This window comes from Desulfonauticus sp. (genome assembly GCF_055126295.1).
Genome location: NZ_JBSRHE010000006.1, coordinates 1 through 57671, shown reverse-complemented (window position 1 = coordinate 57671; position 57671 = coordinate 1). Strand labels below are relative to the sequence as shown.

At 36.4% G+C, this 57671-nt stretch carries 48 protein-coding genes and 3 pseudogenes (1 of these 51 running past the window's edge); 32 read left to right on the top strand and 19 right to left on the bottom strand.

Annotation, left to right across the window (positions count from 1 at the left end):
* Positions 1 to 415, top strand: partial view of a type IV pilus twitching motility protein PilT gene (locus ACTCIM_RS05510; RefSeq protein ID WP_472314390.1) — the final stretch only. It extends 515 nt beyond the left edge of the window; only the last 415 of its 930 coding nucleotides appear in the window; its start codon lies beyond the left edge, outside the window; the stop codon is at positions 413 to 415.
* A gap of 111 nt (positions 416 to 526) precedes the next feature.
* On the opposite strand, the gene ACTCIM_RS05505 is transcribed toward ACTCIM_RS05510, so the two are convergent.
* Entirely contained in the window at positions 527 to 2809 is a 2283-nt protein-coding gene (locus ACTCIM_RS05505; RefSeq protein ID WP_472314339.1) for an ATPase, T2SS/T4P/T4SS family, read from the bottom strand.
* A gap of 66 nt (positions 2810 to 2875) precedes the next feature.
* On the opposite strand from ACTCIM_RS05505, the gene ACTCIM_RS05500 reads away from it, so the two are divergent.
* The gene (locus ACTCIM_RS05500) at positions 2876 to 3178 is read left to right on the top strand and encodes a hypothetical protein (RefSeq protein ID WP_029966704.1); all 303 of its coding nucleotides are present in this window, start codon (positions 2876 to 2878) and stop codon (positions 3176 to 3178) included.
* An 8-nt stretch (positions 3179 to 3186) separates the two neighbouring features.
* Here ACTCIM_RS05500 and queC read toward each other — a convergent pair whose 3' ends face one another.
* The 4 genes from queC to dksA are packed head-to-tail and all read right to left on the bottom strand — an operon-like array spanning position 3187 to position 6109.
* Positions 3187 to 3870, bottom strand: coding sequence for a 7-cyano-7-deazaguanine synthase QueC (queC, locus tag ACTCIM_RS05495; RefSeq protein ID WP_464280132.1), 684 nt, complete (start codon positions 3868 to 3870; stop codon positions 3187 to 3189).
* A 12-nt stretch (positions 3871 to 3882) separates the two neighbouring features.
* Positions 3883 to 4296 carry an iron-sulfur cluster assembly scaffold protein gene (locus tag ACTCIM_RS05490; RefSeq protein WP_464280133.1) on the bottom strand — a complete coding sequence of 138 codons (414 nt, stop codon included), beginning with the start codon at positions 4294 to 4296 and terminating at the stop codon, positions 3883 to 3885.
* Entirely contained in the window at positions 4289 to 5740 is a 1452-nt protein-coding gene (locus ACTCIM_RS05485; protein ID WP_472314337.1) for an NFACT RNA binding domain-containing protein, read from the bottom strand. The genes ACTCIM_RS05490 and ACTCIM_RS05485 overlap by 8 nt, the downstream gene beginning before the upstream one ends.
* A gap of 6 nt (positions 5741 to 5746) precedes the next feature.
* The gene (gene dksA, locus ACTCIM_RS05480) at positions 5747 to 6109 is read right to left on the bottom strand and encodes an RNA polymerase-binding protein DksA (protein ID WP_029966718.1); all 363 of its coding nucleotides are present in this window, start codon (positions 6107 to 6109) and stop codon (positions 5747 to 5749) included.
* A 171-nt stretch (positions 6110 to 6280) separates the two neighbouring features.
* Between dksA and ald the strand changes: the two genes are divergently transcribed.
* Entirely contained in the window at positions 6281 to 7402 is a 1122-nt protein-coding gene (gene ald, locus ACTCIM_RS05475) for an alanine dehydrogenase (RefSeq protein WP_464280136.1), read from the top strand.
* Between the two features lie 39 nt (positions 7403 to 7441).
* Here the strand turns inward: ald and ACTCIM_RS05470 are convergent, their stop codons facing one another.
* Together ACTCIM_RS05470 and ACTCIM_RS05465 are read right to left on the bottom strand one after the other, a co-directional pair.
* Positions 7442 to 8716, bottom strand: coding sequence for a DUF401 family protein (locus ACTCIM_RS05470; RefSeq protein ID WP_464280137.1), 1275 nt, complete (start codon positions 8714 to 8716; stop codon positions 7442 to 7444).
* A 21-nt stretch (positions 8717 to 8737) separates the two neighbouring features.
* On the bottom strand, positions 8738 to 9481 hold the full coding sequence (locus tag ACTCIM_RS05465) for a Mut7-C RNAse domain-containing protein (RefSeq protein WP_472314334.1): 744 nt from the start codon (positions 9479 to 9481) through the stop codon (positions 8738 to 8740).
* A gap of 1 nt (position 9482) precedes the next feature.
* Between ACTCIM_RS05465 and ACTCIM_RS05460 the strand changes: the two genes are divergently transcribed.
* From ACTCIM_RS05460 to ACTCIM_RS05445, 4 genes are read left to right on the top strand one after another with little or no spacing between them, the layout of a single operon-like run.
* Positions 9483 to 10724, top strand: coding sequence for a M48 family metalloprotease (locus ACTCIM_RS05460; protein WP_029966726.1), 1242 nt, complete (start codon positions 9483 to 9485; stop codon positions 10722 to 10724).
* Complete coding sequence (locus ACTCIM_RS05455) at positions 10721 to 11791, top strand: metallophosphoesterase family protein (RefSeq protein ID WP_472314332.1); 1071 nt, start codon at positions 10721 to 10723, stop codon at positions 11789 to 11791. Before ACTCIM_RS05460 ends, ACTCIM_RS05455 begins: the two co-directional genes overlap by 4 nt.
* A gap of 2 nt (positions 11792 to 11793) precedes the next feature.
* Entirely contained in the window at positions 11794 to 14466 is a 2673-nt protein-coding gene (locus tag ACTCIM_RS05450) for an AAA family ATPase (RefSeq protein WP_472314330.1), read from the top strand.
* 35 nt (positions 14467 to 14501) lie between these two features.
* Positions 14502 to 16763 carry an FAD-dependent oxidoreductase gene (locus ACTCIM_RS05445; RefSeq protein WP_472314328.1) on the top strand — a complete coding sequence of 754 codons (2262 nt, stop codon included), beginning with the start codon at positions 14502 to 14504 and terminating at the stop codon, positions 16761 to 16763.
* Here the strand turns inward: ACTCIM_RS05445 and ACTCIM_RS05440 are convergent.
* Positions 16756 to 17466 carry a TerC family protein gene (locus ACTCIM_RS05440; protein ID WP_472314326.1) on the bottom strand — a complete coding sequence of 237 codons (711 nt, stop codon included), beginning with the start codon at positions 17464 to 17466 and terminating at the stop codon, positions 16756 to 16758. The genes ACTCIM_RS05445 and ACTCIM_RS05440 overlap by 8 nt on opposite strands.
* 133 nt (positions 17467 to 17599) lie before the next feature.
* Between ACTCIM_RS05440 and ACTCIM_RS05435 the strand changes: the two genes are divergently transcribed.
* A complete protein-coding gene (locus tag ACTCIM_RS05435; protein WP_472314324.1) occupies positions 17600 to 18805 on the top strand; it encodes an aminopeptidase in 1206 nt (401 codons plus the stop codon).
* On the opposite strand, the gene ACTCIM_RS05430 is transcribed toward ACTCIM_RS05435, so the two are convergent.
* From ACTCIM_RS05430 to ACTCIM_RS05410, 5 genes are all read right to left on the bottom strand, one after another.
* Entirely contained in the window at positions 18802 to 19476 is a 675-nt protein-coding gene (locus tag ACTCIM_RS05430) for a phosphoadenosine phosphosulfate reductase family protein (RefSeq protein ID WP_464280147.1), read from the bottom strand. The genes ACTCIM_RS05435 and ACTCIM_RS05430 overlap by 4 nt on opposite strands.
* Entirely contained in the window at positions 19442 to 20569 is a 1128-nt protein-coding gene (locus ACTCIM_RS05425) for a GGDEF domain-containing protein (protein WP_472314322.1), read from the bottom strand. The genes ACTCIM_RS05430 and ACTCIM_RS05425 overlap by 35 nt, the downstream gene beginning before the upstream one ends.
* Positions 20570 to 20831: 262 nt before the next feature.
* The gene (locus ACTCIM_RS05420) at positions 20832 to 21455 is read right to left on the bottom strand and encodes a cytochrome b/b6 domain-containing protein (protein ID WP_029968651.1); all 624 of its coding nucleotides are present in this window, start codon (positions 21453 to 21455) and stop codon (positions 20832 to 20834) included.
* A gap of 9 nt (positions 21456 to 21464) precedes the next feature.
* Complete coding sequence (locus tag ACTCIM_RS05415) at positions 21465 to 23054, bottom strand: tetrathionate reductase family octaheme c-type cytochrome (RefSeq protein WP_472314319.1); 1590 nt, start codon at positions 23052 to 23054, stop codon at positions 21465 to 21467.
* A gap of 71 nt (positions 23055 to 23125) precedes the next feature.
* On the bottom strand, positions 23126 to 24445 hold the full coding sequence (locus ACTCIM_RS05410) for a M23 family metallopeptidase (protein ID WP_472314318.1): 1320 nt from the start codon (positions 24443 to 24445) through the stop codon (positions 23126 to 23128).
* A 329-nt stretch (positions 24446 to 24774) separates the two neighbouring features.
* On the opposite strand from ACTCIM_RS05410, the pseudogene ACTCIM_RS05405 reads away from it, so the two are divergent.
* From ACTCIM_RS05405 to ACTCIM_RS05290, 24 genes and pseudogenes are all read left to right on the top strand, one after another.
* Positions 24775 to 25257: pseudogene (locus ACTCIM_RS05405) on the top strand (type VI secretion lipoprotein TssJ); the annotation flags it as partial.
* On the top strand, positions 25254 to 26618 hold the full coding sequence (gene tssK / locus ACTCIM_RS05400; RefSeq protein WP_464280152.1) for a type VI secretion system baseplate subunit TssK: 1365 nt from the start codon (positions 25254 to 25256) through the stop codon (positions 26616 to 26618). The pseudogene ACTCIM_RS05405 and the gene tssK, both read left to right, overlap by 4 nt.
* A gap of 10 nt (positions 26619 to 26628) precedes the next feature.
* Positions 26629 to 27285 carry a DotU/TssL family secretion system protein gene (locus ACTCIM_RS05395; protein WP_464280153.1) on the top strand — a complete coding sequence of 219 codons (657 nt, stop codon included), beginning with the start codon at positions 26629 to 26631 and terminating at the stop codon, positions 27283 to 27285.
* 161 nt (positions 27286 to 27446) lie between these two features.
* The gene (locus ACTCIM_RS05390) at positions 27447 to 28925 is read left to right on the top strand and encodes a type VI secretion protein IcmF/TssM N-terminal domain-containing protein (protein WP_472314317.1); all 1479 of its coding nucleotides are present in this window, start codon (positions 27447 to 27449) and stop codon (positions 28923 to 28925) included.
* A gap of 37 nt (positions 28926 to 28962) precedes the next feature.
* The gene (locus ACTCIM_RS05385; protein ID WP_472314315.1) at positions 28963 to 29301 is read left to right on the top strand and encodes a hypothetical protein; all 339 of its coding nucleotides are present in this window, start codon (positions 28963 to 28965) and stop codon (positions 29299 to 29301) included.
* Positions 29302 to 29418: 117 nt separating this feature from the next.
* On the top strand, positions 29419 to 30774 hold the full coding sequence (locus ACTCIM_RS05380) for a hypothetical protein (RefSeq protein ID WP_472314313.1): 1356 nt from the start codon (positions 29419 to 29421) through the stop codon (positions 30772 to 30774).
* Between the two features lie 7 nt (positions 30775 to 30781).
* Positions 30782 to 32335, top strand: a complete 1554-nt coding sequence (gene tssA / locus ACTCIM_RS05375) for a type VI secretion system protein TssA (RefSeq protein WP_472314311.1) — start codon at positions 30782 to 30784, stop codon at positions 32333 to 32335.
* A gap of 24 nt (positions 32336 to 32359) precedes the next feature.
* Entirely contained in the window at positions 32360 to 32845 is a 486-nt protein-coding gene (tssB, locus tag ACTCIM_RS05370; protein WP_029968885.1) for a type VI secretion system contractile sheath small subunit, read from the top strand.
* Between the two features lie 12 nt (positions 32846 to 32857).
* On the top strand, positions 32858 to 34111 hold the full coding sequence (gene tssC, locus ACTCIM_RS05365) for a type VI secretion system contractile sheath large subunit (RefSeq protein WP_472314308.1): 1254 nt from the start codon (positions 32858 to 32860) through the stop codon (positions 34109 to 34111).
* Positions 34033 to 34332 carry a hypothetical protein gene (locus ACTCIM_RS05360; RefSeq protein ID WP_472314387.1) on the top strand — a complete coding sequence of 100 codons (300 nt, stop codon included), beginning with the start codon at positions 34033 to 34035 and terminating at the stop codon, positions 34330 to 34332. The genes tssC and ACTCIM_RS05360 overlap by 79 nt, the downstream gene beginning before the upstream one ends.
* A 21-nt stretch (positions 34333 to 34353) precedes the next feature.
* Positions 34354 to 34845 carry an Hcp family type VI secretion system effector gene (locus ACTCIM_RS05355; RefSeq protein WP_029968883.1) on the top strand — a complete coding sequence of 164 codons (492 nt, stop codon included), beginning with the start codon at positions 34354 to 34356 and terminating at the stop codon, positions 34843 to 34845.
* A gap of 3 nt (positions 34846 to 34848) precedes the next feature.
* Complete coding sequence (tssE, locus tag ACTCIM_RS05350) at positions 34849 to 35259, top strand: type VI secretion system baseplate subunit TssE (protein WP_464280159.1); 411 nt, start codon at positions 34849 to 34851, stop codon at positions 35257 to 35259.
* Positions 35260 to 35261: 2 nt separating this feature from the next.
* A complete protein-coding gene (locus ACTCIM_RS05345) occupies positions 35262 to 35438 on the top strand; it encodes a type VI secretion system baseplate subunit TssF (protein WP_472314306.1) in 177 nt (58 codons plus the stop codon).
* Positions 35431 to 36987, top strand: a complete 1557-nt coding sequence (gene tssF, locus ACTCIM_RS05340; RefSeq protein ID WP_472314386.1) for a type VI secretion system baseplate subunit TssF — start codon at positions 35431 to 35433, stop codon at positions 36985 to 36987. The genes ACTCIM_RS05345 and tssF overlap by 8 nt, the downstream gene beginning before the upstream one ends.
* Positions 36951 to 37949: a type VI secretion system baseplate subunit TssG gene (tssG, locus tag ACTCIM_RS05335; RefSeq protein ID WP_472314304.1), complete on the top strand. Its 999-nt coding sequence runs from the start codon at positions 36951 to 36953 to the stop codon at positions 37947 to 37949. The genes tssF and tssG overlap by 37 nt, the downstream gene beginning before the upstream one ends.
* Before the next feature lie 13 nt (positions 37950 to 37962).
* Positions 37963 to 39384, top strand: coding sequence for an AAA family ATPase (locus ACTCIM_RS05330; protein WP_472314301.1), 1422 nt, complete (start codon positions 37963 to 37965; stop codon positions 39382 to 39384).
* Positions 39385 to 39501: 117 nt separating this feature from the next.
* The gene (locus tag ACTCIM_RS05325; protein WP_472314298.1) at positions 39502 to 40572 is read left to right on the top strand and encodes an AAA family ATPase; all 1071 of its coding nucleotides are present in this window, start codon (positions 39502 to 39504) and stop codon (positions 40570 to 40572) included.
* Positions 40573 to 40593: 21 nt separating this feature from the next.
* Positions 40594 to 42852 carry a type VI secretion system tip protein TssI/VgrG gene (gene tssI, locus ACTCIM_RS05320; RefSeq protein WP_472314295.1) on the top strand — a complete coding sequence of 753 codons (2259 nt, stop codon included), beginning with the start codon at positions 40594 to 40596 and terminating at the stop codon, positions 42850 to 42852.
* 2 nt (positions 42853 to 42854) lie between these two features.
* Positions 42855 to 46631 carry a DUF2169 family type VI secretion system accessory protein gene (locus ACTCIM_RS05315; RefSeq protein WP_472314294.1) on the top strand — a complete coding sequence of 1259 codons (3777 nt, stop codon included), beginning with the start codon at positions 42855 to 42857 and terminating at the stop codon, positions 46629 to 46631.
* On the top strand, positions 46624 to 47682 hold the full coding sequence (locus ACTCIM_RS05310; protein WP_472314292.1) for a pentapeptide repeat-containing protein: 1059 nt from the start codon (positions 46624 to 46626) through the stop codon (positions 47680 to 47682). Before ACTCIM_RS05315 ends, ACTCIM_RS05310 begins: the two co-directional genes overlap by 8 nt.
* Positions 47683 to 47693: 11 nt before the next feature.
* Positions 47694 to 48347 carry a DUF3540 domain-containing protein gene (locus tag ACTCIM_RS05305; RefSeq protein WP_472314289.1) on the top strand — a complete coding sequence of 218 codons (654 nt, stop codon included), beginning with the start codon at positions 47694 to 47696 and terminating at the stop codon, positions 48345 to 48347.
* A 15-nt stretch (positions 48348 to 48362) separates the two neighbouring features.
* Complete coding sequence (locus ACTCIM_RS05300) at positions 48363 to 48764, top strand: DUF4150 domain-containing protein (protein ID WP_472314287.1); 402 nt, start codon at positions 48363 to 48365, stop codon at positions 48762 to 48764.
* An 11-nt stretch (positions 48765 to 48775) separates the two neighbouring features.
* On the top strand, positions 48776 to 49549 hold the full coding sequence (locus ACTCIM_RS05295; RefSeq protein ID WP_472314284.1) for a hypothetical protein: 774 nt from the start codon (positions 48776 to 48778) through the stop codon (positions 49547 to 49549).
* Between the two features lie 92 nt (positions 49550 to 49641).
* Positions 49642 to 50568, top strand: coding sequence for a TSUP family transporter (locus tag ACTCIM_RS05290; protein WP_029968846.1), 927 nt, complete (start codon positions 49642 to 49644; stop codon positions 50566 to 50568).
* Positions 50569 to 50731: 163 nt separating this feature from the next.
* Here ACTCIM_RS05290 and ACTCIM_RS05285 read toward each other — a convergent pair whose 3' ends face one another.
* The 6 genes and pseudogenes from ACTCIM_RS05285 to ACTCIM_RS05260 form a co-directional block, all read right to left on the bottom strand.
* Complete coding sequence (locus tag ACTCIM_RS05285) at positions 50732 to 51481, bottom strand: bacteriohemerythrin (protein ID WP_472314281.1); 750 nt, start codon at positions 51479 to 51481, stop codon at positions 50732 to 50734.
* Positions 51482 to 51491: 10 nt separating this feature from the next.
* Entirely contained in the window at positions 51492 to 52124 is a 633-nt protein-coding gene (locus ACTCIM_RS05280) for a potassium channel family protein (RefSeq protein ID WP_472314280.1), read from the bottom strand.
* A 966-nt stretch (positions 52125 to 53090) separates the two neighbouring features.
* Complete coding sequence (locus tag ACTCIM_RS05275; protein ID WP_472314278.1) at positions 53091 to 54785, bottom strand: ABC1 kinase family protein; 1695 nt, start codon at positions 54783 to 54785, stop codon at positions 53091 to 53093.
* A gap of 43 nt (positions 54786 to 54828) precedes the next feature.
* Positions 54829 to 55832, bottom strand: a pseudogene (locus ACTCIM_RS05270) (lipid A deacylase LpxR family protein).
* Between the two features lie 117 nt (positions 55833 to 55949).
* Complete coding sequence (locus ACTCIM_RS05265) at positions 55950 to 57095, bottom strand: DUF6781 family protein (protein ID WP_472314275.1); 1146 nt, start codon at positions 57093 to 57095, stop codon at positions 55950 to 55952.
* Positions 57096 to 57130: 35 nt separating this feature from the next.
* Positions 57131 to 57671, bottom strand: a pseudogene (locus ACTCIM_RS05260) (CoA activase); the annotation flags it as partial.

Genomic DNA, 57671 nt, shown 5'->3' with positions numbered 1-57671 from the left:
CCTGACCTTAGATGCTGCTCAATCAGGGCATCTTCTCTTTACCACTTTACACGCAAGCACTCCCGAAGAAGCTATTTACCGCATATGTAATTCCTTTCCCGCCCATATTGAACACTTTGTGCGGTTTCAACTCTCTTCCTGTCTTAAGGCTATTGTGGTCCAAAAACTGGTATATAAAAAGGAATTGGGATTCTCAGTCCCTCATTTAACCATTTTAATCAATACAAAACCCATAAAAAACTTAATTAGAGAAAATAAGCTCAATCAAATAAAAAGTATCATGCAAACCTCTTCTGAACATGGAATCTTTACAGAAGAACGCTACGAAGAGTTCTTAAGAGAAAAAAAAGAAATTCTTCTCTCCCCAGGAAGTGCTTGGCAAAATTTCCAATGTTGTAAATCTCTCAGGATATAAATCAAAGTTGATAAACTACGAAGCTAAAAGCAACTTACCTGTAAAAAACAATCTAGAAGTTGAGGAAGAAATAGAAAATTATATTTCTATACTCCAAAATCACTCTCAAATTTAAAGAATACATACCTTTCTCACACTAGCAAAGTCCGTTTGCTTTTGTAAGACCTTATAGATTCCATCTTGCTTTAAGGTACGCATTCCTTCACTTTTGGCTAGTTTTAAGATTTCTTCCACAGGAGACTTGTTTACAATTAAACGCTTTATTTGAGGAGAAGCTACCAAAAGCTCATGGATAGCCGTTCTGCCAGCATACCCGCTTTGCCCGCAAAAGGAGCAACCTTTTGGTCTGGCCAAGGTAATATCTTCCCAATTAATCTCCAGTTCTGTTATTTCATCTTCTCCATACTCTTGTCTCAGAATATTTATTTCTTCTCTACTCGGCCTGTATTCTTCTTTGCACTTAGGACAAAGGGTTTTGACCAGCCTTTGGGCCAGGATACCCAGAAGGGCATCAGCAAAATTAAAGGGATTCATGCCCATATCAATGAGCCTGACTATGGTTTCAGGAGCAGAATTGGTATGTAAAGTGGATAAAACCAAATGCCCGGTCAAAGAAGCCTCTAGGGCAATATGAGCGGTCTCTTCATCTCTCATCTCACCCACCATAATAATGTCCGGGTCAGCCCTTAAAAAGGAACGCATGGCCATAGCAAAGGTATAGCCAATCTTTGGATTTACCTGCACCTGCCTGAGTCCCTTTTGGGTTATTTCTACAGGATCTTCAGCAGTCCAGATCTTTTTGTCAGGAGTATTCAAATAAGCCAAAATGGAATGCAGGGTAGTGGTTTTACCTGAACCAGTAGGGCCAACTACCAAAAAAATACCATAAGGCTTACTAATGATTTCTTTTATTCTTTTTAAATTAAAAGGAGTAAAATTCATTTCCTCTAACTTTCTGGGCTTTCCAGAAGCCAAAATCCTTAAGACCACATCTTCCAAGCCACCCACAGTGGGAGTAATTTCTACTCTTAGTTCAATGAGTTTATCTCTATATTTGAGCTTAATTTTTCCGGATTGAGGAAGCCTCTTCTCAGCAATATCTAAATTGCTCATAATCTTAATTCTATTTACCACTGCCCGCACATAACTCGCAGGAATCTCCAGGTAGGAAAAACACTCTCCGTCTCGCCTAAATCTAACTATAGCTGGTTCTTTGCCAGGATAAGGTTCCAGGTGAATATCTGAAGCCTTTTGGTCATAAGCAGCTTTAATAATTTGCGTAACCAATTTAATTACTGCAGGAGCTTCTTCATTTAAAATGTCTTCTTCTGTATTAGTCTCCTGGTAGTTTTCAACCTGTTCTGTTTTTAGCTCCTTTAAAACCTCATCTGCACTTGTATCACTCGCTATCTCTTTTTCATATTTTTCCAAAAACTTTAAAATATCTTCCCTTAATCCAACTACAAACTTTATATTTTCTCCTATTCCAGAGAAAAATACTTCTTGAGTCTTTTCCTGATCACCAGGATCATCAATTAACACCCAGAGTAAATTCTCTTCTTGTTTTAAAGGAACCCAAAAACGACTTTTAAGATAAGGTATGTTTAATCTTTTTAAGACATCTATTGGCAAGAATACATCTTCACTATATTCTATAAACTCTGTATCATAATAAAGAGATAGAGATTTACCCACATCTTCTTTAGGTACTTTAAATTCATTTATCAAAATCCAGCCCACATCCTGTTTATAGGCTTGATCCTGTTTTCTAGCTTTGACTATAGCCAGGTCCAATTCTTCATAAGTAATCTTATGACTCTCTAAAAGGTAATCAAACTTACCAAAACGGGTCTGAAAAACATAAAGATGATAAAGAGCAGAAGCCAACCCTGGAGCAATCTTTTTAACCAATTGCTCATCTTCAACAGTAAATTCTCTGTTTTGCTTCTTGTTTATTAACTGAAGCACTCCCACCAGAGATTTTTCTTTCAAAATAAGAGGGCAAGCCAATACAGAACGGGTCCTAAAGCCTGAACGCTCATCCCAGCTGGCATCAAAACCAAGACCCGGGTATTTTTTGAGCCGCTCTTCTTCCACATAGGCGTATTTTAAATTAACTATTTTTCTGGTTGCTGCCACATAACCTGCAATACTTTTTCTATTAATAAACAAACGTATCTCTCTGTGCTCGTTTCCTGATTTTAGTCTGGAATAAAGCTGTCTGGTCTTCTTATCTATGGCAAAAATTGTTATGCGTTCACACTCAAAGATATCTGCTAGCTGATCTTTTAACTTTAAAAAGATCTCATTGATATTCTCTGCTTGATTGAAAGCAAGAAGTAACTTATTTACCTTTTGCTCTTGGATGTAAAGTTTTTTAAAATCTGCTTGCATCTTATTCCCAAAGAAAAAGGTCTATAAATTTTAAATTACAACTTATTTTTCTCAATAGCAAGACCTATGTACGCTAAAGAAAGCCTCATTGCTCAGATTATTCCCAGACTGAAAAAGTTGAAATTCACAGAAAAGATACTGCTAACCACGTACAAGCGTAATAGGAGTTTAACCATTTTAAAAATAAAAGAGGATACTTTTCTATTTGAGCAACGGGGGTATTGGGAAAAATCCTTTGAAGTCAAAGAGAAAAAACTGTCCAAAAAATTAAAGCAAGTATTAAGGGAAGAATTTCCCAGAAGCCACAAGGTAAGAGTATATTTCTTAAAAAAGGAAGAAAATATTCTGGAAAATCTAAAAAAGTTGTAAATACTTTCTTATTTTCTATATTCTATTAAGTCCTTAATCCCAGCTTCTGCAAATCCTTTAAGCCTGAGCTTACAGGCAGGGCATATTCCACAGGCAGGTCTCTCTCCTTTATAACAGGTGTGAGTATATCTATACCAATCTAAGCAGCCTAAATTTTTCATTAACAGTACAGTTTCTTTTTTAGAAAGGTACATAAGAGGAGCATGAATTTCAAAAGAAGAATCCACTGCCAATTCCAGAGTTGCATTAAGAGATTTAATAAAATTATTTCTACAGTCAGGATAACCGCTAAAATCTGTCTGAGACACCCCAACAACTATATTTTTTATTCCATAAAGATAGGCGATAGAAGCAGCAGAGGAAATAAAAAAAAGATTTCTAAAGGGCACAAAAGAAGAGGGAAGATTGGCATCTAAGTCAAAGGAAGAAGTTACATCTTTACTTTTATCTAAAAGAGAACTTACTTCTATTTGAGAAAATAGCTGATCCATTTGTATTTCAAAATGATGTTCGCACTGAGCCAGTTCAGATAGTTTTCTCGAACATTCCAATTCTATGGCATGTCTTTGCCCATAATAAAAGGAAACACTATAGACCTTTGTAAATCTATCTTTTGCCCAGGCCAGACAGGTGGCAGAATCCTGTCCTCCAGACAAGCAAACTAGAGCCCAATCTCTATTGGTAGGCCTCATTCTTCCCCCTCTTTAATCTTCTTCAAAAACCTTTTTTAAGGCCTCAATGGGTGCTTTGGCTGCACCACTACTTTTTAAAGCCAGTTTGGGGACTACCTTGAATATATCTTCTGGGCTCAAATTTAAAATGTCTTCCTTGCTTTTATTTAAAGCCAATTCACAGGCCACTTCTGCACAGACCACATCACTGCCACACCCATCAGTAAAAAAGGCTATTTCTACTACTCTATTATTTTCTAAGCGCAAAGAAATCTCCAGGTTTTTACCACAACTGGGCTTAGTTGTGACCACCTTGGTGGGATTTTCCACCCTCCCTGCAAACCTGGGATTTAACCAGCGAGACATAAATTCTGTTCCAAATTCTTTTTCTGTATCAGCATAAATTTTTTGTTGTAAATCTGTGCAAAAATCATCCAATTTACTCATTATGAGCCCTCCAGAGTAATTTTTCTTCTAAATCCAAGTCCAAATCAACCTCTAAGGTTCCCAACAACTTATCAATCAGAACCTCACCTAGAGGCATTCCCTTGGCTTTACGCAAAAATCTCACTTCTGTATACATTATTTTTGCCCTACCAGCTTCTTTTTGATAGCTGGAAAGTCCAGCCAAAATGGCTGCTTCTTGCAGGCTCCTTAAAGGTACTTCCTGATTTTTACTGTCCCTGCGTAAAAGCACATGAGCACCAGGGCCATCCTGAACATGAAACCACAAATCAAAAGAACTGGCCAGATTGAGCAACTTGTGATTGGCCTTTTGATTTTTACCCCGTAAGAGTAAAAAGCCATCTGAAGAAACAAAGACCTTAACTGCCAATCCCTGATATTTTTTAGGCAAAGTTACCTTTTTCTCCTCCACCTGCTTAATCTCATCTTTTCTTACCTGCAAAGAACAAAGTAATTTTTCCAGTTCTTGCTTTCTGTTATTTAAAATCAAAAGTCCTCTTTTTCCTTTTTCTGCCTGTTTAAAACAAAAAAGCATGTTTTCTTTTATGGTTAGCTTGGGATTTAGCTTTATTTTTTCCAGTTCACCTTTTTCATTAATTACTTCTATTTCATCTACTTTAGCTTCTTTATCCAGAGTATATAAATTATTTTTAATCAATTCTCCTATTCTGGAAAGCTTTAACTTTTGTTCTAAATTTTTTAAATCTTCCTCTACTTTTTTAAGAATTTTCTTTACTTTTTTTTCTTCTTTTTTCTGAATCTTTTTTTCTTCTATAGTTAAATTAAAAAGGGATTTTAGATGTTCCTGGGCATAAACCTGCATTCCTTCTAAAAAATTAGAACTGGAAAACAGAAAATTGTCCCCTTCTGGCCAGAGCAAAATGTTTTTGGGATAAACATAACAGGTTGAAAAATTTCCTTCCTGTAAATCCTGCCAGAATTTTTCTCTCTCCGTTCCTTCCAGAGATTTTATTCTTTTCCTAACAGGAGGAGTAAGTTGCGGAAAAGTTAAATATATTTTCTCATCTTCAAAAACCTGCTCCAAAGGCGGCCAGCTTACTTCTTCTAACAATAGTTCAGAGCTTAGATAAGGCTCTACATCCAAGCCCAATTTTAAATAAAGCTCTCCAAAGTCAAGATAAAACTCCCTTTTCCACCATCTAGAAACCACATCCTTTACTCGCCTGTTTTTAAGATGTTTTCTCAAATACATTACTTTAGGAGAAGGAGAAAGGGGATTGTCTATCCCCTTTTCCTGAAGACAAAAAAATTTTTTTCTGGGAACCAAAGATAAAATAAGAAATTTTTTAAAAGAAAACCTAAAGGTCCAAAGACCAGGAGCAGTAAAATAAATCTTTTCTAAGCGCTGACCTAAAAGATAGGGCTTTATCCTTTCTAGAGCTAAACGAAAAAAGTTGGCTTCCACTCTAACCTAACGCTTTAGTAAGGCTTCCTCTTCTTCCTGCTTGCTCTTACATTGAATACAAAGAGTAGTCACAGGCCTGGCCTTTAACCTGGCCATCCCTATTTCCTCTCCACACTCTTCACAAATACCAAAACTACCTTCTTCAATCCTGGTCAGGGCTTCGTCAATTTTTCTGACCAATTTTAAATCCCTATCTCTAAGCCTGAGGGTAAAAGCCCTATCGCTTTCAGCAGTAGCTCTATCTGCCGGGTCAGCATATACTTCCATATCTTCACTCATATCTTCCAGAGTGCTCTCCCCTTTGGCCAAAATCTCCTGTTTCATTTCTAAGAGTAAATTTCTAAAGAATTCTAAATCCTTAGGTTCCATAGCCAGCCTCCCGTAAAAAATAAATTTGTTTTTATTAAAGCACAATAGCCCGAAAGTAAAGACCCAGGCTCCTTCTATTAAGAATATCTTTTTAGTCTTTATTAAAAAGCTTGTATTTTAATAGTGTTATTGTTAGTTTTCTCAAAACAACATGAAGGAGGAGGTCTTTTTATGCTAATTGGTTGTCCCAAGGAAATAAAAAATAATGAATACAGGGTGGGATTAATTCCTGCTGCAGTAAAGATGTACACCCAAAATGGACATAAGGTTTTGATTGAAAAAGGAGCTGGGCTTGGCTCTGGAATACAGGACCAAGAATATATAGAAGCAGGGGCTACTTTGGTGGACACAGCCAGGGAAGTCTGGGAAAAAAGTGAAATGATTGTGAAAGTAAAAGAACCTTTGCCCCAGGAATATGATTTAATGCAAGAAAATCAAATAGTTTATACTTACTTTCACTTTGCTGCTGATGAAAATTTAACCAGGGCTTGTTTAGAGAAAAAAATCATTGCCGTGGCTTATGAAACCGTACAGGAAGAAAATGGCAATCTGCCTCTTTTAAAACCCATGAGTGAAGTAGCGGGAAGAATGGCCCCTTTAATGGCAGCCTTTTACTTAGCCAGATCCCAAGGTGGGCGTGGGGTCTTGCCCACTGGCGTACCTGGAGTACTTCCAGCCAATGTGGTGGTTATAGGCGGTGGCACAGTAGGCAGTAATGCAGCCAGGATTGCTGCTGGTTTTGGAGCCAAAGTAACCATTCTGGATATTAACGCCAACACCCTGGAACATCTGGGCAACATCATGCCAGCCAATGTTTTTACCTGTTATAGCGACCATTTGACCTTACAAAAATGTTTAGAAGAAGCAGATATTGTTATTGGTGCAGTATTGATTCCTGGGGCCAAGGCCCCCAAACTAGTCACCAGGGAACTCTTAAGAAAAATGAAACCAGGTGCAGTCTTTGTAGATGTGGCCATTGACCAGGGTGGCTGCGCAGAAACTTCCAGAGCCACTACTCATTCTGACCCCATTTATGTGGAAGAAGATATTATTCACTACTGTGTGGCCAACATGCCTGGAGCTTATGCCCGGACTTCTACCTTTGCCTTAAACAATGTTACCATTAAATACGGCCTGAAAATTGCCAACCTGGGCGTGGAAAAGGCCTGCAAAGAAGACAAAGTACTTCTCAAGGGTCTAAACATGTACAAGGGCGTTCTCACCTGCCCTCCAGTCTCACAGGCCTTTGGTTTAGAAAAGGAATGTAAGCTTCCTGAAGAAGTATTAAACTAACTCTAAAAAAAGGCCCTTTTTTAAAAGGGCCTTTTTCTTTTAAAACCAGTACACCCCTGCCCCAAAAAGCACCAACACCAAAAAGACTACAAAGAGAACAGGTTTTAGCAGATACTTATAACTCGCCAACAAATTGGCCTGAAAATAATCCTTTGTCACCAAAAAACAAAGATGCACAGGCGAAAGCATCATCCCCATATACCCAAAAGTATAAGCCAGTGCTGCCCAGGATAGATAGGACAGGGAAGATGGCTCTGGAAACATGGGAATAATAAGGGGGAAGGAAGCCCCCACAAAACCAATGGCAATACCTGTAATAAACCCGGATAAAAAGGGCATAATCATAACCACTAAAACCAGAGGAATGTGATAGGCAATAAGTTCTTCTCGTACCAAAAAAACAGCATTGGTCTTAGCCAGCATATTTTTAAAAATCATAATGGAAATGACCAAAAAAACCATATTTAAAAATTTTTTATTGTAAATAAACGTCTTTAATTCTCTAACAGAAACTTTATTGGTAAACATAATCCAAACTAAAGAAAGTAAAAGCCCAGGTATAATGGCCGTAGAGCCAGGAATATGTAAATTAACTCCAATTTTATGTAAAAAGTATTCTAACAAACTTAAAACTAAAATAGATATGACAACTATCACTATGGGCATAATCTCCCACAAAAATTTTTTTATTAAAGAAAAAGAAACTTTTTTCTTTTCCCTAAGAGGACAGGATATAAAATTTAAAATAAAAACTTTTCCAGCCACTACAGATAACACACTAGGTAAAAGCATAAATCCAATAAATTTCCAGGCTGGAACTTTAAGTAAAGCTATAGCCAGAACCACGCCTGGATAAAGAGGCCACCAATACTCCCAAATATGCCTGAACCAGTAATTAAGGGCGACTTTTTTCTCCGCCTCAATACATTCCTTTCCCACTCCAGCTTCCACCATAGGTGCAGAAAACAGGGCCCCTCCAGGCATGGGCAACAAACCAATAAGGGCAGGCATAACACTGGCCACAAGTCCAGGACTGGCTGTGAGCTCCTGAAAGGTGAAAACCATCCTCTCAATCTGGCCAGTGGACTGCATTAAGGCACTCATTATCAAAATAGTAGCTACAATCAAAACCAAAGAAATGGTAGTCAGTTCTTTAAGGCTACCAATACCACTTTGCACAAAAAAAGAAAAATCAAAACCCATCCACAAACAAAGCAAAAAGGAACCACTAAACAGGGCAATTCCCAGAGGAAATTTTCTGTTTAAGATTAAAATAAAAAGAAAAATAGTAAATATCTTTAAAATTACAGGCATATACTTCTCCAAGATGATAATTTAAATTTTAAAACCATTTAACTGCAATCTTTTTTTCATTTTTTCAAAATGACTTCCAGGCCAGTAAACCTTTTTACATTGGGGACAAAAGTGAAACTCTTGAAAATATTTTTTAGTCCTGGGTTCAAGTAAAGGCAAGACATCTTTTTTAGCCACAGGCTTTAAAGGAGTATTACAAAGCAAGCAACGCTGAAAAAAACTCCTGGGTTTAAGACCAAAAACCCTTTTTATTTCTTGCAACTGCTCATCTGGATTGCTGGAGCGCAAAAGATAGCCAAAGTGAATCTGCTTTCGCTTTAACAAGCCAATATCTTTGGTTAAGACAACCCTTTGTTCCAGACTGGCCAGGTGAGCAATCTGTTCATCTCTTAACCTGGCCGCAAAAAGGGTATCAAAGCCAAGCATCCTAAGTAATACAGCCAATTTGCCCACATTGACATCACAGATAAAGCTCAGTTCTTTTTCTAGTTTGGGTCGTAATTTTGTCTTTTGACTAAAATCAAGAGGAAGAGTATGATAAAAAATATTTATTTTATCAAAGGGCTCAGGAATATAGGAAAAATTTAATTCTTGTGTTCCTCTATAAAGAGAGCCAATCTCTGTATGAGGGACCCCCAAAGCTTCTATAATATCTTTTATAGAGGCTTTACGCTGTAGAGGATAAGTAACCTCAAGCTCTTGATGTTTGAAAAAATATTGATATTCTTTGCTAAAGCAAAGAACAATAAAAGGAGTAGTAGACATTATGGAGCCTTTATTCTGGAAAAATCTCTTGATTTTCCTTGTACTCTTTAACTTTGTCTTACGTCAGGGATTAGAACTCTTAAACTTAAGACACCAAAAAACCAAGCTTCCTGCAGCAGCCAGAGATATTTATTCTCCTCAACAATATGCCCAAAGTCAACTCTATACCAAAGAAAAAACCTACTTTAAAATACTCTCTTCTGCTTTAGAGACAAGTTTACTAATTTATTTTCTTCAAACAGGATTTTTTGGTTGGCTCTATCATCAATTGGATTGGCTAAATATAAATACCATGGGGCAACAAATCCTTTATCTCCTTTTCTTATTACTCCTTACCACTCTTTTAAACCTTCCCTTTGAACTGTATGAACACTTTTACCTGGAAAAAAAATATCAATTTAACCGCATGAAACTTTCCTTATTTTTTCAAGACAAAATAAAAGAGTTTATTCTTAGCGCTCTTATTAGCTCCATTCTTTTGAGTATAATTATCTATCTCTGGAGCCATTATCCCAATACAGCCTGGTTTGTTGCCTGGGTTATTATTTTTGGCTTTGTCTTACTCTTACAATATCTTGCTCCTAAATTTATCTTGCCCCTCTTTAATCGCTTTACCCCACTTCCAGAAGGCACTTTACGCCAGGATATAACGCAATTGGCCCAAAAGCTTGGCTACACCCTGACCAACATCTATCTTATGGATGGCTCTAAACGCACCAGTAAAGCCAATGCCTTTTTAACTGGTTTTGGACAATACAAAAAAATAGCCCTTTTTGACACTCTATTGGAAAAATTAAAGGACCAAGAAATCCTGGCAGTGCTTGCGCATGAACTAGGTCACTTTAAATTAAAGCACATTTTCAAAAACTTGATTTTATTTTTATTGCAGCTTTTTATCTTTTTCTATTTAGCCAGCTTCTTTTTAACCAGTCTTCAGATAGCCCAGGCTTTAAATTTTAAACAACCAACAGTTATAGCTGGTCTTATTGCTTTTATGCTTCTTTTCTCTCCTTTAAGCCTATTGTTAAGTATTGTTAGCAATTATTTTTCCAGAACCTTTGAAAAACAGGCAGACAAACTAGCCTGCAAATACATTGACAATAACTACTTAATATCTGCTCTAAAAAAATTAGCCCAAAATAATTTAAGCAATTTAACTCCCCATCCACTCTATGTATTTTTCCACTACAGCCACCCTCCCCTGTTAGAACGACTAGCTTACTTAAGTAAGGAGAAAAAATGAAACTACTTCATACCGCAGACTGGCAAATAGGTTTAAAAGTCAATCAACTTGCCTATGCAGGAGAAAAGGTTCGAGAAGCTCGGTTTAAAACAATAGAAAGGATAATAGAGATGGCCAATAAGGAAAAAGTTGATTGTATTTTAGTTTGTGGTGATGTCTTTGACCACAATGCCATAAACCCTAAAACCCTTTCTAGACTATTAAATATCTTAAAAAGATTCTCCAATCCCATTTACTTACTCCCTGGCAATCATGACCCTCTGGTCTATGGTTCTATCTGGGAAAATCCTTTGTGGTCAGAAGTGGAAAATGTTTTTCTTCTTAAAGAAGAAAAGCCTATAGAATATGCTAACTACATTCTCTATCCTGCGCCGGTAAAAGATCCTTACACCCAAAAAGAATGTTTTCACTGGCTAAAAGAAGTAAATAAAAAGAAAATAAGTATTGGCCTGGGGCATTTAAACTTAGCTCTGGACGACAAATACCAGGAACTTTACTTAACCCCGAACCGAGCCAAAGAATTGGACTTTTCCTACCTGGCTCTTGGACACTGGCACTCTTATTACCAATATTCAGAAAAAATAGCTTATTCTGGCACTCCAGAAACCACCAAATTTGGAGAAGAAAACTCCGGTCAGGTTTTGCTGGTAGAAATTAAGCATCCCCAGGAACCACCTCAAATAACTCCTTTAAAAGTAGGAGAAATATCCTGGCTAAAAATGGAGAAAGAACTCTTTAGTGCTGAAGATATAGCAAGTTTAAAACAAGCTCTGCAAAAACTTATGCCAGAAAAAACCATCCTGGAGCTGACCCTAAAGGGCAATTTAAGCCCTACTAACTGGCAATCCCTAGAAAATCTTATTAATTTGGCCAGAGAAGAATTCCTGGAAATCAAGATAAGAGAAGAGGATTTATTTTTCCTGGAAGAAGCAGAGCTGGTTGACTCCATTGCTTCAGCCCTGGGCAAGGAACTGCTAAACTTTTTAAAGCAAGAAAAAAAGGAAGAAAGTATAACTTCAGCCGAATACAAAGAAGCTTTAAAACTAATCTTTAGTTTGGGTAGATAATTATGCAGCTTATAAATATAAAAATAAAAGGATGGCGCTGTTTTTTAGAAGAAACCACAATTGGACCTTTTTCTCCCAAAATCAATGTTATTTATGGTCCCAATGGTACGGGCAAAAGCTCTCTTTTTGAAGCTCTGTACAGGGGACTTTTTGAACTGCATCATTTAAAGAACAAAGAAATAAAGGCTATTGCCCCTTTGGGCAGACACCTATCTCCAGAGGTGGAGATAGAATTTAAACAAAACAATACCACTTATAAATTACAAAAATCCTTTTTAGACAGAGCCAATGCCCTTTTGCTTAGAAAAGAAGAAGACCTCTTTTTCCCTTTAGCTGAAGGAAAACAGGCAGACAATAAGTTAAGAGAAATCCTGGCTCTAGAAAAGGACAAAAAAAGTCTTAACCTGGAAGACTCTGGTATTTTCCATATCCTACTAATACCTCAAGATAGAATAGATTATCAAAAAATAACTCCTGAAATATTATCCTTGCTCCAAAATAAAAGAGATATCTTTTCTGATTTAGCAAGCAAAGACCTGGAAGAAAAAATAACCAATTATTATTTTACTTACTTTACCTCTACTGGAAGAATAAAAAAAGGGCAAAATGCCCCCTACATAGTAAAACTGGAAGAAAAACTAGAAAAAATAAAAGAAGAAAAATTAGAATTAGAAGAAAAATTAAAAGAATATGAAAGTTTAAGTACAACAATCAAAGACTTAAATACTCAAGAAAAGAAATTAAAAGAAGAAATAACTCAAGTAGAAATAAAGATAAAAAAATTAGTCCAGGAAACAGAAAAATTTACCAAATTGCAAACAGAATTAAGTAAAGTAAAACTGGAAAAAAGCAAGTCTGAATCAGAGCTAAAACTCATTTTAAGAAAGGTAAAGGAAATAAAAGATAAAGAAAAAAAGATAGAAACATTAAAAAATAAACAAAAAGATTACTCTAAAAAAGAACTGGACTTAAAAAAGATAAAAGAAGAAAAAGAGAAAAAACTGGAAAAATTAACTAAGGAAATCAAAATAATAAGCGAAGAAATAGAAAAATGGCAAATCCTTAAAGATAAAAAATACAAACAAGAAAATTTTTTAGAACTGGAGAAAAGGATTCAAGAAAAACAACCTATTCTTGAACAGGCTCAAAAACTGGAAAAAAAATATTATGAACTAACGGAGGAAATAAAAAAAATAAAACTTCCTTCTGCAGAAGAAGAAAAGAGAATTTTAGCTTTAAAGGAACATCTAAAAAAACTGCAAATTCAAAAGGAAAGTTTTCAAATTAACCTGGAATTGCTTGCTCTGGACGACATTAACATAACTCAGGAAAAGGAGAAAAAAAGAATAAAAAAAGGAGAAAAAATAAACCTAAAAAACTTTCCAGAAGTAGAACTGGAAATAGACAACATAGCAAAAATAAAGTCATCTATTGAAAATAAGGATATCAAGAATATAAAGGAAAAAGAAGAAAAAATAAATGCAGACATAAACCAGATATTAAAAACTTATAACCTAAAAAATATAGAAGAAATAGAAAGAAGAAAAAAAGAGATTGAAAGAAAACAAATAGAAATAGATAACATAGTTTCAACCATAAGAACCATTTTAAATGAAAAAAAATTGGCTCTATTTAGAGATGAAATAAATAAAATTATACAAAAAAAAGAAGAATTAGAAAAAAGTTTAAATTTAAAAGAAAAAATAAAAGAAAGCTTAGAAGAAATAGAAAAAGAAATAAAAATAAGAATAGAAAATCTACAAAGTAAAAATCTTTTAAATAAAAATTTAAATGAAGAAATAAGTAAACTCTCTTCTGAGTTAAACTATCTCTCAAGAACCCAAGAAACTGTGGCAGAAGAAATTAACAAGCTGGGATTGGAATTAGAGCAAAGCAAGCTCAATCTTGAAAGCTTACAACAAAATGCCCTTTTACTGGATATGGGTATAAAAAACATAAAAAAGGAAGAAGAAAGGCTAAGTCAGGAACTAAAAAAATATTCAACTGACCCGACAGAAGAACTAAAAAACACAGAAAAAAAACTGGAAGAATTACAAAATAAATATGGACAGATAAGTAGGGAACTAGAAAGGGCTAAATGGAACCTGGAACATTTAAGCAAAGAAAACATTTACATCAAGCTGGCCCAAAAAGAAGAAGAGCAAAGAAAACTGGAAAAAGAAAAGGAAAGAGAGCAAACCAAAATGCAGGCCATAGCCCTTTTATTCAGGGGCATAAATCAACTCAGGGAAAAACAAGCCCAGGAACTCATTCCCGACCTGCAAAAAAAGGCCTCTGCTTATTTTCACCAGATAAACGGCAGGCCAGGAACAATTGAACTTGATTCCCAGCTTACTCCTCAGGGAGTTATAAATTCTACTTTTAACCTGGGCTTAAATTTTCTCTCTGGAGGAGAAAAAGAGCAAATTTTCCTTGCCCTGAGATTAGCTCTGGCTGACTTTCTCTCCCAACAAGAACCCCAACTTCTGGTGCTGGACGATGCCCTGCCCTACACAGATAAACAAAAATTAGCCAATTTTTTTCAACTGGTAGAAAAGCTAAGTACTCGTATTCAATTTATTTTTCTTACCTGTCACCCGGAAAGGTTTGAAAATCTTCCAGCTACTTTCTGGAACCTGGAAGAGATTAAGTTGACAGGCAGCCATAAAAGTTAATACTAACAACCTTCATTCTACCTAAGGAGTATGCCATGAAAAAAATAGCTATTTTTCTCTGTGATTGTGGAAACAATTTAGCCGAAAAAATAGATTTTGACCTGTTAGAAAGTACTTTAACAACTTATGAGCATGTAGAGAAAGTTTTTAGATTCTCCCTTTTATGCAAAAAAAACAAACAAGAATTAGAGCATCTAAAAGGAAAATTTACCCACCTTCTTATAGGCGCCTGCTCAGAAAGGTCTTCCCTTACCTTTACAGAAGATAGGATTTATCAACTTTTAGATTACTTAGAAATAAATAGGGGACATTTTGAAAGCGTAAACCTAAGGGAACAATGCGTCTGGCATCACCCCAAAGCATCCAGAGAAGAGCTTACCTCCAAGGCTTTGGATATGTTTAATATTGCCTACACTAAACTTCTCTTCAATGAAAAGGCCTTAGACCTGCCTAAGTTTGCAGAAAAGGTCCTGGTAGTAGGCGGTGGTGTAGCAGGGCTTAGCGCCAGTTTAAACCTGGCCAAAATGGGCATTAAAACCACCCTGGTGGAAAGGGAAAAGTATCTAGGCGGAGTAGCCAGTAAAGTGCCCTTTCTCTGGCAATCTGAAGGCAGTTATGGTTTTTGTACCAGTGAATGTGTGCTTCCTGTCCTGGCCAGGGATGTACTTTTTGAGGAAAAGGTTACGCCCTTACTTTCTACAGAAATAGCCAGCATAGAAAAAAAACAAGGTAATTTTAAAGTAACTTTTCTGCAAAAAAACAATTTTGTAAATCCCAGCTTGTGTATTTCTTGTGGTAAATGCCAGGAAGTCTGTCCCGTAACCACGCCCAATCCTTTTGATTTTGGATTAACCCAAAAAAAGGCTATTGCTAAGGAAAACTTCCTTCTCTTACCAGATACTTACTCTTTAGATCCAGAAAACTGCACCTTTTGTGGAGAATGTGCGCAAATCTGTCCCACTAAGGCCATAGACTTAAAGGCAGAAAACCAATTAAGCACAGATACCTTTGGAGCCCTTATTCTGGCCACTGGTTTTGAAGCCAAATTGCCTCCAGACATCTCCTTTGAGCCAAATCATCCCAAAATTATTACTTTTACTCAGTTTGAACGCCTGGCTGCCAATCGTTTTTTTGGCCGTCCACCCCTTAGTGTGGTCTTTGTGCTTTGCCAAAAGGAACATACCGGCCATTGTTCCAGACTTTGCTGTACTATTGCGGCCAAACACGCCTTTCGCATGGCTTCCTTTTTTATGGGCACAGAAACCAGAGTAATCTATCAAGACTTTAAACCCATAGGAAGAAGTGGAGAATTTTTCTACAAGCAGGCCCAAGAAAAAGGCGTGGAGTTTATCAAAACCAGAATTAAAACAATTGAAGGAGAGGAGTGGTTAACCCTTACTACTGAAGAAGGAGAAGAAATAGAGGCAGATCTGGTGGTAATGGCTGAGCCCCTTTTGCCTCCAGAAATCTCTTTTTTAAAGGACCTAAAATTACTTACTGACGAGAAAAATTTCCCAGAAGAATTTCAACCCAAGATTATTAGACCTGGAGAAAGTTTAGTGGAGAGAGTCTTTTTAGCTGGTTCAGCCAGGGGAATAAAAGACGTGCAGGAAAGCATAGAATCAGGTGCCAATGCAGCCCTAAAAGCCAGCTTTGCCCTGCAAGGAAAAAAACAAAAATATGTCTCTCAAATTGACTTAGATAAATGCTCCCACTGCGGCCTATGTGTGCCCATCTGCCCTCATGGAGCCATTTTAAGCTCCAAAGATACTCCTTTTTTTATTGACCCTGGTTTTTGTAAAGGTTGTGGACTTTGTGTTAGTTCTTGCCCCTCCAGGGCCATTAACCTCAAAAACCTTACAGACTTACAAATCCTGGAAATGGCCAAAAAAGCCTTTGAACACGCCTTACCCTCTGAGCCCAAAATTCTGGCCTTTTTATGCTACTGGTGTTCCTATGCAGCTGGAGATTTAGTGGGTCCTAAAAAATTAGAGCTACCTTTAAACACCAGAACCATTCGGGTACGCTGCTCTGCTTCCCTCAATCCAGACCTGGCCCTGGAAATACTCACCTCTGGCTATGCAGATGGAGTCCTTATTGCAGGCTGCCCTCCTAAAAATTGCCACCATCTCTGGGGCAATTACCTGGAAGATAGAAGGGTAAAACTGCTCAAAGGGACCTTAAGTACTCTGGGACTGCCAAAGGAAAGCTTACGCTTTGAGTATATCGGGGTAACCCTTTCTGACAAGCTAGCTAAGGTGCTTAAAAGCATGAGTAAAAATATCAACCTCAGCTAGATTTTAACATTTTTCTCTTTTTTATTTTTAAGTTTAAAATTTCTACAAAAAGAGAAAAAATCATGGCAAAATAGATATAGCCCCTTTCAATATGTTTTCCTAAGGCTTCTGCTATTAAGGAAACACCAATTAAAAGTAAAAAAGAAAGGGCCAAAATTTTAAATGTGGGGTGTAATTGTAAAAAGGAATTTAACTTTTCCGCAAAAAACATCATTATAGCTACAGATAAAATAATAGCTAAAACCATAACCCAGATTTCCTTTGCCATAGCTAAAGCAACAATAATTGAATCTAAAGAAAATACCACATCCATAAAAACTATTTCTAATAGAATAATTAGCAAAGAATGTCTTTGTTTATTCTTTTTAAATTCTTGTACTCCTTCTAGACGAAGATGTATTTCTTTTGTCCCTTTATACAATAAAAACACTCCACCTATACAGAAAACTATATTTCTAATGGAAACAGGAAATTTACCAATAAAAAACAAAGGAGAAGCAAGATGCAAAAAATAAGCCAGGACAAAAAGCAAAAGAATTCTGGAAATCATTGCAGCCAGTAATCCCAATCTTCTTGCTCTGGGCTGAGATTTTGCTGGCAATTTTTCTGAAACTACAGAGATAAAAACAAGGTTATCAATACCCAAAGCTACTTCCATTAAGGTGAGACTAAATAAAGCCACTATTGTTTCCCAACTAAGCATGTGTTTTATCCTCCTTTTTCTCTCTAAAATCTGTTGACAAAATTTAAGTTAACTTTAAGGCAATATCCTTTCTTGCACTTTATTCAGGATAACTATAAGATTAAACCCTACTTTTTCAAAGGAGAAAATTCATATGTTTACCCAAGAGGAACTACAAAAATACGCTCAGGTTCTTATCTGGGGAATGGAAAAGGCTAGAAGCACTAAGTTTTCCCCCCAAGATATAGTCTTGATAAGAACCGATAAAGCTGCTTTACCTTTAGCCAATATCCTTTTGCAGGAGCTTTTGCAAAAGGATTTAAATCCCCTAGTTCGCATAAACTATCCACCAGAACTGGAAAAGACCTTTTTTGGTCAGGCCCGGGACTTTCAGCTTACCTTTAAAGTGCCAGGAGAAGAAGAGCTCTATTCCAACTTAAATGGTCTGATTTCCCTTTTGGCACCCGAATCCCTCACTCACCTACAAAGTGTAAACCCAGAGTCCATTGGCAAATTTGCTCTGGCCAAAAAATACTTAAGAGACATTTTGGAAAAGAGAGAAAATCAAGGGTTATTTGGTTGGACCTTATGCCTTTATCCTACAGATGAACTGGCTAATAAGGCTGGCCTATCCCTTGCTGAGTATACTCAAGAGATTAAAAAAGCAGTATTTCTGGAGACAGAAAATCCCAGTCAAAAATGGGAAACCATTTTTAGACAAAGTGAAACAATTAAAAGCTGGCTAAATTCTCTGGCCATAGAATATGTGGAAGTACGCTCAAAACATACGCAACTCAAAGTGTTTATAGGTGAAAACAGACGCTGGATTGGGGTCTCCGGCCACAACATCCCCAGTTTTGAAATTTTTCTTTCTCCTGATTTTCGCTTTACTGAAGGCACTTACTTTGCAGACCAACCTTCTTATAGAAGTGGCAATTTAGTAGAAGGTGTAAAGCTTACTTTTAAACAGGGAAAGGTAGTAGAAGTAAAAGCGAAAAAGGGAGAAGAATTTGTTCGCAAACAACTAGAAATGGATGCAGGAGCTAGTTATTTGGGAGAGTTTTCTCTAACTGATAGAAGATTTTCACCAATAGGCAAGTTTATGGCCAATACCCTTTTTGACGAAAATTTTGGAGGAAAGTTTGGCAACTGTCATATAGCAGTAGGAGCTTCCTATGCAGATACCTATGCTGGCAATCCCCAGGAACTAACGCCTGAAAAAAAGAAAGAACTGGGTTTTAATGAATCAGCCTTGCACTGGGACCTGGTAAATACAGAGGATAAAGAAGTAATTGCTCACTTAAAAAATGGAGAAAAAATAACCATTTACAAGGAAGGGGAATTTCAGGTAAAACTTTAAAAATAACCCAGGCTGGTGAGATAGGCTAGCTTTTCTTCCTTTTCCCTATCTCTACCAGCCCTTTCCTCTCCACCTGTCACCATCTTGGTACAGGGAATACAGCCTAAAGAACGATATCCTTTCTCATATAAGGAACAAAAAGGGACATTTTCTTTATACAAAAAGGTCCAGATATCCAGCTCTGTCCAATCTAAAATGGGATTTACCTGTAAATAATCAGGATTTTCTCTTTGTTCTTTATAGTCTCTCTGTTTTCTAAATCTATGTTCGTCTCTTCTAAGACCTGTAAGTAAGACCTCTATACCTAAAGTCTTAATGCTTTGCTTTAAGGGTACAATCTTTAAGTCATAACAACACTTCACCTTATCTTTAGCTATCTCATAGTGCAATAAGTTCACGTCTGGCTTGGCAATATGTAATTCTATATTCCAAAGAAGACTTATCTCTTCTCTAAAAGCAACTATCTCCGGGAATTTAAGACCTGTATCTATGCTAAGAGCCTTTACTTTATTTATATTTTTCTTTTCTAAAAGATTCTTCCATAGATATAATACTGTGGTTGAATCCTTGCCTCCTGTCCAGGAAACAAAAATTTTATCCTCAGGATAAGAACGCAATATATTTTCTAGCAACTCATTACTTTTGGCTATCTTGTCTTCCAGACTCAACACCACTAAAATCTCCCAATATCCTGCCTTTCCCTTCCATTTTGGCTTTGTAAAGCAAATTGTCTGCTCTTTTAATGATTTCACTCACACTGTCAATATCAGGGAACAAACTTATACATCCTCCGCTAAAGCTAAGTTTTACTTCTTTGCCTGCAATATTGGTCAACTCCTTCAACCCCCTAAGCATTCTCTTACCGACTTCCAGACTTTTAAATAAATCTGAATTTAAAAGCAAAACGCAAAATTCATCTCCTCCATAACGGAAAATAACATCATTATCTCTCAGGTAAGAACGCATAACTTTACCTATTTCTTTTAAAACCAAATCTCCAAAATCATGTCCATATTCATCATTGATTTTTTTAAAATCATCAAGGTCAAAAAACATTATAGATGTGGAAATTTTATGCCTTTTATAAGTAGCTATAGCTTCTCGAAACCTCATCTCCATATACCTTCTATTATAAAGACCTGTTAAGTAGTCAACAAAGGAAGACTTTTCTAATTTCTTATTAGCTAACTCTAATTCTTTTTTTTGTTTATCAAGATCTCTCAATAACAAAAAATTGTTTCTATCTAACTTTTCTATTAAAAATCCAGCATATACAGAGCAAATAAGGGAAAATATCAAAAAAGAAACATCTATAATGATATATTCAATATCAAGATGAGGATTATAAAATAAACCAGCTAAATAAACTCCCCAAATAGCTAAAACAGATATGTTTACATAATCAACCAAAATCCGAGAAAAAGTATAGGAGTAAATAAAGACCAAAATAAGTCCAATAAAATGTAAATGGGCTTTATGGTCTATAGACATATTTGTTATATAAATAATGCTAAATCCTACCACAAATACAATAAAAGAAACTAGATAAGGAAGCCAGTTTTTAAAATAATCAGAAAAACTTAAAATAAAAATTGGAAAAAAAAGAAAAAGTAAAAGCACTCCCTTGATTAACCAGGCCAGGGGATAAATATCTGGAGTTAAGATGGGATCAATCAAGAAAAAGAAAGAATAAATCAGAGCACCCAACAAGAGGGACAGGCGAATATATTTTATATTATAATATTGGCGGAACTCTTCCTCCAATTTAGAATCCTTAAATCTTAAGTAAAAAGAAGGAAACTTAAGTTTCTGCATAAATATTTTACATAAACATCTGTTATCAAAAGAAAAAAAGATACCACCCACTACTTATTGTTAATATATAACCTGATTTTTAAACTATGTATAGGGTTTATTTATAGATGTTGTGCTATTTTTTGAAAAAAGACAAACTATCTGAAACAAAACCTATAAAAAAAGGAAGGTCAAAAGACCTTCCTTTTCACAATTTACTGAAAGGGTTTTATTATTTTGTCCTAACTTCCCAGGTGGCAACTTCTTCTTCTTTTTCCACCTCTTCATACCCTGTAAACATGGCCTTAATGTGGGTGAAAATAGTCTCTCCAGTTGTGGTCATGTAAATGTGTACAATCAAAAAAATGAAAAAGGCAAAAGCCCCTGCTGTATGCAGATAAGCAATACTATCCAAAGACAACTTTATATTCCATTCAGTCCATTTGTTGTAATAATAATACAAAAATCCAGTAATAATTTGAAAAGGAACCAGAAAAGAGACTATCATTAAATAGGTAATCCTTTGCAAGGGATTGTGTTTACTTTCTGTTTTGGGTACAGGATGAGGCTTGCCCCTAAAAATATCAAAAAGATAATAGCGTACAACTTCCAAAAGTTTTCTGTAAGTGGGCAGATATTGCTTCCACTCTCCTGTGGTAATAAGCCAGAAAACAATAAAAGCATATAAGATTAACAAAGACCAGGCACAAAAGTTATGTACCTGAAAAGCCTTTTTAAACCCAAGCCAGACATAACTTCCATGTATTTCCAGGCCTGTCATTAATAAAATTATAATCAAAAGGGCCTGAACCCAGTGCCAAAAACGTTCAAAACGGGTATAGAGATATATTTTCATCTCTTCCTCCTAGTCCTTTTTATAAAAAATTCTAAGTAAGCCATGAATCAACACTCCCAACAAAGCAGCTACCACTCCACTCCAACCAAGTACATCTAAAACCTGTAGAGAATCCCTTCCTGGCATGTAAAAACCAGTCAGTTTCTTTAATCTGCCATTCTTGGAGTGACATTCATTACAATTTAAAGCCTTTTCCTTAGGAGCAACCATGTGAGTAGTAGGAAAGTAATACTCTGTCTCCACAAAAGAGTATTTTCCACTATAGGGAAGTTCAGCGTACTTCATTCCAGCTTCAATGGCTGCACCCCAGTCAAAATTTTTCCAATAGGCCTTGGATTCTTTGGAGCCAAAAAGATGAGGTACAACAAAGGTATTGTTTATAGGATCAAAGGGCTGCTTTCCTCTATGAACTTTAAAGGGATAAATTCTGGACTTGGGATCATCCTTACTGCCTATAACCCGGTTAATCTTAATAGGTTGTTTTTGAGGATCTACCTTATCTGTAAGCAAGATATAATCCATGGAGCCATTAAACCACAGGTATTCAGGCACCACATTTTTCTTCCAGACAAATTCTCCTTTTAGAGAATTATACTTATCTTTTCCAAATTCATCTTTTACTGTGTAAGGTTTGTTATCTTTGAGTTGTCCAGCCTTGGACCAATCCCAATACATCTTTGTGGGCAATTTTCTGGCAAAAGTGGGAATATGACAACTCTGACAGGCAACTTTATCCGTGTGATCGTTTAGTTTGGCCATGTTTTTGTGAGGAGTGGCTGAATGGCAGGATTCACAGGCAATTCGCTTAATCTGGTCGTCTTCCAGCAAGCTTTTTCTCTCTCTAAAAGCAGGTTGTTTATAACACCTGCCTGCAATTTTATGGGCCTCTGTGCTATGGCAGCGTACACAGGTAAAGTTAGCACCCTTGGGACTCATGTGGACATCCAGGTCCCTGGAAGGGTTAAACATGGAAGAATCCAGGTCTCCGTGCTTTACGCCATCACCTCCACCTCCAAAAAAGTGACAGGTACCACAATTATAACGCGTAGGCCTGCCCACACTCTGGGCAATGGTTTTATAATCAGGTGGATAAAAGGTCTTTTGACCAAATTTTTTGGGTTCAGATACAGGATAACCAGCTAAGGTAGGGAACTTTTTATAGGTGCCAGTCTGGTCATGGCAGACCAGGCAATCCACTTTATCCTGCCTGGAAAAATCAAAATGCCTATCTTTCCAGCCAAAACCAGCATGACAGGAAGTGCATCTGGGCTCATTACTCCAAATGGAAATGCAGTAATTGTTAAAAGTCAGCCCCCCCTTACCCATTTTTTTCTCCGGGTCATAAGGACAAAGCCAGGTCCAGTGGATAGTCTTTTGCATCTGTTTGGCCGCTTCATTATGACAGGAAAGACAGGCAGCAATAACCTCTTCCGGGGTTTTAAAATCTTGGTTTAAAATTTTGTGCTTGCTGTGATCTGCGGTAATCCAGTGTACAGGTTCTTTGGGACCTGCCTGCACCTTCTTTTCCTCAGCACTTAAAGCAAGCCCGCTAAATAGACCCAGCCAAAATACAATCAAAAAGGTAAACTTTTTGCCCATATCCCTACCTCCTACAACTTCCTTTTGGAGATAAGGATAAACACAAATAAGTAATCAAAGTCAACTTTTTTTTACTTCTGCGTAAGTAAGGAATCCAGGCGGGGTTGCAAAGAAGCAATATGTTTTAAATAAGAATCCATTTCCTTTTTAGAAATAGGAGTGGTAGGAGTGGACTTTAATGTCAAGGGGTTTATATACAGACCATTTTTTTTCACTCTAAAATCCAAATGCGGCCCTGTAGCATAGCCTGTCTTACCCACATAACCAATAACTTGCCCCTGTTTTACTTTTTTACCTGTTTTCATGGCCCTGGCAAATCTACTCATATGGTTATAAATGGTCTCATAACCATTTTTATGCCTGATTTTAATAAACTTACCAGCAGCTTTATCCCAACCTATCTGCACTATCACCCCATCTCCCACACTTTTTATGGGTGTACCTAAGGGAGCTGCATAATCCACTCCCTGATGGGGCCTAACCACCTTTAAGATGGGATGTTTTCTATGTAAGGAATACCCTGAAGATATCCTGCTAAAGGCAAGGGGAGCTTTTAAAAAGGCCTTTCTCAAAGAACGACCCTGTAAGTCAAAATAATCTTCTCTATTTCCTGTCCTATAATAAAAAGCATAAAAAGGCTTGCCCTGATTAATAAATTTGGCTGCCAGAATTTTACCATAACCAGCAAACTGGTTTTGCCTGTATCTTTTCTCCACCAAAACCACAAAACTATCTCCAGGCCAGATATCTCGAATAAAATCTATATCCCAGCCAAAAATATTAGCCAGATTAATGGCCAGGGCAGGCTCTTCTCCTGCCTTTTTCACAGCCAAAAACAAACTATCTTCTATTGTGCCCTGAACTAAAACTTCTTTTACTTCATAGTGAATTTTCTTTAAGCTAATCTCAAAATTTCCTCTGGAAATAAGTACACTTAAAACATTATTCTCATCAATTTCATAATCAAAGCCTACCAAAGTGTTATCTCTAAAAAGCAACCTATACTTATGCCCTACCCTTAAATCTTCCAGGGAATAATAAGGCCTGGCCCTGTTTACCAGAGCATAAATCTCTTCTACTCCAAGATACTCTCCCAGAAGAGAGATCAAATTATCTCCTGCAACTATACTTGCTTCTTTTACTACAACTTCCTGCAAGGGCTTAAAAGCAGTATCTTCTTTTAAAGCTAGGGTATGTGCTTTCTCTAAATCTGGCCTGGGAGGAAGGCTGGCTTCAATATTGGAGCTAACAGGAAAGAAAAAATAAAAATAAAAAACAGCAATCCCACAAATGCCTGCCATTAGCCACCAGAGCTTCTTGGCAGGAGCCTTGCGCCTGAGTTTAAGCCTTTTTAACCTCACCCTTGGCTTATTATATCCAATCAAAATCATTAACTCCTTTTTAAAAATCCTTCTAAATCCAGAAGTTAAGTTATTTTTTTAAAAAAAGTCAAGAATCAAAAATAGTTATTTTTACCTTGATATTTTTCTGCAACAATATCAACCAGCTAGCCTAATAAATTTTATTTTTTAATAATTATGACAAAAAAGTTTAAATATCTTAAGTTTAAGTTTACACTTAAAAACTTTTAGCTTGTTTTTAAAAACCAATTGACTTTTTAGCATCTTTTGTTTACTTCAAAAGTAAAGAAGTGGTGATAAGCGGTGATAAAAAAGAGTATCTATTTCTTCTTTATTTTTAGCTTTTTTTTAGTGCTTGTTCAAAACCACCTACACCTATTCCTAACTGGAATTTCAAAGAAAAAGCAATAACTATTGAATATCAAGCTAATCCCAATCTAAACTATTATGACAATTTCCCCCATTCTTTACTAGTAGTAATCTGCCAGCTAGATGATCCCAACAATTTCAAAAAACTATCTTCTTACAAAGAAGGCCTGCTAAAAATTTTAAATCAGAATTTACAAGATAACAATGTCCTTACTTATAAGAGGATATTTATTGAGCCAGGAAGTAAGGATAAAATAGTCTTAGATAGAGTAAAAGACGCGCAATGGTTGGCCATAGTTGCTGCTTACTACAATTTAGAACCAACCAAAACCACTTTGTTTATTCAAATACCTTACAAACTAAAGAAAAAAGGATTTTTTTCTAGAGAAAAAATAGCAATCATACCAGACCTCAACTTAAAATTAATTTTTACTGAAAATAGCCTGCAAGAGTTAAAGGAGACTACTCAATGAATTTTTCTCCAGTATTTTGGTTCCAGGGTCTTTTTTTACAGCCTCAACACTTTCAACAGCAAGAAATATACATCCAAAAGATAAATGCTTACCAGCTAGAAAACTTCAACTACTATTGGGGAATAAGTGAACTAAAGTTTAGAAAATCTTCCCTGGTAGAAAATCTTTTAGAAATAGAAAAGGTAAAAGCTCTTTTTCCAGATAAAACTTATGTAGATTATCCCCAAAATGCCATTCTTAGACCTCGCAGTCTCAAAAAATTGGATGGCACAAAAGAAACTTTGGTCTATCTTGGCTTAAAAAAATTAATGCCAGATAGTTCAAATGTAACTGAAGATATAGAAGAAGGGGTCATAGGTACTAGATTTGTTTCCTCTCCAGATCCCAGAGACGTAAAAGACATTTATTTAGCAGACTCTCCTGTAGCCAAGGTTAGGTTTTTGCAATATGTGCTAAATATTTTTTTTGAAGAGGAATTAGAGTCTTTAAATGACTATTACCTCCTTCCCCTGGCTAAAGTCAAAAAAGAAGAAAAGGGATGGACTATTACTTCTGATTTTCTTCCACCCTTACTTAATGTAAAAAACTTCTCTTATTTTTCTAATTTTTTACTACAGCTAAAAGAACACATCCTTTCTAAACTACAAACCTTGGAGGGTTATAAATTAAACAAAGACTCTCAACGCAATAATTTTGAAATAGGATATTTAAGATATCTTCTGGACCTTTTAGTGCTAAATAGAAATATTCCTTTGCTGGAGCAATTTATTCAAAGTAATAGCTTGCATCCCTTTAAATTATATTCTTACTTAAGCCAATTAGTAGGTGAGCTAAGTACCTTTACAGATAGAATAAATGCCTTAGGTATTACTTCTGAAAATAAAAAACTCTTGACTGGTTATCAACATAACAATCTCTACCAAAGCTTTTCAGAATTAATCTTACTCCTGGAGGAACTGTTAGATGCTATTGTCATTGGTGCAGAAAACATCTTAAGGTTGACTAGAAAAGAAGACTTTTTTGAGGTAAGTCTTCCTCTTAATCTATTGCAAGATAAGTTTAATTATTGTTTAGTAATTACCACCCAAGAAGAGAGCTCTATCCCCAGCTTGGAGTCCTTAGCCAAGATATCTACCAGTTCCCATCTAGAAACCTTAATTGCCCGGGCCTTACCTGGCCTTCCCTTCTTTCAGCGCACTTCTCCTCCACCAGGATTACCCAAAAAAGAACACACCTACTTTTTTGTTTTAGAAAAGGACTCCAAAATCTGGCCCAGGATTAAAGAAAGTGGAGACTTAGCCTTATATTGGGAGAATGCACCAGAAGATGCTTCTGTAGATCTAGTAATTTCTAAGCTATAGAGAATTTTTTATGAAAAATTTTAATTATTATGCAGAACTTCTAAGTTATACCCTATACTTGACTTCAAGAGAAGAAGAGTTCTCCTTTGATGAAATAAGTGAAAACTATAAAAAGCTTATTTCTCGCTCTCAAGAATTGGCTGAAAAAAACAATTTTACAGATTGGAAAGAGTATTTTTTTCCAATAGCTGCTTTTATTGATGAACAAATACTTTGCTCTAACCTTAAAGATAAGTCTAAATGGGTAAAAAATAAGTTACAAAAAACATTTTTTAACACTGATCAAGCGGGTGAAGAGTTTTTTCAAAAGTTAGAAAATATCCCTGACGAACAAAAGGATTTAAGAATATTGTACGAATTATGCCTGGCTTTGGGTTTTAAAGGTAAATATTATGATTCTATAACAGAAGGAAAGTTAGAGGACATAAAATATTCCAATTTAAAAAAACTAACTTCTAACCCCAATTTATCTTTACCCCAGTCTCTTTTTACTTCTTCTTACGAAAAAAACACTGCCAGGCAAAAAAGAAACTTTACTCCCTGGAAAGGAAACTCCTGGAAGACCTGGATAATAATTATTCTTCCTCTTATAATCTTAATAGGCCTGTATTTATTTTATTCTTATGAATTAAATCTCTTAATAGATAATTATTTTAAGGGCATATGATAAAACTATTACTTAAAACCTTAAAAATACTTCTTATTCTTGTTTTCATAATATCAATCGGCTACCTATCTTACTTTATCACCCAAAAAATGTCCTGGCCCCAATGGTCTAGTCTGATACTTTTCACTTTTGGCTTAGCTTTGCTTTTTGGTATTTTCTTTTTGAAAAAACTTTTTCTTCGAAAAAGAGAAAAAAAATTCATTAAACACATTATTGAACACGATACTACAGCTATTCAAGATTCACCTCATCCTCAGCGCTTAAAACTAGAAGAGCTTCAAGCCCACTGGAAAGAATCTATAGAAAAGCTACAAAACTCTCATCTAAGGAAATATGGCAATCCCCTATATGTGCTGCCCTGGTTTTTGGTTTTAGGTGAGTCTAGAAATGGTAAGACCTCTGCCATAAAAAATGCCAGGCTTAGTTCTGCCCTAACAGAGGTAAGCAAAGCTAGTGGTATTTATGGTACTCGAAACTGCGATTGGTGGTTTTTCAAAGAAGCTATTATTTTAGATACTGCTGGTAGATACGCTGTGCCCATTGAAGAAGGTCCTGATTTAGAAGAATGGAAAGAATTTCTCCTGCTTTTAAGTAAATATCGCAAAAAAGAACCCTTAAATGGCGTCATTGTAGTTATTGCAGCGGATAAACTCCTTCAAAACTCTCCTGAAGAATTAAAGGAGATAGGACAGAGTTTAAGACAAAGAATTGACCATATGATGCAAACCATGGGCGCCAAGTTTCCTGTTTATGTGCTTATTACCAAAATGGACCTGGTGTATGGTTTTACGGACTTCACCAGCATGTTACCTGAAAAGGCCCTTGAACAGGCCATGGGATATACCAATTCCAACCTCCATGCCACCTCTAAAGAAGTACTGGATCTGGCTAAAGAGGATATTGAAAACAAGTTAAATGAACTACTTCTCATCCTGGCCCATAAAACTTCTCCTCTAAAGCCTGGCGCTTTTACTTTTACTTTAGAAATGGAAAAGCTTTTAAACAAGCTTTCCTTTTTCCTGAATGGTGTCTTTGAGGAAAATACCTATCAGGAAAATGCTCTTTTTAGAGGCATCTATTTTTCCAGTGCCTTAAGAGAAGGTCTACCCAACTCTGATTTTTTAACTACCACCAAGTTAAATCCAGAAAATACCCCAGGCAATCTACCTTCAAATAAGGGAATATTCCTAAAAGATTTTTTTCAAACCATCTTACCCCAGGACAGGAATCTCATTTTCCCTTTACCTTCTTTTCTAAGTTGGAAAAAATTGGTCAACAACTTAGGGACTGTTACCTATCTTTTGTTGATGCTTTCTCTAGGAAGCTTACTCTCTTTAGCTTTTTACCTAAATGTAAAAAGCATATCTTCTTTTAAGGAAGAATTTCCCCAGCTTCCCAACCTTACTTCTCAAATAATAGACAACCTTCTCCTCTTAGACAAAATGCGCTTAAAAATATTGGATATGGATCAACAAAACCAAAACTGGCTTATCCCCAGATTTGGACTAACTCAAAGCCTGATTGTAGAACAAAAATTAAAAGAGCACTACAGTTCTCTATTCAAAGAAGGCTTTTTAGAAAACTTTGACCGCTATCTAGATTTAAAAATATCCCAAATAGATGAAAATACCCCCCCCTGAAATTTTTGTAGATTACTTAGCTTTCGTAGCTCTACGCATGTCCATAATAAATGACAACTTACAAAATAAAGATAACTACTTAACTAAAGAATTTATCTATATTACTAATGATTTGTTTCAACAAAACAAGAATGATAAGAATATAAGCAGTTTGAGTTATACTTTTATAGATAACTATTATACATATCTTAATTGGAATAAAGATAAAACTTATTTTAAAGAAAAATTATCAATATATAAAAACTTATTAAGAAAACTCCTGAGTAAAAAAGGTAAAGATTTACTTTGGCTTATAGATAAAAATATAGCTAACTCTCCCAGAGTTCATTTAAACGACTTCTGGCAAGTAGAATACATAGGTTCTTATCAAAATTAAATATATGTATCTTCTGCTTATACTAAACAAGGAAGAGAAAATATAAAAAAATTTATTCAGTTAATAAAAAATGACACTCAATATACTGACCTAAAAACAGATATAGAATTAAAGGAAGTGCAATTCTGGAAATGGTATAAAAATCAATTTTATCAAAAATGGTACAATTTTATTCAAAATTTTAATATTGCTCTATCTAGAATCAACTCTGAAGAAAGCTGGAAAGAACTGGCAGAGACAATGACTAAAAATTATAATCCTTACTTTCTGCTTTTGGATAAAGTTATTGAGGAAATTAATGCTCTGGAAAAGGATATTGGAAACCAAAAAGCTCCCTACTGGGTAAAAGAGTTAAAGAAAATATATAAAGTAAAAGAAAAATCTACAGAATTAACCCAAAAAAAACAGGGTTCTATCCTGGCTTCCTTAAAGTCTAAAGCACAAAATCTAACAAAAGATGTTACTCAAGAAGTAGATGAAAAACTTGCTCAAGAAGAGTTACAATTAATTGAAAGAGCAAAAGCCTTTTTAGATTACCTTCAATCCCTGAACATAAGTATTAGTGTAGCTACAGAGCAAGAAGCCTTTGAAGAATATAAAAAGACCTTTCTGGCAGACGCTCTGGATAAGAGCGAGTTAGTTACTGCCTATAAAAAATATTATCGTTTCAAGCTTTCTATGAATCCTTACCCTGATACAAGCTATGTCTATGACTTAGTCTTTGGCCCTCTAGACTTTCTGTTAGACTTTAGTTCAAGAAAGGCTAGTTGTTACTTGGAAAACAAATGGGAGCAGGATGTATTAAGTGTTGTTAAGGCAAGCGATGAAGATAGCCTTACTCAAAATCTATTTAAAAAGGATGAAGGAGCTCTTTGGAAATTTTACAATACTTACCTCACTCCTTTTATCATTGGTGGAGAAAATGGTTATAAATTAAAGCCAAATTTTAGAAAGATGTATCTTCCTTTTAATAAGGAAATTTTATCCCTTCTTCAAAAAAGTAACAGACTAAGTCTAAATCAAAAAGACAATTATTCTATAGAATTAACTACTATACCCATAGAGGTTAATACCAAAGCCAATGTAGTTCCTTATTATGTAAGTTTAAAAGTTAACTGCTCTGACACCAATTTTACTCTCAACAATTATAACTATCCTCAAACCTTAAAGTTTAACTGGTCTCCCCAAAAATGCGGTGATACCACCTTAAGTATAATTTTTTCTGATTTAAGTTTACACAAAAACTATCCTGGTTCTTTAGGTTTTGCCAGGTTCTTACAGGATTTTAAAAATGGGAGTAAAACTTTTTATCCTCAAGATTTTCCTTCTAATCAAGAATACTTAAAAAAAGCTAATATAAAATGGATAAAAATAGGTTATAAATTAAAAAATCAAGAAGATATCTTAAACTTACTTAATTCTACCCCAAAAACCATACCTCAAACAATTATTGAGTGTCCCTTTGAGGAGTAACTTAAATATGGATTTGGAAAATTTAGGCCAACTTCCCATAAGTGAAGATAAAAGAGCTGGAGAAGATGTTCGCTATGAACCTGAATACGAAGCAGTCCAGCAAGAAATAGACAAACTTTCTTCCCCTACAGCTACTACACCTCCAGATTGGGAAAAAGTCGCCAAATTAAGCGAGTTAATCCTGAAAGAAAAATCCAAGGATTTAATTATTACTACCTACCTGGGAATTGCTCTTTTTCATCTACAAGGAATACAAGGTCTATTTATTGGCACAAAGATTTTACGCGATATACTTTATAACTTTTGGGATGAGCTCTATCCTCCTAAAAAAAGAATGAAAGGAAGAAAAAATGCTTTAAACTGGTGGAAAGAAGAAATAGAAAAACACTTAAAAGGAGAGCAAGAATATAAAGTTGAACAAAATGAAAAGAAAGCCTTGTTAAAAGACCTTGAGGATATAGATAAATTTATTGCAGATAAGTTGCCAGATGGTCCTTCTTTTCTCAACTTAAAAGAAAACCTGGAAGAAATAATTACTGCCCCTTCAGAGAGTTCTATTCCCCCGCCTTCTCCACCTTCAAATCCACCTCCCTCTTCTCCACCACCTGATTTTTCTCAAAAGCCCTCACCAGAACCTGCCTCTGCTCCAGAACCAGCCGCAAGTGAAGAAAACTCCCAGGCCTTAATGGAACAAGGATTTTCTCTCTTAAATAAAGCCAGCCTTATTATAGCTAAAGAAAAACCCTACTGGCCAGAGTTATTTAGATTAAACAGAATTGTAAGCTGGCTAAATATAGAAGATAAACCCATGGCTGAACAGGGAAAAACCTTATTACCACCTCCAGATCTAACTATTATAAACGCCCTGAAAAATCTCTATCAAAATCAAGACTGGCCAGCACTCCTAGAAACTGCTGAAGCTTATGTGCCTCAATTCTTATTCTGGCTGGATCTGAGTCGTTATTCTAAAGAAGCCCTAGAGAATCTCGGACAAAACTTAGCTGCCAAAGCCATAGAACAAGAAGTAAAGTGGTTTCTAAACAAACTACCAGGGATAGAGCAGCTTTGTTTTTCAGATAATACTCCCTTTGCTGATACCAATACCCAAAAATGGTTAAAAACTTTAAATAAACCTGTCTCTAGTTCACTCCCCTTATCTGATATTACCAATCACGATGAACTTTTTAAAAAAATAGACACAATTTTTACCTCAATAAAAGAAAACATTAAATCCAAAGGACTGCAAGAAACTTTATTAAAATTACAAAAGGAAATATCTTTAACCCAAAGTAAAAGGGAAAAGATATTCTGGTATATAAAACTTGTAAATTTATTCTTGGAACAAAACCAAAATAAACTATATTTTCCATATGTTTACAAGATACTAAATTTTATAGCAAAGTATAAATTAGACGAATGGGAACCTGAATTAGCTGTACAAGGTCTGGTTGCTTGCCTTAAAGTATTACAAACCGGTAAAGATAACCATCAAGATATGCTAGAAAGTATTTACGATAAATTATCCTTACTTAACCCAGCAATAGTTTTAAATTTTTTATAAATAAAAAACCAAGAAGGGATTAACATGTCTAAAGAAGCATCTGTTGCACCTAAAGAAAGGGTAAACATAGTTTATAAGCCAGCTACAGGAGACGCCAAAGAAGAAGTGGAGCTTCCTTTAAAAATGATGGTTATGGGAGACTTTACTGGACAAGAAAGTGAAGAACCTTTGGAAAATAGAAAGGCAATCAATGTAGATAAAGACAATTTCGATGAAGTATTGGCAGGAATGAAAGTAAAACTAGATACAGTGGTTAAGAATGAATTAAGTGACGATCCAGATGCAGAAATGAGCTTAAGTTTAGAATTCAAAAGTATTAAGGATTTTGAACCAGATGCTATTGTAGAAAAGGTACCAGAACTAAAGAAGCTAAAAGAGCTTAGAGATGCTCTAAAGGCAGTAAAGGGACCACTGGGTAATATTCCAGAATTCAGGAAAAAAATAACTGAATTAGTAAAGGATAAAGATAAAAGAGACAGGCTATTTAAAGAATTAGGTATAGAAGAATAAGGGGGATAAAATATGTCTACTCAACAACAAAAAGAAGAAAAAAAACAAACAACTGAACAAGAAAGCTCTCTTCTAGATGAAATTGTCCAAGCCACTAAATTAAAGCCAGAAGATGAAGGATATGAAGTCACCAAAAAAGGTATAAGCGCTTTTCTGGATGAACTTTTAACCTCCCAAAAAGAAGACTTACGCATCTCTGCTCCTATGATAGATGAAATGATAGCTCAAATAGACCAAAAAATAAGTAAGCAAATGGATGCTATTTTGCACAATAAAGACTTTCAAAAGCTAGAATCTGCCTGGCGCTCTTTAAAGTTTCTAGTAGATAGGATAGATTTTAGAGAAAACATAAAAGTGGAAATCTTAAATGTGACCAAAGAAGAGCTTTTAGAAGATTTTGAAGACTCACCAGAGGTAGTTAAGTCTGGCCTGTATCAAAAAGTATACACTAAAGAATACGGCCAATTTGGGGGTCAACCCTATGGCCTGTTGGTAGGTAATTTTGAATTTAGTCATAATCCCAGGGATATAAAACTACTCCAAAACATTGCCAGCGTAGCAACCATGTCTCATGCTCCCTTTATCGCCGCAGCTAGTCCTGAATTTTTTGGCATCAAAAGTTTTGCAGAGCTTCCTAATCTCAAAGATTTAAAGTCCATCTTTGAAATGCCTCAGTACACTAAGTGGAATGCCTTTAGAGAAAGTGAAGATGCCAGAAATATAGGTCTGACCCTTCCTAGGTTTTTGCTTAGACCTCCTTATAACCCTGAATCTAATCCTACTAAAAACTTTAATTACCACGAAGACGTGTCTGCTGGAGACTCTAATTTTCTCTGGGGCAATACTGCTTTTGCCTTTGCTTCCAGAGTTGCAGATAGTTTTGCCAAATATCGCTGGTGTGCCAATATCATTGGCCCTCAGGGAGGTGGAACTGTAGAAGACCTACCTCTTTATCAATATGAAGCCATGGGAGAGTTACAAACCAAAATTCCCACAGAAGTACTCATCTCTGAAAGAAGGGAGTTTGAACTGGCTGAATTAGGCTTTATAGCTCTTACTATGCGCAAAGGTAGCGACAATGCAGCCTTTTTCTCAGCCAATTCTGTCCAGAAACCCAAAAAGTTTGCCAATACAACCGAGGGCAAGCAGGCAGAACTAAATTACAAGCTGGGCACGCAACTTCCTTTATTGTCAGCAGGCTGGCCCATTATCTCAAGGTTATTCAAAGAGAAAATATTGGCTCCTGGAAAAATAGAGGTGAGTTAGAAACAGAGTTAAACAAGTGGATTAGTCAATACGTATCTGACCAGGACAATCCATCTCCAGGCGTTAGAAGCAGAAGGCCCCTGCGCAAGGCCCATATCCAGGTATCAGATGTAGAGGGAGAACCTGGCTGGTATAGAGTAAGTATGATGGTGCAACCTCACTTTAAGTACATGGGAGCATCTTTTACTCTATCCCTAGTAGGTAAATTGGATAAAGAATAAACTAAAAGGAGGCATTAAATCATGGCTATGACAGGTTATTTGACCTTAGAAGGTAAAAACCAGGGTAAAATTGAAGGTGATTGCACTCAAAAGGGTAGAGAAAAGACTCTCTTAGTCTATGCCATAAAACACGGAGTGGAAATCCCCAGAGATAGTTTAAGTGGACTTCCTACAGGACAGAGAGTGCACAAACCCTTTATCATCACCAAGCATGTAGATCCCAGTTCTCCTCTCCTTTATCAGGCCTGTACCTCTGGAGAGCAAATGAAGACCTGGCAGTTGGACTATTATCGCATCAATGACAAAGGCCAGGAAGAACTCTATTTTCAAGTAAAGCTGGAAAATGCTATTGTAGTGGCAATTGAGCATTATAAGCCCAATACCTTAGACGCTACCCAAAAGGCCCTTCCAGATTTAGAAGACGTAGCCTTTACTTACAGCAAAATTACTTGGTCCCACAAAACTGCCAATAAAGAAGCAGAGGATGATTGGAGAGCTCCTAAAGAAGGTTAAACTATGGCTGAAGAGAGATTGCTGGAGAGAATCTATAATCTGGAAAACCCAGAATCCCAAGTGGGGACAGGTATCTCTCGGGCAATCTCTTCAGTCCTCAATCACTTAAACCTCCTCCTCAACACCCGTAAAGGAAGTGTACTTTTAGACCTTGAATTTGGGATACCTGACTTAACCAATTTTCCCTCAGAAAGCATGGAAACCATGGGGCAAAAAATGGCTACAGAAATTCAACACTTTATAAGCAAATATGAGCCCAGACTAACCAGAGTAAAAATCATTTATGAACCCAATCCCAGGCAAGAATTATCTCTACATTTTCGCCTGGAAGGTTTTTTAAAAGAAAAAGGAAATATCCCCATTACCTTTGAAACCTGGATAGACCCCAACGGACAAGTAAAAATAAGTGAGTAGGTATGCAAGAATATTATCAACGACAACTCTATAATTTAAGAGTACTAGCTAAAGAATTTGCCCAAAAACATCCCACAGCAGCGCCCATGCTAAGTGGTGAATCTGCAGACCCAGATGTGGAAAGACTTCTGGAAGGAGTGGCCTTTTTAACAGCTCTTATTAGAAAAAAAAATAGATGACGATTTTCCAGAAATCATTCACAATCTGGCAGCCATAATCTTCCCTCAATTCTTGAAATCTGTACCTGCTACTTCCATTGTCAAATTTTTTCCCAAAACCAGTCTGAGTAGTCCTTTAACCATACCTAAAGGAATTTCTTTAAGCACTCCTCCTATTGAAGAAAAAGGAAGGTGTATTTTTCAAACCTGCTTTGAGACTAAAGTTTACCCCTTAGAAATTGTACAGGTAGAAAAAGAAGATATACCTGGCAACAAAGAAAAAATCACTATTACCCTCAAAAGCAAAATGGACCTAAAGAGCCTCTCCATAGATTATCTGGATTTTTTCTTACACGGAGATTTTATCACCGCAACTGAAATTTTCTTAGCTCTTACCACTAACTTAGAAGATATTGTACTTACCTATCCTCAAGATAATACAAAGGAATATTTAGGAAATAAAAGCCTTTATCCTCTGGGGTTTGATCCTCATAACTCTATTTTACCTCTGTCAGAAAATATTTTCCCAGGATTTACCTTAATTCAAGAATATTTTCTTTTACCTCAAAAATTTCTCTTTTTACGCTTAACAAATTTAAATAATAGATTAAAATCTACAGAGGAAGTTAAGCTATCTTTTATATTTAAAAATAGAAATAGGAATTTAAAACAGGTAGGATTAGATAACTTTGTTTTATATGCAACTCCAGTTATCAATATTTTTGAAAGTGAGTCTGAACCAATTATATTAGAACATACAAAAGAAAAGATAAGAGTGCTTCCAGAAAGACAGGAAGAGTTAGATCCCATAATATATGACATACAGGAGGTATCTGGATATGTAGAAGGAAGTGTGGAAAAAATTGATTACCTTCCCTTTAGCATATTTACCCCTACCAAAGAAAATCAAATTTATTACCAGGTTAGACACTCTCTTTCTCCTGTTAGCAACAAACCAGAAACCTTTTTAAAAATATTTTATCCAGAAAAGTTAAAAGAAATAAAAAAGCAAACCATAACCTGCAAACTACTCTGTACCAATGGAAGTTTAACCGAAAAAATACATTTAGGAGATATATCTGAGCCTACCAGTAATTCTCCAGAAACTGTTGAGTTTAAAAATATAATCCCAGTAACTTCCAGTGTCATGCCTCTTCTCAGTAAGGAAAAACTTTGGGATTTCATTTCTCATATCTCCTTAAATTTACTGTCTCTAGCTAACACCCAGGGTTTGAAGAAAATATTAAAATTTTACAATTTTCAAGAAAGAACAGATAAAGCAAAAGTTTTGGCAAATGACAAAAGAATAGACTCCATTAAAGATATACAGGTAAAAGCTGTAGATAAAATAGTAAAAGGAATAATACTCAGGGGAAGAGAGGTTTTACTAACTCTTAATCAAGAAGAATTTGCCTCTACAGGAGATATGTATCTCTTTTGCTCTGTTCTAAAGGAACTTTTTAGTCAATATACGCACTTAAATTCTTTTATAAAACTAAAAGTAACAGATTTATCTGGAGGAATAAACTTTACATGGCCAACAACCATAGGACGCAGAACTCTGATTTAATAGAGCACCTAATTGAGAAGAGCAGTCAATTTTCTTTTATCCAGGCTTATAGACTACTTTGCCTGATTTTAAAGGAAAAAGGTGTTTCTGAAGTAGAAGAAATCATTAGAATAAGGCCAAAACTTTCTTTAGATTTTCCAGGTACAGATATAGTAAAAATAGAAAAAAGGGAAACCAACCATTCCTATCAATTTGATATCACAACTACCTTTCTTGGACTTTATGGAGCCTCTTCTCCTCTTCCTACTTATTATACAGAAATGCTTTTGGAAGAAAAAGAAGAAGATAGGAGTATTACCAGAGATTTTATTGATATCTTAAACAACCCTCTTTACCATCTTTTATTTCAGAGATGGTCTAAGTATGAGTTAGGATATAAGATAATTGAAGAACAAGATACCGCAACTATAGATAGATTATACGCTTTAATTGGTTTAAAAATAGAAGAATTTAGAGAAAAAGTAGAAAATCATACAATATTTTTAAGCTACATTGGGCTTATTTCCCAATTCCCCAGATCTGCTACTTCCTTAGAAATTCTTTTAAAAAAAATCTTAAACCTCCAAGACCTGGAAATTGTCCAGTGTGTTTTTAGATGGGCAAGTATTCCTCAAGAACAATGGCTACACTTGGGCCAATTTAATCATAGCCTGGGAGAAAGCACTTATCTAGGGGAAAAGATACAAGATAGAATGGGAAAATTTGCAATAATAATTGAGATAAAAGAATTAAAAGAGCTCTTACACCTACTTCCCTTTACTGAAAAATATAAACAACTAATACAAATTATAGATTTTTATCTAGATCAGCCTTTGAAATGGGATTTAATAGTGAAGTTGGATTCCACTATAATAAATCCCATTAAACTTGGACAACAAGAAACAGGCTATCTAGGATGGAATACCTGGTTGGGTAAAACTAAAACCAACCAAAGACAGAAAATATGTCTTGCGCAACATTAAAGGAGAAAATCAGATGGTAAGTGTTGATTTAAAAGGCTTAATAGAAAACTTAAATGAAGTATGCACTTCCACCTTGCATGGAGCTGCAGGACTATGTGTATCCAGAACCCACTATGAAATAAGTTTAGAACACTTTATTCTAAAAATTTTAGAAGAATTAGAAGCTGATTGGTTTTTGATCTTAAAACATTTTTCTGTTGATATAGAAAGGCTTAGAAGGCTTGTGGAGCAATCTTTAGAAAATCTAAAAGTCGGCAATACAGGGAAACCTGTTTTTTCTCCTATACTTATAGAACTTTTTTCAGATAGCTGGCTTATATCTTCCATAGATCTTAAAGATGACCAGATTAGATCTGCTAGTTTGCTTATGGCTCTACTTAAAAGACCTAACTTTTACCTATTAGAAAAATATGGAGAGTTATTAAAAAAAATAAACCTCCAAAATCTAGAAGAAAACTTCTGGAGTATCCTGGAAAATTCTAAAGAAAATCCAGTTAGTAAAACAGAAAAAGGAAAAACTCCTTCTGCCCAAAAGGGAAGTTTTTTAGACCGCTTTTGCATTGATTTTACCCAAAGAGCAAAGGAAGGAAAAATAGACCCTGTGTTTGGAAGAGACAAGGAAATAAGACAAATTATAGATATCCTGGGCAGAAGAAGAAAAAACAATCCCATCTGTGTAGGTGAACCTGGAGTGGGTAAAACAGCAGTGGTAGAAGGCCTGGCCTTACGCATTGCCCAACAGGATGTCCCTGATTTTTTAACAGACGTCTCCTTACTAGGATTAGATTTGGGGTTATTAGAAGCTGGCGCAGGCATGAAGGGTGAATTTGAAAACAGATTAAAGGGAGTAATTGACGAAGTAAAGGCCTCGGAAAAGCCCATTATCCTCTTCATAGATGAAGCCCACACTCTAGTAGGGGCAGGAGGCTCTGCAGGCGGAAGTGACGCAGCCAACCTCTTAAAACCAGCCTTAGCCAGAGGAGAATTAAGAACTATAGCAGCTACCACCTGGAGTGAATATAAAAAGTATTTTGAAAAAGATCCTGCCCTTGCTCGAAGGTTTCAACTGGTAAAACTTGATGAACCAGATGTTTCAACTACCAAGTTAATTTTAAGAGGAATAAAAAAGAATTATGAAAAGTCCCATAAAGTAGTTGTTAGAGATGATGCCATTGAAGCCTCTGCTAATTTAGCTCATAAATATATCACTGGCAGATTTCTCCCAGATAAAGCCATAGACTTGTTAGACACAAGCTGTGCAAGGGTAAGAATAAACCTTACCTCTAAGCCAGCAGAAATAGAAGATAAAGAAAGACAAAAACAAGCCATAGAAAGAGAAATAGAAGCTTTAGACAGAGATGCACAAAACAACATTACTATAGACAAAATACATTATAAAAATTTAAAAAACAAAATAAAAACAATAGAAAAATAGATTAAAGACTTAACATCTAAATGGAAAAAAGAAAAAGAATGTGTAGATAAACTTCTAAATTTAAGAGAAAAAATATCTCAAAGCACAGGAGAAGACAAAGACAAACTCAAAAAAGAAATGGATAAAATCCATCAAGACCTAAAAAAAATACAAGCCAAAAAATCCTTTTTACAAATAGAAGTAAATCCTGACGTTGTAGCTCAAGTGGTTTCAGATTGGACAGGTATTCCTTTAGGCAAAATGCTCCAAGACGAGGCCAAACTTTTACTCAGTCTGGAAGAAAAATTAAAAGAACAAATAAAAGGTCAAGATCAAGCCTTAGAAGTCATTGGCAAAGTAATTAAGGCTGGAAAAGCTGGCATTGGCAAGCAGGATAGTCCCATTGGAGTATTCCTCTTGGTAGGACCAAGTGGGGTTGGCAAGACTGAAACTGGACTTTGCCTGGCAGAGATACTTTTTGGCAGTCGCAAACAAGTAGTTACCGTTAATATGAGTGAATTCCAGGAAAGCCATACCGTGAGTAGACTTATTGGCTCCCCTCCAGGTTATGTAGGTTATGGGGAAGGAGGCATGTTGACTGAAGCAGTAAGACAAAAGCCTTATAGCGTAGTCCTCCTGGATGAAGTGGAAAAGGCTCATCCAGATGTTTTAAATCTTTTTTATCAGGTATTTGATAAAGGAGTATTAACAGATGGAGAAGGTAAAGAAATAAGCTTTAAAAATACTATAATTTTTCTAACCAGTAATTTAGCTTCAGATATTATTCAGGAAATGACTTTAGAAGGAGAAGAATATCCACCTCTGGAAACCATTAGTACTGCTATAAGACCAATCCTATCCAAACATTTCAAACCAGCATTACTAGCTAGAATGAATCTTGTGCCTTACTATAGTCTAAAGAAAGAAGCTCTTAAACTAATCGTAGAACTAAAACTAAACAAATTAGCAAATAACTTAAAGGAAAATAATAAAATAAACTTTAGTTATTCACCTAAAGTTGTTGAAAAAATTACAGATAGATGCACAGAAGTAGAAACCGGGGCAAGAAATATAGAATTTATTTTAAATATGAATATTCTGCCCAAATTATCTCAAGAAATCCTTTCTCATTTAAGTGCAGGCAAAATGCCCTCTAAGGTAGCCTTAGAAACAGATGAAAAAGGAGAATTCCTTTTAAACTTCAGCTAAATTTAATGGAGGTATTTTCGTATGTTCTTTAAAAAAGAAAAATTTAAATTTACTTCTAAGGCAGTAGATGAAGATACATTTTATGTAATCTCCTTTTGGGGAAAAGAAGGTCTATCCCTACTCTATCAATTTGAAATCCATCTAGTTTCTGAAAATGAAAATATTAAGCATGAAGATATCATAAAAAATAGAGCCAGGTTCAGCATTATCAGAGAAGATGGCTCTAAGGTAAATTTTAATGGAGTTATATCTTCTTTTGAACAGCTACACCAAGTTGACAAGTATACCTTTTATAAGGCTACTTTAGTTCCAAAACTTTGGTATTTAACTCTTACTTATCACAACCAGATATTTCTCAATAAAACTCCAATTCAACTTATAGAGTCAACCTTAAAAGATGCAGGTTTATTTAGAAATGATTATGAATTAAAATTACAAAAGAAATATCCAGAATATGAATTTATATGCCAATATAATGAAACTCATTTTAACTTTTTAAATAGATGGTTAGAAAGAGAAGGAATATACTATTACTTTGATCAAAGTGGAGATGTAGAAAAAATTATATTTACAGATACTAAAATTTCTCACACTGCTCATCCTAATGGTAGCACTTTTTACTATTCTCCTCCCTCAGGTTTAGATCATGAAAAAAGAAACGAAATTATTCAAAGTTTAATCTGTAAATACAATAATATTCCTCAAAGAATTTTGTTAAAAGATTACAACTATATGAAACCATCCCTAGAAATATCTGGCAGTGCCCTGGTAGATAAAGAAGGGATAGGAGAAGTATACTATTATGGTGAGAACTTTTTAACTCCAGAAGAAGGAAATAGACTGGCCAAAATAAGGGCTGAACAAATTCGCTGCACTAAAAAAGAGTTTATCGGCAATAGCACAATTCCTTACTTAGCCCCAGGCTATCTTTTTACTCTAGACAACCATTACCGAGAAGATTTTAATCAACAATACCTAACAGTAGAGATTAACCATGAAGGAGCCCAGGGAGGTTATCTTATTAGTGGCCTTTCCTCTACTCTCTCTACTCAGGAAAAAAAAGTTTTTTACCAAAATAATTTCAAGGCAATTCCTGCTGATATCCAGTTTAGAGCTGAGAAAAAAACGCCTGCCCCTAAAATAGTGGGAACCATAAATGCGAAGATAGATGCAGAAGGTACAGGAGAATACGCTGAACTAGATGATCATGGCAGATATAAAGTAATTCTTCCCTTTGATTTATCAGGCAAAAAAGATGGCAAAGCATCTACCTGGATAAGAATGGCTACGCCTTATGCTGGTTCTAATCATGGAATGCATTTTCCTTTACATAAGGGAACAGAAGTTTTGATTACTTTTGTTGAAGGCAATCCTGATCGCCCAGTAATCGCAGCAGCAGTACCAAATCCAGATACTCCTTCTCAAGTGGTAAATACCGATCAGACCATGAGTAAAATTACTACTGCTGGAGGGAATAAGATTCATATTGAAGACAAGGCTGGAAAACAAAACATTATTTTACACACTCCTACTCAAAATACTTTCATCCGCCTGGGTGCAAAAAAAGATGAAGAGGAAGTACATCAACATAAAAATGGCAAACCAAAAAAATCCTCAGAAGAATCTGATGATGGTTTAAAGGTGTACACTGTAGGGCCCTTTGAAATAAAAGCTGGAGTTAAGAATGAAATAATTGGGGGCAATGTTTCCGAATATATTTTTGGAAGAAAGTCAGATACTATTATTGGAATGGAAAACAAATTGGTAGGAGGAGTACATACGCTGGCAGCAATAGGAACATCTTCAACTACTCATATAGGAGGACACGACACTTATAAATCATGGAAGACTGCCTTAATACCTGCTTATAGTCTTATTTCTAAAGCGTCAGATTACTTACTTGGAACTAACTTAAAAGTGGTTTCAGAAGAAACAGAAGCAGCAGAAATAAAAAACACTATGACAGAAGAGTTAAATATGCTTGCAAATTTGGTCTTAGATTTACAAGAAGAACTTACAACATTGCGCAGTCAAGTTACAAAGCTCGAACAAGAGAACCTAACTTTAACCATGGAAGTTTCTGAATTACAGGGAGATATTAAAACATTAAGTGGTCAACAAGTAAATCTTACATCAATGGCTACAAAAATTGAAGATAATGTAAATGAAATTAGAGATGTACAAAATCAAATTGTAAGCAGCGTAATAAATTTAAGAGAAGAAACTTTAGCCATTAACAACACAGTAGCCAACTTAGCAAATGTGACTTTGATGATATAAACATGAAAATATTAAAAGATAATTCCATATCTCTCTTTATAAAGTCTATAAAGATAAAAGATAAAATCTATTTAGTTTGTTCTAAATTTATACTTTTTGATCTCATAAACCCTAAAAATATTTTAACTGAGCAAGAGCTGTGGCAAAAACTACCTAATACATTAAAGGGCAATTCAATACTTGATATGGGCATACCGAAGCCTCGGGGAGAGCTATTACTTACTGGCAGTTGCTTTAGCCCAAAACAAAAAGCAACACCCGTGTTAGAAGTCAGAGTAAAAGTAGGGAATTTAAATAAGACCTTAACAGTTTTTGGAGACAGGTATTGGAAACCATCTCCCTTGGGCTGGAAAATTTCAGAGCCCAAACCCTTTACGAAGATGCCCATATCCTGGAAAAATGCCTTTGGTGGCAAAAATTATAAAAAAAATCCTCTAGGTAAAGGTATTGATAAGGTATTACTTCCTGATGGAAAAGAAGTAATTCCTCTCCCTAATGTGGAATATCCAAATCAATTGATAGTATCCATAAAAGATAGGCCTGAACCCGCTTCCTTTGGTCCCATCGATATCATGTGGCCTCAAAGATTTAATAAACAAGGGACTTATGATGAAAAATGGTTAAAGGAAAAATGGCCTTACTTTCCAGAGGACATGAATTATGATTTTTTTAACATGGCTTCTGAAGATCAATTTTTAAAGGAATATTTCCAGGGTGATGAAAAAATAACCATCACCAACATGCATCCAGATATACCTGTAATAGAATCTAAACTCCCTGGCCTTAAAATCAGATGCTTTGTTACTAAGATAAAATATTCTAAACAAGACACTTTAGAAGAATTTGTTGAAGTAAAAAACAATATTGATACTCTCTGGCTTTTCCCTGAAATAGAAAAAGGGCTTTTAATTTACAGAGGTCTAACTGAAATCCAAGACGAAGAATTTAGAGATGTAAAATATATTTTTCTAGCCCAAGAGTCTTTACATGAGGAGCCTAAACCTAAATCTCATTATTTAGAAGAACAAAAAAAGAAAATAAATAGAGCTGTTGATATTGACTTATCACCTTTTGAAAATGCTCAAAAAGAAATAGCTAAGACCTTAAAGAAAATTAAGTCTCTTCCCAAAAAGATAGAAAATGCAAAACTAAAAGCAATGGGCAAAGCTCCAAAAATGACTTATACCTTGGATGAAATAGAGGAAAAAAAGATTCAAAGTATTCAACAAACCAGAAAACAAATAGATAAACTTGAACTCTTAGCCCAAAACATGCATACCAAGTGGGGACATTTAGTAAAAATACCTTTAAATGCATTTGATCAACTTAGAGAAAACCTGGATAAAACAGAAAGAAAGATTCACAAAATCTTTTCCTCTATCAAACAACATAAAAAAAACAGCTTAGACCAACTTGAAGCCATTAAAGAAAGTTTGAAAAATAAATATAAAGAATTACCAAAAGAACAGCTCCAGCACCTAGATAAGGAGCTTGACCTGGATCACATCTTAGAAAAAAAAGGACCTGATGATCCCTGGCATAAACAGGGTTTTCCTTTAGTTGTATTCTGGAGGAAAAATTTAGAAAAAAACAAGGACGTAAAAAAGATTTTAATCTCAATGGGCTTTGAAAAAGAAACTATTGAAAAGGTCTGGTTGGGATTAAACCAAGAAGAAAGAAAAGAAAATCTAAGCAACTGGAACATAAAAAACAAAAAAGAGATTATTATTCCCAAAGGATTGGTAATCCCCTACTTTCAAGAAGAAAAGTTAATTGGCTTTAAAGTAAGAAGCTCTGATTGGGCCTCTTCTTATGATGAATTTTTGATGCCAGGTTCTCAATTCAGTCCTATTTTTTTACCTGCTGTTGAAAAAGAAAAAGTACCAGTAATTATTATTGAAGACGAACTTGCAGCCTATCTTTTAGAACAAGAAGTAGGAGATGCATGCACTATTTTGGCATTAAAAGATATTGAGGAGATAGATAAACTAGATGACACTATAAAAAAAGCCATTGATGATGCCATGTTACTTATTATCGCTGTACCTAAAAATTATTCTGAGCACAAATTACAGGTCTGGAGGGATAAATATCCAAACATAAAAACATTACCATTTACTATTGGAAATAATTTATTTGAACTACCCAAAAATAATATAGACATTAGAACTTGGGTAATGGAGGTTATGCCAGAAGACTTTGTTAAGAAACACAATATAAATATCAATCTTCCGAAACCAGGAAAACTATCAAAAGATTCTCTCTTAAAAGATTTTAGCTTACCCACTTTAGATATAAAAGGAATTATAAAAAATTTTCAAACTGAATTAAAGGCCTTTCATCAACCTAAGATAAACGATTTAGCATCTAAGAAAACAAAATTGGAACAAGAGATTACAAAAATAAAAAAAGATTTGGAACCAAAATTAAAAAAAATGGGTCTAGAACCAGAAAAGGCATTAAACTCTAAAGTTCCTGAACCTAAAGACTTAGCTCAACAAGGAAAAGAACTCGCTAAAATCATAAAAGAACAAAAAGAACAATTAAGAAGTCACAATAAGCTTACTCCAGAAATAGAAGCTAAACTGAATACAAGTGCAAAACAAGCAAGTCTAATGGGAGAAAATGCTGCTAAACGATATGCTACAGAAGTAGACAAGCTAACTAAAGCAAAAGAAAAAATAGCCAACTTAAAATCAGGTAAAACCATTGAAGAGTTTAAAGACAAATTAAAGACTCAAGGACTAAACCCAGATAGATTAGAACCTCTTACCAGAGAGCAAGTTATTGAAAAATACCAAAAAGATAAAAACCTTAGTCAAACCATGTTAGCTGGCCTAGACTTATCAGGTCTTAACCTTGAAGGAGCGGATTTCACAGAAGCTATATGTTCAAATACTAATTTTACTAATTGCAATCTAACAAAGGTCACGTTTAACAAAACAATTGTAGACAAAGCTATCTTTTCTAGAGCCAACCTAGAGGGCTCAAAAATTAAAAAAAGCATTTTAAAATATACAAATTTTGAAAATACTAGCTTAAAAAAATGTACCATATATATGTCTATCATCTTAGAAACAAATTTTATAAAATCAAATTTCGCAAGTGCCAATATCAAAATGTCTTCCTTACAAAAGGCAAAATTAAAAGATATTAATTTTCATCAAGCAAAATTGAGTATGAATTCCATATCAAAAAGTAATGTCAACAATGCAATTTTCTTGGAAAGTAAAATTTCAAAATGTATATTTCAAGATAATACTCTAGATAATACAAACTTTTCTAATATTTCTTTAGACAATACTATTTTTATAAAATCAAAAGCAAAAAATATTCTATTTATAGACTCTAAACTAGTAAACATGCGTACTGCAAAAGATGCTGACTTTAAAAATTCTAATTTTACTAATTCAATTATTATAAATGGATGCTTTAGAGAAACCAAGCTAAATAGTGCCAATTTTCAAGGAAGTACTATTGAATCAACCATATTTGAAGATTGTAAGTTAAAAGAAAGCAATTTCTTTTGTGTTCCAGCTAAAAACAGTAGATTTATAAAGTGTGACCTTGAAAAAGCTAATTTAAGAGGAATAAATCTTTTTCAAGGTTCTCTTAGAAAAACAAGATTAGTTAATACAGATTTAAGGGATTCAAACCTATTTGCAGTTGATTTTTATAAGGCAATCATGGGAAATACTAAGATAAGCAGAGCTAACATAAAGAAAACTTTTCTAGAAGGTAGAATTGATTTATTGCAAGATGGAGAGTTAAGTGACTAAAGAAGAAATCTTAAAAGCAATAAAGAATAACGACACTATTTCCAATGTTAACCTTACTAACATTGATCTATCCCATACAGATTTAACAGGAGGGAGATTTGAAAACGTATCTTTTAAAGGGGCAAACTTAAAAAGAGCAAACATTCAAAAAACAGGGTTTAAAAACTGTGATTTTACGGGTGCATGCTTGGATGAAATTGAGCTTAACAGAGTCATTTTATCCAACCTTATTTTCAAAGAAACGAGTTTAAAAAATGTCAAATTTCATATGTGCGTAATGAATGAAATTAATTTTTCTCTGGCCAATTTTTCAAATGCAGTTCTTTCTTGGTCCTCATTTTCTCAATCAAATTTTGAAAAGGCATGTTTTGAAAATTCAATTTTAGAAAAAATAATTTTAAACAAAACTAATTTAACAGCAGCTAACTTTAATAATGCAAAACTCACTAAAGTCACTTTCAACGATGCAAAATTAAAAAATACTATTTTTAAAGGAGTTAACTTTTTAAAGATACTTTTTAATAAATGTGATCTCGAAGAATATGATTTTAGCAATGTTAAATTTATTCAAGTAAATGCTAGCGAATCAAATTTAAAAAAAGCAAACTTCAATAGAGCAGAGATATCCTTTTCCTACTTTTACAAAACTAATTTAGAAGAGGCAAATTTAAAGGAAGTAATAGGCGAAAATACTATGTTTATGGAGGCTAATCTAAAAAAAGCAAACATAACTAACTCATCCTTTGCTAAATCATTTTTTGGAAAAGCTAACTTGAGAGAAGCCAATTTCACTAATTCTAATTTAAAAAATTGTGTTTTCTCCAAATCTTCATGTATAACAACCATATTTAAGTATGCAGACTGCTCTTACTCTGACTTTTCTTTTGCCAATTTAACTGGTGCTGACTTTACTCAAGCAAATTTATTTATGGCCAAGCTATATAGAACAATTGAAGACCACACTATTTGGGATGGAGCAAACAAAAAAATATTACAAAAAATAGACAAAGATTTAGAAGAGGCAGAAAATTGGCAACCCAATATTATTTAGAGGAGAATTCTATGAAAAACATTGCTAAAAAATTAGACCTTGACCAGCCATGGCTAGAATATGGAAATATTGTTGAGTTTAAAAACCAACAATGGATTGTAAAAACTAATAATGGAGAAATACAAACTAAGAAATCTATAAGTTGCTTAATCAAACCAGAAATAGGAGATAAAGTATTAATATCTATAGACAGTCAAGGAGAAAGTTTTATCTTGTCTGTATTAGATAGAGCAAAAGAAAACAAAAATATAAATCTAAACTTTCAAGGCAATGTAAATATTGAATCTATATCAGGCAAAATAAATTTATTTGCTAAAAACGATATATCCCTAGCAAGTCAGAACAATTTGACCCTGGCTTCAAATAATTTTTTTATTTCTTCTCATAAAGGAGATATCAATATTCAAAGCGTTGTATTTACTGGTAAAAAAATTAAAGCAAGCCTAAAAAAAATAAAAATGGTATGCATCTCTGTAGAACAAGTAATTGAAAGATTAACCCAAAAACTTATAAACTCCTTTAAATTTGTAAAAGAACATAATGAAGTACAGTCAAATTCATCTAGATACTTGGTAGAAGATACACTTACTATGCACTCAAAAAATGCAACTCATATGTCTGAAGAAGTTATTACCATAAATGGAGAACAAGTACATTTAGGTTAAAAAAAGGAGTAAACTATGTTTATGTTAACTACAGGACCAGGAATGAATTTTGGTTTTCCCGATGTATGTATTACCCCAGAAGCAGCAGGAGCACCACTTCCCTATCCCAATTTCAATATGAGTATATTAAGCGAACCAGTAGTTCCCAATGTTTTAGTGGATTGCATGCCTACGATTAATCTGCTTTCAAAAGGGGTTTCAAGTTTTGGAGACGAAGCAGGTACTGCTGGTGGAGTAGTTTCCCATCTAATAGATGGACAAACAGAATATATTGTTGGCTGTACTACCATATTGGTAGGTGGAGCCCCTGCTCAAAGACTTACCAGTATTACTGGACAAAATTCTTTAGGAATGCTGCCCAATTGCATGGGAAATTGTATTGTTCCCAGTCAAGTTACAGTTTTAACCCTAGGCTAAAGAGGTAATTTATGACTATTTGGATAACATCCTTAATTAAAGAAAAAAATATTGTAGGCCCCTTACTTAAACTCAGTAAACAGTATGGACTTGAAGCCCAAGGTCACTTTTGGACAGATGAGTTAGAGAAAATGGCCTGGCTTGCTCCCTTAAAAGAGCTAAAAGCAGACGAAACCAAACTCTGGATAATCATTGCTAACCAGGAAAATTTAACCCCTTCTATTAGTTATGGACTTTCTTTGCTTGCTATTTGTTTACAAAATATAAAATCCATCAATTTCCCCATTCTCTGGCTAACTCCAGATGAATCTCTAACCTTAGAGCATTTACCCACTCCGTTAAAAGGAAGCACTCTCTTACCCTTAAACCATCCTAACCTGGGAGCTAAACTGGTGGCCAAGTCCAATCTACCTGTCCCTACAGAGTACAACCTGGAATATTCGTTAAATGTTATTGCCTACCCAGGGCTTGGGACCTGGTTTGAAGTGGGGCCAGGGAAAAACAAGAATTGGGAAGGAGCTATTTTGGGAGTAAGTAAAGCAGAAATAAGCGCTCACGGAGTTGGAGAAAAAGGCAAACTACCTGCAAAATGTATCTTAAACTATCCCCTTAAAGGTCTTAAAGTAAATTTTAAGGAAGAAGAATTTACAGCCTGGGCAGTGAAAAATCCTTTGCAAGATAAAGATTCTTATTTTGTAAAAGTAACAGGTATCCCCCAAAAACTATTTTTTGGTCCATACCAGGAGGACGACAATTTGGAAGTCCACTTCTTAAACTTTTATTAAAATTTGTTCATAGTCATTTCAAAAAAGAATGTCTTGCTCCTCTCATCTCTTTTTGCTAACTATTTTTAGCATCTAAATCACAGGAGCAAACAATGTACTTTCCCACTGCCAACTTAGAAATTAGCTGGTACATTCCTCCTCTGGTGGCCTTTGGCATTTCCTTTTTTACTTCCATGGGAGGCGTTTCTGGAGCCTTTTTACTTCTGCCCTTTCAAATGTCTATCCTGGGTTATACTTCTCCTTCGGTAAGTGCCACCAACCAGGTCTTTAATATTGTTGCCATCCCCAGTGGAGTCTATCGCTATTGGAAGGAAGGACGTATGGTCTGGCCCTTAACTCTCCTGGTTATTTTAGGGACTCTTCCAGGAGTTTTTCTGGGAGCAATCATTCGAGTTATTTACCTTCCGGATCCCCGCAATTTTAAATTCTTTGCTGGCTTGGTCCTGGCCTACATTGGCTTAAAAATGGTAAAGGAATTAAATAAACAAAAATTGTCCACCAGTGAGAAGAAATTTGAAAATCTGGTAAGGTCCTTTAAAGAAAAATCGCAACGTAAAAACCTGCCCGGAACCAAAGTTATTGCTTTTAACTGGAAAAAACTTGCCTATTCCTTTTATGGAGAAGAATTTGAGGTTTCCTTTTGGGGAATCTTTACTCTGACCTTTATGGTGGGAATTATTGGAGGTATTTATGGAATAGGTGGAGGAGCAATTATTGCTCCCTTTTTAGTTACTTTTTTTGAGCTTCCAGTTTACACCATAGCTGGAGCAGCTTTGATGGGCACCTTTGTTACTTCCATTGCTGGGGTTATTTTCTATCAACTACTGGCTCCTTTTTATCCCCATCTTTCCGTAGCTCCAGATTGGCGATTGGGTCTACTCTTTGGATTAGGTGGTATGGCTGGTATTTATCTTGGGGCAAGATGCCAAAAATATATTCCTGCTAAATTCATCAAAATAATTTTAATTTTAACTATATTTATTACTGCTTTAAAATACATTCTAAATTTTCTTATTTAAGTCAATTTTAAATGAAACTTTAAGTAAGTATGATATAAACTAGATAATAAAGCTTTTTGTAAATATACTAAAGACCAAAATAACTAACTAAAACTAACATTTTTTAGATTTAAATTGTTTGAAACCTTTTAAAAGTTAATTGTTCCTTAAAACTCATTATATTTTACCTTTCATGTATTCCCTTTTTTACCAAAAACTCACCAAGACGCCTATCCACTTCCAGAATATGATTGATTAACCAGGATTTTAAAAATTCAATGATATTATCAGGAAATACATACTGTTTGTCTTTGTTTAGTTCTAACACCTCCTGGGTTAATCTATGATGATCCTGAATATGCTGCTTTATCTCAGGGTAATTGTATTTTTCCATTAACTCTTCTTCGTTTCTAAAATGATTTACTGTATAATCAAGTAATTGCTCAAAGGCCTTAGCCACTTCTTTTTTACTCTTAGAGACAAAAAGAGCATCCCCAAATCTATTGATAAGCAATATAAGACCTCTGTGCTCCTCGTCAATGGACTGGATACCAACGGAATAGTCATCTGACCAGACTATTTTTTCGAAACTTGTAGGTGAAGTAATAGCTTTTTTATCTTCTTTTACCAGCAAAATTACGGAATCATCTCTTTCAACCAGGGTGTCTAAACCAGGATTTTCAATAGTAATTCCAGATTTACGTTTTAAAGCAACCACACTAATGGCATTATATCTATCTATAATATTTTTTAGTGGAGCATTTTTTGAATCAAAATACTTTACTAGTTTTAAGTTGTATCCCAATAAATTGGGAGGAGCTAAGTTTGTAGAGTCTTCTAAATCAATACCATATTGTTTTCCTATAAATTTGGCCACTTGCTCACTGCCTAAACGTATAGGATAAACCACTTCATCAGCACCTGCTCTAATCATCCTGGATTCATTAGTGGGAAAAGTTCCTAGAGAAATTATATATGTTGGGATTGAGTTCTCTGGCTGCCAGGGCTATGAGTAAATTTGTCCCGTCATCTGAGCAGCAGGTTACCAATCCCTTAGCCCGTTCAATACCAGCAGCAAGCAAATTCACATCACTCCCTGCATTCCCAGGTACTGTTAAAAATCCTCTTTCCTCAGCAATTTGTAATGCCTCTTCTCTATTGTCAATGACCACAAAGGGGATGTTCAACTCGTATAACTTTAAACAAATAGTAGAGCCAGAGCGTCCGTGTCCACAAACAATGTAGTGATTTTTTAACTTGCTAATCTTTTTTGACACTCTTTTCCTCCTAAATGCTCCTTTTATTTCTCCTTCCAACAAAAACTTGGCTACCTTTGTCATTGTAGTGGCAGCAACCCCAAGTCCAGATAAAATTAAAAAAATGGTAAAGACACGCCCTGCAGGAGAAAGCTCGTGTATTTCTCCATACCCAACAGTGGTAACACTTATTATTACCATGTAAAAGGCATCCAGCAGTGACCACCCATCTTCTAAAAAATAATATCCAAGAGTACCTATCATTAAAATAGAAATTATTATAATTGATAATTTTAGCCATTCTTTGCGATATTCTTTCATTTTGAAAAATTCTTGCTCAATAAAAACTTTAAGTTTGCCCTGTAAACTTATTTTTACAACTATACTACTAGACTAGATACACAAAATAGCAATAACCTATTTTCTGACATATGGGAAGAGTCTTTTTGGCAAAAATGAGAAAGGAATATCTTAAGTTAAATAATTTTTAAAAGGTTCTAAAGAAATGAAAAACCGTTGGAGACCAGGGGAATGTTATAAAATAAAAAATCTCAAAGGAAGGAGTGTTGACGGAAAATATATAAATTGGAATTAGATAATTTTAGAAAAATTTGGTGGAGGGCTCGCCGCCTTCCGGAAATCCAGTCCCCCCAGTGCCAACACACCAAAAGCCCTTTATTTACAATGCGTTGAGAGCCTCCGAATCACGTTCTCCGCATCCCTACGCGGGAAATGTTTTTCTCCACATTTTCTCCAAACAGAGAATGGACATGGGTTCGATTCCCGTTTGCATCAAATGCGGTGATATCGTAATTCAGGTCCTCAAAATCAACCGCACAATCAGATCTCCATTCCCGCGTGTAAGCCTATTCAGAACCGTTCTCTTTCACTCACAATTAACTGAAAGCTTTCAATATTAATGGGTTATCAAAGAATAGGTCGTTTCCTGTGGGTGGGGGGAATGAGGTTGAAGACCATTTTGTGGTCTCGTCCCTCCAGCTTGCACAGGACCAGAATGGACTTGTCCGCACGGTATACACACAGGCAAGGAGGACCTTTTTTGTTGTCCAATATGAATATTGAGTGCATCCATCTCCACCCTATAATCCTTTAACATCGGTTAAAGACGACTATAATTGATCGGGGCACCGTGACATTCTTTTCACTAAAGAAGGTTCAGGCTATTCTTTTCATATATTAACGTCCTGAAACTTATTCCAAAAAACTCAGTTGTTATCTTCGTTGACGCCACCAGCTTATTTGGGCTTCAAGATGATTTTACATCCTCTACATCCTCCCGCTTCTCATGATCGATATCAGCAACCAGAAGCCCATGGCGCCTGCAACCATGAAGCCGATCAGGCCGATAACGGGGATTTCATTCCATTTTGGTGGAACTCCCGAAAGAACAATAAGGCCCGAGCCGATCACCAGGGATGCCAGGACAACGGCAAAGGAAAGCCGGTTGCTGATCCGGTCATTGGCGGCGATCATCGGTTCCAGTCCACGATGTTCAAACTCCATTTTGACCTTGCCCTGTCTTACCAATTTGAGAATTGTTCGAACCTCTCCTGGGATATCCTTTAAAAGGTAGAAAAGATCGGTCCCGGAATCGACCATGTCTTTTCCGATTCGTCGGGGGTGGATACGGTTTAACTGAATGCGTTTCATGAATGGAGCGGCCTGTTCGATAACATCCAAATTTGGATCAAGCGCCCGGCCGAGTCCTTCCACCGTACTCAGTGCCTTGATCATCAAAAACAGATCGGGCGGGATACCCAGACGATGTTTTTTCGCCATCTCCATAAACTGGTGTAACAGCGGTCCCAGTTCCACATCCTTTAGTGGACGGTAGCAATGCTTATCCATAAATCCGGCCGTATCTCTTTGAAGGGCAGGATAATCCGGTTCTTCTTCCGAAAGCGTGAGCCGTAGCAGAGCTTTTGCTGCCTCTCGCTCATCCCGATGAACGATACTCATGATCAGATCGGCGAAACGTTCCCGCGTTTCCAGATCCAGTCGTCCCATCATGCCGAAGTCTATATAGCAGAGGACATTGTCCGGAAGGACAAAGATGTTGCCCGGATGGGGATCGGCATGAAAAAAACCATGAACAAAGATCTGCTTCATGATCAGGATGAGGCCTTGTCGGGCAATTTCGCTTCGGTCAAGCCCCTCTTTTTCCAACCGGTCAATATCGGAAGCCTTAATACCACTTATATGTTCCATAGTCAGAACCCGTGATGTGGTTACTTCGCGATAGACCTGCGGCACATAAACCGCCGGCTCATCCTCAAACTGTCTGGCAAACCGCTCCGTGTGCGCCGCTTCCAGAGTATAGTCCAATTCCTTCTCCAGCGTATGGGCAAATTCTTCCACTACCCTGGTTGGGCGCTGTATATCCCATCCTTCCAGGTGATGCTCCATCAAGCCCGCCAGGTGCGTCATGATCTCCAGGTCTACTTCGATAGTACGCTGGATGCCTGGCCTCTGAATCTTGACGACCACATTTTTTCCATCAGGCATTCTCGCTTGGTGAACCTGACCGATAGAGGCGGCGGCAAGAGGTTTTTCATCAAAACTGGAAAAAAGCTGATCAATCGGTTTTTGGAGTTCCTCTTTGACAACTGCTTCCACCTCCGGGAATGGAAACGGCGGCACTTCATCCTGAAGCTTGGTAAGCTCTTGCATAAACTCAACCGGCAACAGGTCGGGCCGGGTGGAAAGAATCTGGCCCAGCTTGAGGAAAGTGGGACCCAGTTCTTCCAGTACCATCCTTACCCGAACAGCGCGGGAAAGCGTCCCGATTTTCTCCCGGCGTTTACGGGAGATCATCTGTAACCCAATTTCCAGGTACTGTTCGATCTTAAGCGCGTCAATCAGGTCTCCAAAACCATATTTAAAAAGCACGGCAAGAATTTGGCGATAACGCTGCATGTGGCGGTAGGTGCGCCCGATATCTCCGATCTTGAAAAATGTCAAATTTCTGCCCTCCTTGCTACGACCGATTTGAGAAAATCAAAACTCAGTATGTAAAGGAAAGGGTGATGGAACCGAAAACCTGGTCATCTTCTTGTCCTTCGAACTCCTTTGTCCGCAAAACATGGGTGTAGCAAAGCTTGAAGCGATAAATGATCAATCCGACGCCTGCTCCAATATCAGCCACAAAATTTTTTTATCAACGCTGTGGCTGTCGGTAAAGGTGTTTCCGTCCAGAAAGATGTCATGCAGCACGGCACGCCCGTCAGCCGCGGCAAACACATACAGACCGAATCTTGGACCACTGGAGACGCGTGGGTCCCGTGTATTCATAGGGGCATTGGAATCGCCGGCCGGTCGGATTAGAGACGTCCCGAAATCCCTGGGGATATTCCATCCCAGCCGGGCTTCCATTCCGGCATTGGCATAGGTGTAAACATTGCCCAGTGCGCCGCCTATATGAGGAATGACATCAAAACCAAGTTTCCCGACATTCCAATCATACAGAAACCGCCATTTTCGTTCGTATATGACGGCAAGTCCGGGTTCGTTCTTGATTTGATTGTCCCAGCCGTTCGGGCGTTGACAACCTCTCCATTCATGAACCCGTTTTTGCGTCTGTTCGGCGAAAGATGCGGGACCTGTCATGCCGAGCTGGATCTCCATCAAATCCAGACGGCGCTCATTTTTACTGTGAAGGCCGATGCCGAAGTAGGTCCATCCCGCATATGGGCGGTCATCTTCAAGCAGTTCTTCAGCCTCAATATCCTCAGGTGTGTACATGTTCTGCCCGATGGAGAGGACTACATTGCGTTGCAGCCCCGGCTCATTAATGAAAGGCAGCCGACGGATGATCGGCAAACTCCACTTCGGCAGCCTGCCACTCTCTGCATAACCTGTCAAATCATGTGAAATCCAGGACAGCTTTACACCGTTGGTGTAGCCCTGGTCGGTATCCGCAAACAGATCGTTTTCAAAATAAAAGCTGAATGTCCGTGAATTTTCCGTAGCTTCACACGGTCTATCCCCAAAAACAAGTGCAATGCTCATTGGCAGCATCAGCAGTACCAAATATTTGAATGCAGTTCGTTTCACAGTTTCATCTGTCACTATAAGTCCTTGATCCTCAATCGCTTTTTCTTGCCATGAAAATGCTGGGTTGAGTCGCTACTGGTTGTCCTTTTCTTTTTGAAGAGCGTCTTTTGCCCCCTTCCACATTCCCGAGATGGCCCCCTTTGCAACGTCCACGGATCTTTTTCCAAGCGCTATCGCCTCTTCGGCCATGGCGCGGGCTAGTTTGCCGGCGCTGTTCACGCTCGTTTGGACGGCTTCTTTTCCGGTTTTTTTCAGCCTTCCGGCGACTTTTTCCGCTGCGTGGCCGCTTTTTTCTCTTAGCACGGAAGTCGTTCTTTCAGTTTGTTCCACCAGATCGACCAATACTGTCTTTGCTGTTTCTCCGGAGCGTTTTGCCACCCTGCCGGCAGACTCCAGGAAAAGCTCCTCGATTGCTTCAAGGTCTTCCTTTGTCCGGGCAAGATCATCGTGGACAAATTCCTTAGTTTTGTCTCCAATAGACTCTACCGTTGACGCGATTCCCTTTTGGGCCCCTTCAAAGGCACCATGGGCAACATCCTTGACCTCTTGACCCACTTCCTCCGCGGCCTCCACTGCGCCGGACATGACCTTTTCGGCAATTTTCTTCACCCGGTCAGCGGTGAACCGGCTCTCTTTAAATGCCCTTTCCGTGGCATCCTTGGCAATCTGAGTCACGGTCTCTCTCACATTCTCGCCGGTTTCGATGGCCTGTTTGACCGCCTCCTTGACCGTCTCCCTGGTCAAACCTAATATTTCCGTACTATTCAGTTTGATGTCGGTCGCAACCGATTCGATCTGAGTTCGGATCTCTTCTGAAAATGTTTCGCCAGCGTCTTTTGTTCCCTGGAGGGCATCTTTGACAGATTGTGCCAGTTCGGCTTTTTCCGTTTCAAGTTTCGCTTCAAGTTCACGTATCTTTTTTCTGACAACATCGATAGCCTGATCCTTATGGACACGAACACCATCTACAGCTCCTTCCAGAGCAGCCTTGATATTCTCCGCGACATCTGTGTCGGCAGCCCTTAGTCCTTCCACGGCGGCGGACAGGGCATCGGCCACGATGGGCCGGATTTCTTCAGCGCCACCTTTGGCTTCCGACACGGCATCGGCCACAGCCTTTCTGACGATTTCATGAATCTTATTCGCGGTAATCTTTCCCGTCTCCTTAGCAATCTTTACTTCTTCAACGATACGGTCCTTCACTTGATTCTCCGACATGATTTGTACCTCCTAAAATTTAATGATGTTGATGGTTACAAGCTGATTCTTCGTCTGATTTTCCGCACTTTTTCCCAAAGTCCCAGACCGGACACCCAGGCCCTCCATTTTTCAACCTCCAGTGATGCGTAATTGTTGAACATATACAGTTCTTGCGCCCATACAGTGGGAGTGGTAAAGCGCTGAACTGTTTCCGGCCCGACCAACGTTCCCTCCTCGCGGGCCACCTGTTCCCGTGCCGCTGTTACCATGAAGTGGAGGCGGTTCAGCAAATTGACCTCGCTTGCCCCCGCATCCATGTCGAGAGAAAGCAGATTCAAATGAGGGAACATCTCCCTGAGTTTATTCTCCATCCCCTTTCCGGTAATGTGATTGGCAATGCAGCCGAAGGGCTGGAGACAGACGATGTTGCCGACACCTTCATTGAGCATGGCGATCATTTCAGCCGTAAGAAGCCATCCTTCGCCAAACTGGTTGGCCAGGCTGACAACCTCGTCGGTTATCGCCGCCAGTTTTCTTAAGTCATGAGCCTTTCTGTAAAAACGAAATCCCTGCATAATCCGCTCGATTTGGCCG

Bases quoted from the DNA above. Each gene is read 5' to 3' on its own strand.
- tssA (WP_472314311.1), top strand. From the start codon at position 30,782: ATGGATTTGGAAAATTTAGGCCAACTTCCCATAAGTGAAGATAAAAGA.
- ACTCIM_RS05500 (WP_029966704.1), top strand. From the start codon at position 2,876: ATGTACGCTAAAGAAAGCCTCATTGCTCAGATTATTCCCAGACTGAAA.
- tssE (WP_464280159.1), top strand. From the start codon at position 34,849: ATGGCTGAAGAGAGATTGCTGGAGAGAATCTATAATCTGGAAAACCCA.
- ACTCIM_RS05315 (WP_472314294.1), top strand. From the start codon at position 42,855: ATGAAAATATTAAAAGATAATTCCATATCTCTCTTTATAAAGTCTATA.
- queC (WP_464280132.1), bottom strand. From the start codon at position 3,870: ATGAGGCCTACCAATAGAGATTGGGCTCTAGTTTGCTTGTCTGGAGGA.
- tssG (WP_472314304.1), top strand. From the start codon at position 36,951: ATGGCCAACAACCATAGGACGCAGAACTCTGATTTAATAGAGCACCTA.
- tssC (WP_472314308.1), top strand. From the start codon at position 32,858: ATGTCTACTCAACAACAAAAAGAAGAAAAAAAACAAACAACTGAACAA.
- ACTCIM_RS05465 (WP_472314334.1), bottom strand. From the start codon at position 9,481: ATGTCTACTACTCCTTTTATTGTTCTTTGCTTTAGCAAAGAATATCAA.
- ACTCIM_RS05470 (WP_464280137.1), bottom strand. From the start codon at position 8,716: ATGCCTGTAATTTTAAAGATATTTACTATTTTTCTTTTTATTTTAATC.
- ACTCIM_RS05265 (WP_472314275.1), bottom strand. From the start codon at position 57,095: ATGTCGGAGAATCAAGTGAAGGACCGTATCGTTGAAGAAGTAAAGATT.
- ACTCIM_RS05460 (WP_029966726.1), top strand. From the start codon at position 9,483: ATGGAGCCTTTATTCTGGAAAAATCTCTTGATTTTCCTTGTACTCTTT.
- ACTCIM_RS05490 (WP_464280133.1), bottom strand. From the start codon at position 4,296: ATGAGTAAATTGGATGATTTTTGCACAGATTTACAACAAAAAATTTAT.
- ald (WP_464280136.1), top strand. From the start codon at position 6,281: ATGCTAATTGGTTGTCCCAAGGAAATAAAAAATAATGAATACAGGGTG.
- ACTCIM_RS05345 (WP_472314306.1), top strand. From the start codon at position 35,262: ATGCAAGAATATTATCAACGACAACTCTATAATTTAAGAGTACTAGCT.
- ACTCIM_RS05455 (WP_472314332.1), top strand. From the start codon at position 10,721: ATGAAACTACTTCATACCGCAGACTGGCAAATAGGTTTAAAAGTCAAT.
- ACTCIM_RS05305 (WP_472314289.1), top strand. From the start codon at position 47,694: ATGAAAAACATTGCTAAAAAATTAGACCTTGACCAGCCATGGCTAGAA.
- ACTCIM_RS05395 (WP_464280153.1), top strand. From the start codon at position 26,629: ATGAAAAATTTTAATTATTATGCAGAACTTCTAAGTTATACCCTATAC.
- ACTCIM_RS05445 (WP_472314328.1), top strand. From the start codon at position 14,502: ATGAAAAAAATAGCTATTTTTCTCTGTGATTGTGGAAACAATTTAGCC.
- ACTCIM_RS05410 (WP_472314318.1), bottom strand. From the start codon at position 24,445: ATGATTTTGATTGGATATAATAAGCCAAGGGTGAGGTTAAAAAGGCTT.
- ACTCIM_RS05290 (WP_029968846.1), top strand. From the start codon at position 49,642: ATGTACTTTCCCACTGCCAACTTAGAAATTAGCTGGTACATTCCTCCT.
- ACTCIM_RS05295 (WP_472314284.1), top strand. From the start codon at position 48,776: ATGACTATTTGGATAACATCCTTAATTAAAGAAAAAAATATTGTAGGC.
- ACTCIM_RS05505 (WP_472314339.1), bottom strand. From the start codon at position 2,809: ATGCAAGCAGATTTTAAAAAACTTTACATCCAAGAGCAAAAGGTAAAT.
- dksA (WP_029966718.1), bottom strand. From the start codon at position 6,109: ATGGAACCTAAGGATTTAGAATTCTTTAGAAATTTACTCTTAGAAATG.
- ACTCIM_RS05280 (WP_472314280.1), bottom strand. From the start codon at position 52,124: ATGAAAGAATATCGCAAAGAATGGCTAAAATTATCAATTATAATAATT.
- ACTCIM_RS05285 (WP_472314281.1), bottom strand. From the start codon at position 51,481: ATGATTAGAGCAGGTGCTGATGAAGTGGTTTATCCTATACGTTTAGGC.
- ACTCIM_RS05415 (WP_472314319.1), bottom strand. From the start codon at position 23,054: ATGGGCAAAAAGTTTACCTTTTTGATTGTATTTTGGCTGGGTCTATTT.
- tssB (WP_029968885.1), top strand. From the start codon at position 32,360: ATGTCTAAAGAAGCATCTGTTGCACCTAAAGAAAGGGTAAACATAGTT.
- tssK (WP_464280152.1), top strand. From the start codon at position 25,254: ATGAATTTTTCTCCAGTATTTTGGTTCCAGGGTCTTTTTTTACAGCCT.
- tssI (WP_472314295.1), top strand. From the start codon at position 40,594: ATGTTCTTTAAAAAAGAAAAATTTAAATTTACTTCTAAGGCAGTAGAT.
- ACTCIM_RS05330 (WP_472314301.1), top strand. From the start codon at position 37,963: ATGGTAAGTGTTGATTTAAAAGGCTTAATAGAAAACTTAAATGAAGTA.
- ACTCIM_RS05440 (WP_472314326.1), bottom strand. From the start codon at position 17,466: ATGCTTAGTTGGGAAACAATAGTGGCTTTATTTAGTCTCACCTTAATG.
- ACTCIM_RS05385 (WP_472314315.1), top strand. From the start codon at position 28,963: ATGTCCATAATAAATGACAACTTACAAAATAAAGATAACTACTTAACT.
- ACTCIM_RS05420 (WP_029968651.1), bottom strand. From the start codon at position 21,455: ATGAAAATATATCTCTATACCCGTTTTGAACGTTTTTGGCACTGGGTT.
- ACTCIM_RS05300 (WP_472314287.1), top strand. From the start codon at position 48,363: ATGTTTATGTTAACTACAGGACCAGGAATGAATTTTGGTTTTCCCGAT.
- ACTCIM_RS05450 (WP_472314330.1), top strand. From the start codon at position 11,794: ATGCAGCTTATAAATATAAAAATAAAAGGATGGCGCTGTTTTTTAGAA.
- ACTCIM_RS05435 (WP_472314324.1), top strand. From the start codon at position 17,600: ATGTTTACCCAAGAGGAACTACAAAAATACGCTCAGGTTCTTATCTGG.
- ACTCIM_RS05325 (WP_472314298.1), top strand. From the start codon at position 39,502: ATGGATAAAATCCATCAAGACCTAAAAAAAATACAAGCCAAAAAATCC.
- ACTCIM_RS05355 (WP_029968883.1), top strand. From the start codon at position 34,354: ATGGCTATGACAGGTTATTTGACCTTAGAAGGTAAAAACCAGGGTAAA.